Consider the following 57,671-nt stretch of genomic DNA (forward strand, 5'->3'; position numbering starts at 1 on the left):
TCTTCGGGGTGAGTCCAGGGTGAGTCCACATTGAGTCCAGGGTGAGTCCACGTTTTAAGTTAAAAACCTGGACTCACCCTGGAAATGATATAGATTGCATGTTCAATAAAGGCGAAGAAGATATGAAGAAAGTATAGACTTGGTATGAGGAAAAGAAGAACCGGAATTAATAATTGAAACGGCCAAGTATTGGCTAAAAGCGAATATATAAATTATGGCGAAGATTAACAAAAACGGACGACTGAGCGGAAAAAAAGGACATGAAGTTTATCGGGATGTAAATGGCGAATCCATCGTACAAAGTATGCCGAGAGTGGTAAAGCAAACCACCAATACCCGCATTGCTGCGCACGAATTTGGTATCAGCAGCAATGCAACCAAAATTATCCGACAGATAGGGAGTTTGCTTTTTGAGTATATGGATCCTTATGTTTCGGGCAGGTTAAATGCGGTTATGCAAAAATGCGTCAGTCAACTCCCGGAAGCCGCTGGCCACAAAAACCTAAACCAAATAGATCCTAGCCCCTTTATCGGTTTCCAATTCAATCCAGATGCTCCTTTTGAGAAAACCTTGCATGTTTTTCCCCGCTGTTCGATTCAGCCAGACGGTACCGTAGAGATCACTATCGATGCCATCACACCGAAACAAAATATTCCCTTCTTGCAACGCGATATCAATCCCGATCCCGGGGCTTTTCTCCGGGTCGCATTGGTAAGTATCGACTATGCGCAGGAAGCATATCAAATACTGGCACAGGAAGAAATTATGCTCGTTAAATCAAAAATGGAACAACCTCCGCTGCCCGCCACCTTTGATGTACAATGGAAATGCCTTAAAAAATTACCCAAAGAAGCCTTGGTATTTGTCTATTTTTCTTTGCATTATTATCAACTCGACTGGCTAGAACAACGAAAAATGATTGGCGAAAAAACAATGAATCCCGCCGGTTTCTTGCACGCTTTTTGCGTTAATGAGGAAATGTATATAAAAAATCAGGCAACGGCCGTCGGCCCTGACCATAAACCACTAAGAGAAGCTGAATGGTTTTACACCATACTTTTAGAAAAGAAGACCGAAATCGATCGTATTAAAGCAAAAGCAGAAAAAAAGAGGAAGAAATGATTTGTGACACAAATCAGTGAGCTACTTGCTTTCAAAAAATTAACTACCAAGCGATCAACTGTGCCATAACAACCTCATTCTTATTCTAGACTTTACAAACTTTCTTACAGTGGTCTCTGAATAATAGAAAAACCGCGATAAAAAGCATGCAAAGAACAAGTACAAACAAATAATAGAGAATCTTCTTGAAGAAAACTGATAAGGAAATTAAAACGTAAAGAGTTCTATGAAAAATTCAACACTTCAATCTGGTTAAGGAAACAAATTGAATCTCTCACAAATTAGTATTTACGTCGGCACTCGAGAATATAGAAGTGTCTTGAGTGCCAACAAAATTATTCTACATAATCAGCATCTGACAATGTCACTTTAAATACAACATCGTAGTTAGGAATAGGCACTTCGAAATCTCCATTATTAATTGGGTCTTCGCCATAAATATTTATTTGACCTACACTATACCTAACAGAATAGGCAATTCCATTAAAAGTGGAAGGCAATATATCATAAGAAGTTTCGCCATCTTCACTAATTGCCACGCTGACGTTTCCCTGCTCGATGTAATATCGATCCAACTCCGCAATCGGTAAAGTTGTTTGTATATTAAGCCCATTTTCCGAGACGCCCCACTCGTCGGGCGTTATTGTATAAATGAACGTTCGCGGTAAAACAGCACGTTCGACAACTTCTGTCTTTTCACACCCACTCATACCTACCAAACCTACTAAGGCAATCATTAAAAATAAATACTTCTTCATTCGCTATTTGTTTTTAGTTGTTCGTTATTGGTGACGGCGTTCGTAAGGGCAATACTACTTAACTAGACTAGTTAATTGTTAACGGTTATCATTATTCGTACCAACATTATCACATTAACTAATTAGCTAATTCCCTATTCAACGTCTCAACCACTCAACGAGTATCTACTTCTTAGAGTGACAAAACATGAAAAGGTTTAAGCAAGAATCGCTCCATAATTTAATTTAGTGAATAGGGAGTAGTTAATATGGAGTATGGAGTAGCATTATCCTCTTTTTCAACGCATAGTGAATAACGTAATTTCACCTCATTTTGTTATCCTTGTAGTAGAAATAACAAAGATGCCATGACGAACATTCAAATAAAATACAATTTACTTGATGCCGCTTCACAAAAAGAGGTAAGCGACTTTGTTGATTTTCTATTAAACAAAAAGAAAAAAAAGTGGAGAATCTCTCTTCCTACAAAAAGAAAATATTAAAAGTTTCCGCTTGGGCAGAAGAAGATATTAAACGAATTGAGGAGGCTCAAAAGCATATTAACAACTGGGTCCACTCCCCTACTCAACTATTTTCCTATTCAACTATTGGCTAATTAAATCAACGGTTCGACTACTCAACGATTTAACAAATCCCCAACAAAAAAAGCGTCACGCAAATGCGCGACGCTTTTTTCTATATTAAGCTGATAGCCGATTGCTGAAAGCCCTTAGCTACTTACTATTGCTTCCGTCTTTCTCATCTTCATGCTCTTTCTCGATATCTGTAGGCTTAGCCGACTTCTTACTATCGCTCTTATGTGAGCCATTTACCACAATCTCTTCTTTTTCCTTATTGTAGTCAATTTCTAAAGTAGCGCCATCTGCTAAATCACCTTTCAGAATTTCTTCCGCAATTGGATCTTCCAAATACTTCTGAATGGCACGTTTCAATGGACGAGCTCCGAAATTACTGTCAAAGCCCTTCTCCGCAATGAATTCTTTCGCACCTTCTGTTAAGTTCACGGTATAGCCCAAACCTTGGATACGAGTAAACAATGCTTTCAACTCGATATCGATAATCTTGAAGATCTCTTCTTTACCAAGTGAATTGAACACAATCACATCGTCTACGCGGTTTAAGAACTCCGGAGCAAAAGCGCGTTTTAAGGCATTCTCGATGACACTCCGAGAATGCGTCTCAGCCTGTGTAGCCTTCGCACTAGTAGTGAAACCTACGCCTTGACCAAAGTCTTTCAATTGACGGGCACCGATATTCGAAGTCATGATAACGATCGTATTTCTAAAATCCACTCTTCTACCCAAACTATCGGTTAACTGTCCTTCGTCCAATACCTGTAATAGCAAGTTGAACACATCCGGGTGAGCTTTTTCGATTTCATCTAATAGAACTACAGAATACGGTTTGCGACGTACCTTTTCAGTTAACTGACCGCCTTCTTCATAACCGACATATCCTGGAGGCGCTCCTACCAAACGTGATACAGCAAATTTTTCCATGTATTCGCTCATATCGATCTGGATCAAAGAATCCTCGCTGTCGAACATAAAACGTGCTAACTCTTTCGCTAATTCCGTTTTACCGACACCTGTAGGCCCTAAGAAGATAAAGGAACCGATTGGTTTTTTCGGATCTTTCAAACCGGCACGGGTACGTTGAATCGCCTTCACAAGTTTCTTCACCGCATCGTCCTGCCCGATAATCCTTCCTTTCATCGATTCGGCCATGTTTAGCAGCTTTTGGCTGTCGGTTTGTCCAACACGTTGAACCGGAATACCGGTCATCATCGACACCACTTGAGCAACATCATCTTCCGTAACGGTATAACGTTTGGTTTTCGTTTCTGCTTCCCAAGCTTGCTTTTCACGATCCAACTCTTCCAGTAATTTCTTCTCCGTATCACGAAGCTTAGCAGCTTCCTCATACTTCTGACTACGAACTACTTTATTCTTCTCCACTTTGATATCTTCGATTTTCTCTTCAATATCAATGATGCTCTGAGGAACATGAATATTTGTTAGGTGAACACGTGACCCTGCTTCATCCAAGGCATCAATTGCCTTGTCCGGCAAGAATCGGTCAGTAATGTAGCGAGTAGTTAAACTCACACAGGCTTCAATCGCCTCCGGTGTAAAAGTTACCGCGTGGTGCTCTTCATACTTATCCTTGATACGGTTAAGAATTTCAATCGTCTCCTCATGCGTTGCCGGTTCGATCATTACTTTTTGGAAACGACGGTCTAAGGCGCCATCCTTTTCAATATACTGGCGATATTCATCCAGCGTAGTAGCTCCGATACATTGAATTTCTCCACGTGCCAAAGCTGGTTTAAACATGTTCGAAGCATCCAGTGATCCGGAAGCTCCGCCGGCGCCCACGATGGTATGAATTTCATCGATAAATAAAATCACATCAGGTGATTTTTCGAGTTCATTCATCACCGCCTTCATCCGCTCTTCAAATTGACCGCGGTATTTAGTACCTGCGACTAGGGAAGCCAAATCTAAGGTAACTACTCTCTTGTTAAAGAGCACCCTAGAAACTTTCCGTTGTACAATGCGCAAGGCTAAGCCTTCGGCAATAGCCGATTTACCAACTCCCGGTTCACCAATTAAAATCGGGTTATTCTTTTTACGACGTGAAAGAATCTGAGATACGCGTTCAATCTCTTTTTCACGTCCAACGATTGGATCTAAACGTCCTTCTTCTGCAGCTTTGGTCAAGTCGCGACCAAAGTTATCCAGTACCGGGGTTTTCGATTTAATATCTGACACTTTTTTAGGTTGGCTGAAGCTATCTTCATCGCGGAAATCATCATCTCCCGCAGCCGAACCGGCTGCTTGGTCGGTGATTTCCGTTTTGTTCTGCTCTACCTCAGCTTTGAAAATATCATAATTGATATGGAATTGCTGAAGTATCTGAGAAGCAATATTATCTTCGTCTCTTAAGATAGAAAGTAATAGATGCTCGGTGCCAATAATTTCGCTCTTAAATATCTTAGCTTCTAGGTAAGTAATCTTGAGCACTTTTTCCGCCTGCTTCGTCAGTGGAATATTGCCAAGATTAGCCGAAGTGGATGACGTCCCTTTTACAGCCTCTTCGATGGAGCGGCGTAAACGGGCAGTATCTACCCCCACATGCTTTAATATTTTGATTGCTAAACCATCTCCCTCGCGGATCAGGCCCAGCAAGAGATGCTCGGTGCCGATGTAGTCGTGTCCAAGTCGAAGCGCTTCTTCCCTGCTATAGGAGATAACGTCTTTTACGCGTGGCGAGAATTTTGCTTCCATGAATGTATTTACCTTTCTTTTAATGCTCTAATGTATAAAATTATTAATTAAAACTTTGAGCGCTTTATGTAACTTTTATCAACAATTACGCCATTTCTCTCATATGCAATTCTTGTCAGTCTTTATGATACCTAAAGTTACGCGTTTATGACTAAATATCGCCATCTTTGCAGTAGAATTTTATCACGAATATGTCAGACGAGAAAGTAATATTTTCGATGGCCGGTGTAAATAAGATTTACCCGCCTCAAAAACAGGTACTAAAAAATATCTATTTATCTTTTTTCTACGGTGCTAAAATTGGCGTAATTGGTTTAAATGGCTCCGGAAAATCTTCCCTCTTAAAAATCATAGCCGGTTTAGACAAATCTTACCAGGGTGAAGTTGTTTTTTCTCCGGGGTATTCGGTGGGTTATTTAGCGCAAGAACCTATTTTAGACCCCGCAAAAACAGTGAAAGAAGTAGTGGAAGAGGGAGTCGCTGAAACGAAGGCCATCTTAACGGAATACGAGGAAATTAATGAAAAATTCGGGTTGCCGGAGGTGTATGAAAACCCGGATGAGATGGAAAAATTAATGAATCGACAAGGTGAACTACAGGATAAAATCGACGCCACCGGTGCTTGGGAATTGGACAATAAGCTTGAACGGGCCATGGATGCCCTGCGCTGCCCCGACCCCGACGCATCCATTGCCAATTTGTCAGGAGGCGAGCGCAGAAGAGTGGCATTATGTCGGCTTCTACTTCAAGAGCCGGACGTGTTACTGTTAGACGAGCCAACGAACCACCTGGATGCCGAGTCGATCGACTGGCTGGAACAGCACCTACAACAATATAAAGGAACGGTGATTGCGGTAACACACGATCGCTATTTCTTGGATAATGTGGCCGGATGGATTTTGGAGCTAGATCGCGGGGAAGGTATTCCTTGGAAAGGCAATTACTCTTCCTGGTTAGATCAAAAGGCTAAACGTCTGGCACAGGAAGAAAAGACGGAAAGTAAACGCCAAAAAACACTCGAACGGGAGTTGGAATGGGTGCGGATGGCTCCGAAAGCGCGTCACGCTAAATCCAAGGCCCGTCTTTCCAATTACGAAAAGTTGGCTTCTGAAGAAACGAAGGAAAGGGAAGAAAAGTTGGAGCTCTTTATTCCTCCAGGCCCTCGTTTGGGAAATGTAGTGATTGAAGCGCAAAATGTAACCAAGGCTTACGGCGATAAAGTGCTGTTTGAAAACCTCACTTTTTCACTTCCTCCTGCGGGCATTGTTGGTATTATAGGACCAAATGGTGCAGGAAAAACTACATTGTTCCGATTAATCACCGGACAAGAGCAACCGGACAGCGGCTCCTTCCGGGTAGGAGAAACCGTTGCATTGGGTTATGTGGATCAAATGCATGACGACTTAGATCCGAACAAAAACGTCTGGGAAAATATCACCGGAGGGCACGATAATATCGTCCTAGGGAATCGCACCGTTAATTCCCGGGCTTATGTTTCCAAATTCAACTTCAATGGTGCCGACCAGCAGAAAAAAATCGACGTACTATCGGGCGGTGAGCGCAATCGCGTGCACTTAGCCATTACCCTTAAGAAAAGTTCCAATGTTTTACTGCTGGACGAACCAACCAATGATATTGATGTGAATACGCTTCGAGCGTTGGAGGAGGGTCTCGAGAATTTTGGTGGCTGTGCCGTGATTATATCACACGACCGTTGGTTTTTAGATCGAATCTGTACACACATCCTCGCTTTTGAAGGCGATTCCCAAGTTTATTTCTTTGAAGGAAACTACTCGGAGTATGAAGAGAACCGGAAGAAACGATTGGGAGACACGGGACCAAAGCGGATTAAATACAAGAAGCTGGTGAAATAGTTGCGAGTTATTAGTTGTTTGTTATTAGTTATTAGTTGTTCGTTATTGGTTGTTCGTTATTAGTTGTTCGTTATTGGTTATTAGTTGTTGGAGACGTTAAATAGTTGAGTCGTTGAGAGGTTAAATGGTTGAGTCGTTGAGTTGTATCCACTTAACTAACTACTTCCCTATTTAACTACTTGACTATTCCCCTACTTAACTACTTAACTACTTCTCCACTTAACTATTTCCCTATTCAACGAATTAACTAAGCTCAAATTTCATCCACGATTCTCCCTCCCCGCCAAACACAAAATATTGAGGGTAAAGAATTTCTGCCAAAAGCTCTACATCATCTGCGGCCTCGGGCAAACTAGCAAGTAAGTGCTTTTCGCCGTCAATTAAAAACACCTTATTTTCCTTAATAGCCGGCGTGTTTTCCCATTCCTCATCTGCTAAAAAGCCTGGGATTTCACCTAATAATTGAAACATACTCCTATTTTGAGCTAGAAAGATGAAAAGCTCAGGTCCCTTCGTATCCAGTCCTTCGTTATATACCCTTCCCCCTGCAGTTCGTATAATGGTATTAATATAAGCCTCCAGTTCGTTATCAAGCGTCGATTCGGCTACCACTTTAACAGTAGGTCGTTGGTTATCTGCTATAAATTTCAGTTTGTGAACCACGATATTAATACGCTCAGCAAGTTCTTCGATTAGTTTTTCCGCTTCTCGAGACACGTTCAAGCTTGTTCCTATGTAAGAGATGCGCTCATATATTTGATCAATATGATGAAGTTGCTGTGTTAAGTTGATGTCTTCTTCCAGTAGTTTTACGCATGCTTCATCCAAACCTAAAGCCTTCACAACTGTCGATAAATACGAGGTATAATCTTGCATAGTTTTATTGTTTACGAAGCAAACTTAGATAAAATGAGGGGTATAAAAAAGGGCTGCTAGGATATAATCACTAACAGCCCCCTCTTTAAAAATTGTTTCTTATTCGCTCAATTTAACTTCTCTCGTTATAGAAGTATTGTCTCCTTTTATTTCGTTCCCATCAGGTCCTACCAACGTTAATTTGACTTTTAGATTTCCTTTTGGAGCTCCCTTGATTTCATAAGGTCCCCATTTATCCAACGTGATCGTAGTGTCATTAATCTCTGCTTTCACTTTGTTGCCCGAAGCCGATAACTCCGTGTTCACTAGGTAGAAGTCAAGCAATAAGTTCTCGGTATCTTTTCCCTTATATTCGCCTTTCGGACGACTATAGAATAAAGCGGCATCCGCAGGAACGGGTAATTCCTCATATTTTCCCTGATCGGTAATTTTGAAATGCTTTAAAACATAAGCCTTTGGCTCTTTTATGGATTCATGGTAAGAACGTGAAAGAAAGGACAATAAATAGTGCTCGGTTCCTTTCTTCAGACTTACACTATTTTCCGGTTTATAAAGTGCGGTATAAGGCTGGTTGTCCAAAATAAAATGGATATGCTGCCCTTCCGCTGAATTAGCCATATGATCCGCATTATGATCGGCTGTATGTTCTGTCAACGTAAAATTCTTTACCGCATATTTAACCTCCAACTTCACTGAATCCTGGGAAGCACCCGGTGTAGCCGTAATAGAAGAGACGGCCAATTCAGCACCTGGAAATGCCTTTGAATCTGCGACAGGTGTAACACTGATCGCACTCGTTGCAGCCTCAGTGGCAGTAGTGCTGTCGGTTCCTTCTGTTGATTTTGTGCCAGATTGATTACATGCCGACAAAGAAGCTGCTATGAAAGCGCCCGTTGCCAGCGTCATGATTTGAGATTTAAAGTTCATATTGCTATTTTTTTACGATAAGTACTAATAAGATTAATATCTAATCTAATAATACAGCTAAGTAACGTATTTTGTTTAAAAAGGACGAAGAATCTGATGTAAAATATTGGATATTTGTTATAGGCGTTGGGCTATAGGCAGTAAGCTTTAGGCACGCACTTACCTACAACATTACCACATTGGCTAATCAACTACTTAACTATTTAACGTCTCAACTATTTAACGACTTAACCTCTCAACAACCCAACGTGTTGATAATTAACCAAATGTTAACAAATAAACCACATTCTCTTTATCAGGAAACACTTCAAATGCGCTAACTTTATAGCAAAGATCGATACGCAGGCAAGGGCTATTTAGATTTTAACGTAATACCTTTAATTTATGACCTGGAAAAAATTTAGCGGAGAACCCATTCGCAAACCACTTCTCGAGGAAGTAAGCACAGCCATCTCGAAAGAATATGCATTAGGAAACAAGCTCAAAGTCTGCATCGGCACCGACTCGCAGGTAAAAGGGCAAATCACTGATTTTGCAACCGTGATTGCTTTTATCCGCGAAAAGAAAGGTGGCTTTATGTTCATTCACCAAGAACGGTCCCTGCTTAAAATGAGCATCAAAGAACGAATGCTCGCGGAAGTGCAGCGTTCTATTGAAACGGCTTATTCACTTTGCGATATTTTGGATACCTATCATGTCGACTTAGAAGTACATGCCGACATTAACACTAATCCTATGTTTAAATCCAATCAGGCACTTCATGAAGCTATGGGATACATTTTAAGTATGGGCTTTGTATTCAAAGCGAAACCGGAGGCTTTTGCAAGCTCAACCTGTGCGAATAAAATGGTGCAGTAAAGAAGTTTTTTGATTCCCAGTTGTGAGCTTTTTTTAAATGATGAGCGAATTTTGGACATAAGGTCTAGGTAACATGACATAGAACCATAGCTGTCAAAGGGATTTCGTTTTAAAAAAAAACCTTTATTTTGTCACTTTCTTCCGAAGAAAGTAACCAAAGACTCGTCGCTTGGAACTTTGCTTTAAACGGTAATGCATCAACGTGCAAACCGCAAATTTCCTAGGCGACATTGTGGCAGAACGGAGGGCTTTTACTTTTAACCGGACGTATTAGGTTTTTTAATATAAACACCTCCTTCTCTATGTTAAAACCGAAACTGACGGACCAACGGGAGAAAGTAATCCCAACTGACAGGCAAATAATTTGGCGTTTGTCTTGATACCTGCCTACCGCAGGCAGGCTTGATACTTTTGTATTGGTACCGTAATAACCACCTGCCTGCCGGCAGGCAGGTAAAGTAGTAGGACATAGGACAAATGGCTAACAACGAATAACCAATAACGAACAACTAAAAACAAATAGCAAATGAAATACATGTTCCTTTTCCTGATAAGCTTTCTACCGACATTTTCCTACGCGCAAGATCAGCAAGAGTGGTTGGTTAAAATAGGCGATAAGGCACCTGATTTTTCGTTCACTCTAGCCGACAGCAGCTTAAAAAACCTACAGGATTATAAAGGAAAGGTCGTGTTGATCAATTTCTTCGCGACATGGTGCCCTCCTTGCCGAAAAGAACTCCCTCGCGTTCAGAAAGAAATTTACGATCGTTACAAGACTAACAAAAAGTTTGAGTTATTCGTCTTCGGCCGTGAAGAGAATTGGGACAAACTGCGGCCATTCATTGAAAAAACGGGCTACACCTTTCCCATCCTCCCTGATGTGAAGCGGGAAATATTCTCAAAATACGCAAACAGCGGTATTCCTAGAAACGTCGTGGTAGATGAAGAGGGCAAAATCATCTATTTATCCCTTGGTTATACGGAAGAAGAGTTTGATAAGCTATTAGAAGTCCTGGATAAGAGACTTAATTAATCGCTTTATGTTGCAAGACTTCAATTGACACCTGTTGTCCAAGCTGATATCGATTCGGCATTTTATTAATACATCGCAATTGGAGCTTCTCAGCCGACAATATAATTTCTTCGTAAAAGCCTTTAAAAAGGATGTTCTGAATAGTAAATGGCGTAGTAGTCCGCACGATCTCATCTATTCGTATCCACTCCGGATGGATAATGATCTCTTTTGCACTTATCTCCGGTAATAGATAACTAGCTTCCTCCTCGGACAATATATTACTCCTTGCCAATAATCTAGCGGTATACGCATTGGGTGGATTATTGTAAATTTCTTTCGGGCTACCTGCTCCCATTAAATTACCGTCTTGTAAAATTAATAAAGCATCCGATAAAGCCAATACTTCACTTGGATCATGGGATACCATAATGACCGTTAGGCCGATCTCATCTACTATCTTTCGAATATCTTGTTGCAAGTGGTCGCGGAATGAAGCATCGACCTGATTAAAGGGCTCATCCATTAATAAGACCTGCGGTCCGGTCACAAGTGCCCGGGCGATGGCTACCCGCTGCTTCTCGCCTCCGCTTAGATCAGCAATACGTTGTTTGGATAGCCTCAAAATATTCAGACTGTTTAAGGCGATTTCCGTTTTATCGTGTTTTTCCAGTAAGTTGGTATTTGATAAACGAGACGCCACATTATCCCAAACATTGGCATAGGTATTTAAATCATCAAAGTGCTGAGATACCAGACGCATGTCTTCATGCCCCGGGATCAATTTATCAAAGGGCCCCGGCACCTTCCATCCTTGAAACGAATTTCCCCTTCATCAGGACTTGCAAGACCGTAAATTAATCGCAACAACGTGCTTTTTCCGCTTCCACTTTCCCCTATAATCGCCGTGATTTTACCTTGCTCCACACCAAAGGAGATCTGGGTTAACCCTAAACTATCCGGTTTATCCGAAAAACGTTTTGATAAATTATCGACCTGAATATATGCTAGTCCTTGCTTTTGCGTATCCGAAGGAATAAAATCGCAGGAAGGGGTATTTGTATTATTTGCCATCAAAAAACATTACACTTATAGTGTAAACGCCTCGAAGATAAAAAAATTTTAGGCATTCATGAACTAGGTCGATCGTGACAGCGACTGATCGACCTATAAAAGCAACAGTTTTTAGAAGAAGAACATCAGTCCGAAAGACATATTTCTCAGGCCCTCTTGCTGTGGACTATTCTCAAACATATCATTGAAATAGTACTTGGCATATAAACCGACCCATTTATAGCCTACACGTGCAAAAGCACCATAACGGAATTTAGCATAATTAAAATCGTCTTTAACTTTCCGTTTGCCTTCCTCTTCACTCTTAAATTTTTGGCTTCCACTTAGCAAGAAACCTCCAATTGGGCCGTAGGCAATTCGTAAATCACGATCCATGCCCAATCGATGTTCGAAGGTTATCGGTATCCTAAGATAACTGGAGCTGAAACGGTTTTTGCTATAATGTATATCCGATTCGGTGTAGCTTAGCGGTGTAGTATTCCGGTCGAATATGATGTCATTTTTCAGGCGGATGTGGGTCCAATCAAAACCGGCAGACAAAAACAATCTAAACTTTTCGTTGAAGCGGTAGCCGAATTGGAAAACATCAAAGCCCACATTAATTGTTTTCCATGTTCGGTTCCTTAGAAAATCGTTCTCCGGACTAAGCGTAAAACTACCATTATCTAGTAAGGTAGCCAATCCTAAATCAAAGCGGGAAAATGTGATTCCTAAAATAACCTTCGGCTTCTGCTTCAAAAAGTCAGTACTCTTACTTTTATTTAAGCTATCGCAAGGATTACAACGTTCAACCTTGACCATATTATCTCCATCAGAGCTCCATTTGACGGTTAGCTTTCGCTTCCGTTCAGTTTTTACGGTGTCCATATCCGTTGTATCACGTATCCCCTCCACCTTCGATAATTCAGTATTGCTTGCCTGAACGGTGCCAATCAACGCTAAAAAAGTTAACCCTGTAAATAAAATATGCTTCATATATGTAGTTATTAGTTGTTTGTTATTAGTTATTAGTTGTTCGTTATTAGTTATTAGTTGTTCGTTATTAGTTATTAGTTGTTCGTTATTAGTTGTTGGAGACGTTAAATAGTTGAGTTGTTGAGTCGTTGAGATGTTAAATGGTTGAGTCGTTGAGTCGTTAAATAGTTAAGTTGTCGAGTCGTGGAGTCGTCAATTCGTATCTACTTAACTACTTCCCTACTTAACTACTTAACGATTCCTCTACTTAACTACTTGACTATTCCCCTACTTAACTATTCCCCTACTTAACTACTTGACTATCCCCCTTACTTAACCATTCCTCCATCACAGCCTAACCTTCAATGCCTTCAAATCAACGGCTACTTTCAATGTGCCTTCATCATCACTGGCAAAAGACAGCACCTTTGCATCGCCATGATCAACCGAACCTACGACATAATTTAAAATCTCACCTATGCCGAAATTTTTCTTTTCTTGGCTCTTCATCTTTGTATCCTTTAACGTCGGAGTCTCAATAAAAGCAAACTGTAGCGCCGGTTGCTCCACGCGTCCATTACCTGGAGATACGGCGACTGATACTACCTCATTGACGATCATGGGCCGGTTGCCCGTGTCTTCCATAATAACATCGGGATCTGTCATTGCCCTATTTTCCGATACCGTTATTTTCCGCCCGTCTATTCGCTCCTTTAAATTCCTTTTCGCAGGGGATACGCTCCTATGAACCATCTTTTCGCCTTTACCGATTCCATTATTGCTTTTAGTCACTTGCAGTGGTAAGGCAGCCCCTTCGTCTTTGATAACTTCTTTCTTTGCACTTAAATATACAACTTTGCGTGGCTGTTTGATATAAGTTATCCCCACCCCTAAAGTAAGCGCAATCATGGCGGCTATCGACCACCTCATCAAGGCTCTCTTCACTTGAAGCGACCTTGCTCCCGATCCGGTTGTCTGCTGATCCAACTGTTCGGCGATATTCGACCATACTTTGTTCGAGACCTGCGGTTCAAAAGAATCAAGTTTTTTCCGAACTTCCTCATCAAAAATATCATTCCGCATACGATCCATAATTACCCCCTCTTTCTAACATTACCAATTTACTTTTTAACCATGCCCGCGCACGGGACAATTGCGATTTTGAAGCACCTTCGCTGATACTCAGTGCTTCTGCTATTTCTTTGTGTGAATAACCTTCCAGGGCATACATATTAAATACGATACGATAACCGTCAGGCAATTGTTGAATCAGCGCAAGCAAATCACGTACCTCCAGCCCTTCCATATCAAATGTCTGTTGTTCTTCGTCAAAAACGGCGTCAACACTTATTGTGTTCTGTATTCGCTTATTCTTCCGTATCATCTCTATCGCTGTATTTACAAAGATTTTTCGTATCCAACCTTCGAAAGACCCCTCGCCTCTAAAACCAGCTACACACTGAAACACCTTGATAAAACCATTTTGCAACATATCCTCTGCTTCCATCTCGGATGTGGCGTAACGCAAACAAAGGTTGAACATCTTCGAAGCAATTGCCCGATAGAGCGACTCCTGTGCCTTTCGCTCTCCCCTGCGGCAACCTTCCAATAGATCATCGATGGTGTATAATTGCTTCAAATTATGTTCCCTTTTTCTCTTAGATGTCAAGAGCAGTAAAAAGGTTGCATGATTTTTTTATTTTTTTGTTGAGTAGTTGAGACGTTAAATAGTTAAATAGGGGATTAGTTAATTAGCCGATTAGCCAATTGGTGAATTAGCCAATGAAGCATGGGCGTGAAGTAGAGAAATTGTGGAGTGGTTGAGACGTTAAATAGCTAAGTAGTGGGTTGGTTAATTATTCATTAGTGTTTATTTAAAGGCATTATTTATAGGAGCTCCCTCGAGTCTTTGGGGTCGGTTAGTTTGATAATGTTGGTACGAATAACTAATAACCAACAACGAATAACTAATAACTTGCAACCCACAACTAATAACCGACAACTAACAACAATTTATTAAGTTTGCGAAGCACTTGAACAAAAAGAAACACAAACAATTGGAAAACACACTTATAATAAGCGAAACCAGCCTACGTGAATTTACTGAACAAGTATTCTTAACGATCGGTTGTACGGCAGCGCATGCTAAACTGGCTGCGGATGTGCTGATTGCAGCCGATCTACGCGGCATTGATTCCCACGGGACGGCACGACTAAGCGGATATGTTCGGCTGTGGCAAAAAGGCAGACTAAATCCTTCACCGGAGATACGGATTATACATGAAACGCCCACTACGGCTACCGTAGATGGGGATCGCGGTTTAGGTTTGGTAGTAGCACCTTATGCCATGGAAATTGCCATCAAAAAAGCGAAAGACTATGGCTCCGGGTGGGTCGCTGTACGCAACTCCAATCATTTCGGCATTGCCGGTTATCATGCCTTATTAGCTGTTAAACAAGATATGATCGGTTATGCCATGACCAATGCCAGTCCGCTAGTAACCCCCACTTTCAGCAAAGAGCGGATGTTAGGGACCAACCCCATGTGTTATGCATTTCCGGCAGGAGCGTATCCGCCGGTAGTTGTAGATATGGCGACATCCGCTGCTGCTAACGGTAAACTTGAAATTGCTCAGCGCAATGGATATTCTATTCCTGACGGATGGGTACAAACGAAAGACGGCACTCCTTCGGTAAATCCGCACGAGCTTAAATCCGGAGGGGCCTTACTTCCTTTGGGAGGTGACCGAGCACATGGTAGTCACAAAGGATTTGGACTTAGCGCCACGGTTGACATTCTAAGTGCCGTGCTTTCGGGCGCTAATTATGGCCCTTGGGCACCGCCTTTTGTTGCTTATTTAGAGCCTCATCCTCAACCCGTAGGAGAAGGTTTGGGACATTTTTTAGGCGCATTGAGAGCCGATGGTTTCCGTCCTCTTGACGATTTTAAACAGCATATGGATAATTGGATTCATCGGTTTAAAAACGCAGAACCCATTGACAAAAGTCAGCCTGTCATTATTCCCGGTGAACCCGAGCGGGCTGCAACCATAGAAAGAAAAGCAAATGGCATCCCTGTTGTTAAAAGTGTATTTGATGATTTACTAAAGCTAGCGAATGACCTTAGTTTACCATCACCGAACATAGCATGACGTTTTTGGCATTAATTCTGAAACCTACAGGTTGGCTTTATGTCCTTATAAAAGCAAACTTATTTGAAAATGTTTTGTTGAAAAGCAACAACATGCTTAAACACTAAAACATAAAAAACATCAATGATTATTAAAACGAGTAAAAACATTAAATCCCTTTTAACACTCAGTACAGGTCTTTTTTTATTAGCAATTACAAGCAGCTGCCATTCCGGTTCCTCCAACGCAGAAGATGAAAGCAACAAGCGATTAAGTCTTCCGGTTTTTATGGTTGACACCGGTACGGCTTTAACAGAACGAGATTATCTCGGAACCATCGAAGGAAAAGTAAATGTAGAAATCCGTCCACAGGTTGAGGGCATTCTAGAAAAAATATATGTTGATGAAGGTGCCTACGTGAAACAGGGACAAAATCTTTTTAAAATCAACGAACAACCTTATTTGGAGGCGCTCAAAAATGCCATTGCAGAAGAAACAGTTGAAAAGGCTAAAGAAAAAAATGCCCGTTTGGAAGTCGAGAGCCTCAAACCTTTGGTAGAAAACGATGTAATATCAGACGTTCAGCTCCGTACGGCACAAGCGAACAACGAGGTTGCTAAAGCCTCGGTAGCAAAAGCGGCAACGGCAGTAGCTACTGCCAAGATAAATCTTGGCTTCACCAATATTAAAGCTCCCTCGAGCGGATACATAGGCAGAATTCCCAAACGCATCGGAAACTTGGTTACCAAAGGAGACTCCCAGCCGCTCACGGTACTTTCGGATACTCGCGAAGTGTATGTCTATTTCTCGATGAGCGAGGCAGATTTCCTACATTTCACCAAAGGTGGACGATCAAACGACTCGTCTGCTAACAATGACATGTTAATTCCCTACGTTCGCCTTATGTTGGCCGACGGTACCGAATATGCGGAGAAAGGGATTGTAGATGCGATTGATGGTCAAGTAAACCGAACAACGGGGGCCATCTCCTTACGGGCTTCTTTCGCCAATCCGCATGATGTTCTCAGACAAGGGAATACCGGTACCCTTAAGATGGAAGAAAAGAAACCCGGCGTCTTGTTGATGCCTCAAGTAGCCGCCGTTGAATTACAAGACAAAACCTTTGTATATATTGTAACGCCGGATAACAAGGTAAAGATGCGTGCCGTCATTCTTGATGGAGTCAGCGGCCCTAACTATATTGTTAAAGATGGACTAAGGCCGGGCGACCGCGTCGTACTGTCAGGCTTTGACAAATTGGAAGACGGCCTAGCCATTAATCCACAACTACAAAATCCCAAACGCAGTTAAAATCCCCGTGTTAAAGTAAATACCTATTAACTCCATTAGCGAGAGGAAAAAACTATGTTAAAAACCGTCATAAGCAGACCCGTCCTTGCTACCGTCATATCCATCTTATTGGTCATGTTGGGCATTGTCGGCATGCTGCAATTACCTGTCACACGTTTTCCCGAAATTGCCCCTCCGAGCGTGAGCGTTACTTTATCTTATCCCGGAGCCAATGCTGAAACGGTGGCGCAGAGTGTCTTACTACCTATTGAAGAAGCTATTAACGGGGTCGACAATATGACCTATATACGATCTACCGCCAGTAATACCGGTTCCGGCAGTATCAATATTTTCTTCAAAGCAGGCACCAATCCCGATCAAGCGGCCGTTAATGTCCAGACGCGTGTTTCAAAGGCCGCCAGCCAAATTCCCGCAGAAGTAAACGAAGCGGGCATCAGTGTTATGCCCAAGCAGAATGGTGTCATCATGACTATGAATATTTTCAGTAATCACCCTGATACGGTTTATGATGAAACCTTCCTGCAAGCCTATGCGCAAATTAATATTAACCGCGAGTTATTACGCGTCCCAGGTGTTGCCGCCATCAGTCGAATTGGAGCTAGAGATTATTCCATGCGTACATGGCTTAATCCGGAAAAATTGGCTGTTTACGGCTTGGTACCTCAAGATGTCATCGATGCCATCAAGAGTCAAAACTTTGAAATCGCCCCGGGAAAATTCGGTGAAGCATCCGATGAGGTTTTCGAAACCGTTTTGAAACATCGCGGTCGTTTCAGTAATCCGGAGGATTATGAAAATCTAGTTATTCGGACCAACGAAGACGGTTCTGTGCTCTACCTTAAAGATGTCGCTCGTATCGAATTCGGTGCTTCTAATGTGGGATCGGACAACAAAGTAAACGGCTTCCCGGGGTTAACGATCAACGTAGTCCAAACGAGTGGCTCGAATGCCGTGGAAATCGATGGACAAATACGAAAGGTGATGGAAAAGTTACAGCGATCTTTTCCCGAGGGTATCAAATATGAAATCACGTATAGTGTTCGTGATCAAATAGACGAGTCGATCAGTCAGGTGAAACACACCTTATTCGAAGCCTTTTTCTTGGTGTTTGTCATTGTCTTTATATTCCTGCAAGATTTTCGTTCCACATTGATTCCGGCAATCGCCATCCCGGTATCGTTGGTAGGAACTTTTTTCTTCCTACTTCTATTTGGCTTTTCCATCAACGTTTTAACCATGTTTGCGCTCGTTTTAGCCATTGGTATTGTGGTAGATGATGCCATTGTTGTCGTAGAAGCGGTTCATCAAAAAATGGAACGTACCGGATTATCTCCGCGGAAAGCAACACTTTCTGCGATGAGCGAAATTACCGGCGCCATCTTATCGATTACCATGGTAATGGCGGCAGTATTCCTTCCTGTCGGTTTCATGGAAGGTCCGTCCGGCCTATTTTATAAACAGTTTGCCTATACGCTAGCTACTGCTATCTTGATTTCGGCGCTCAATGCATTAACATTAAGTCCTGCACTATGCGCTTTGTTGTTGAGAAACAACCACCATGATGATAAGGAAAAGGAGTTAAAAGGAAGCAAATTGTCCAAATATTCGAGGCGGTTTTTTGATGGATTTAATGTTGCGTTTGATACACTTACCAATAAGTATATACGCTCTTTAAATTTCCTGCTGCGTAAGAAATGGCTTACCCTGGCCCTGTTAGCCTTGCTTTCCGCAGCCGGTATTTTTTTGATGAATAGAACACCGTCAAGCTTTATCCCCACAGAAGACGACAGTTTTGTTACCTTTTCTATGTCTATGCCTCCTGGGGCTTCTTTAGCGAGAACGACAGAAGTATTACAGCGAGCCGACAGCATAGTGAGAAAACGCGAGCAGATTTCAGGCATGACGACTATTTCCGGTTACAATGCCATTGACGCCACGGCCAGCCCGGCCTTTGCGGTAGGCTATATCAATCTAAAAGACCATAAGGAACGAGGAGAGATAAAAGACATTAACGCTTTTATGGATAGTATCCGTCAGGATCTTTCTCAGATTAGCGAAGCCACTTTTAGCGTTTATCCACGTCCTACGGTACAAGGGTTTGGTGATTTTAGTGGCTTAGAGTTCGTATTACAAGACCGCCTCGGTGGTACTTTTGCATCGTTCAGCAAGGTGGCGAACAATTTTATTCAAGAACTGCAAAAAAGACCTGAAATTGAAACAGCATTTACGCCGTTTAAAGCCAATTTCCCACAATATCAGCTAGAGGTCGATTTTGTAAAAGCACAGGCCCTAGGTGTCACCGCAAAGGATCTGATGACAACCATACGAGGCTATTACGGCCGGGTACAAGCTGGCGATTTCAGTCGCTTTGGCAGACAATATCGTATCTACATGCAGGCAGACGCCCGATTTACCAATGACCCGGAGTCTTTTAAATCGATTTTCGTCCGTAATAAAAACGGTGACATGGTACCAGCCAATACCTTGGTAAAACTGCGGAAAGTCTTTGGTCCGGAAACCGTCAATCGCTATAACTTATTTAATGCTATTGCTATCAATGCGACACCAGCGGCAGGCCATAGTTCCGGTGACGCGATGAAAGCTGTCGATGAGGTGGCGGAAAAGGTGTTGACAGCAAACTATAGCTATGAATGGACCGGCATGAGTTTGGAAGAGCGACAAAGTGGTGGACAAACCATTCTAATCTTTACGTTAAGTATTCTCTTTGTCTATTTCTTACTGGCAGCACAATACGAAAGCTATATTTTACCTTTCGCCATTTTACTTTCGGTTCCGGTTGGTCTCGTAGGGGTTTATACAGCTGTCAATCTGGTCGGACTCGAAAACAACATATATGTTCAGGTTGGCCTTATCATGCTTATAGGACTACTGGCGAAAAACGCCATTCTCATTGTGGAATTTGCCGTTCAACAACGTAAATCCGGTTTGTCGATTTACGATGCCGCGATTGAAGGAGCCCGCTTACGATTGAGACCGATTCTAATGACTTCACTGGCTTTCGTTGCGGGCTTGATTCCTTTGATGTGGACGGTCGGACCGTCGGCACAAGGTAATCATTCAATCAGTATCGGTGCAGCAGGCGGTATGTTATTCGGCGTAACAGTTGGTGTATTTGTTATCCCCGTTCTTTATATGGTTTTTCAGCATTTTGATGAAAAGGTAAAATCCAAAATGATTCAGGAAGAAGATGATTAAAAAAAATATAAAAACAAGGCACTTCGGCTCAATAGCACTTTTGACGATATTCCTTAGTCTATTACTTAATGCTTGTAAAGTAGGGAAAGATTATAAGCGGCCGCATTTGAACCTTCCCAAAAAATATCGAGATGAAATCAGTCCCGCCGATTCGGTCGGAATAGGCAACATCTATTGGCGCGAATTCTTTGTCGATACTACACTTCGTAAAATTATTGACACGGCCCTTGTGAGTAACTACGATATGCGGAAAGCTCTGAAAAACATTCAGATTGCTAACCAACGTGTTTTCCAGGCACGTGCAGAATTTCTTCCCGACATCAATGCTACCTTGGGAAGCGTCAATAGGCAATACCGATCCAAAAACTTCTATTCTAATCCCTCCTCGAAATATTACGAAACGAAGGGTAAAGAAGCTCCGGAAACCTTATTTGATTATACCATGCAGCATATGAGCAGTATTGGACTCAGCTGGGAGCTGGACATTTGGGGTAAAATTCGGCGCTTGAATGAGCGGACCCTAGCGGAGTATCTGCAAAAGTATGAGGCTCGTAAACTCTTACAAACGCAATTGGTTGCCAATATCGCGGAAGGCTATTACAACTTATTGATGTTGGATGCTCAATTGGAAGTAGCCCGTCGAAACCTGCGGTTGACTGATAGTACGTTACGCATTGTCAAATTGCAACGGGATGCAGGTCAGGTAACCTCGCTCGCTATCCAGCAAACCGAGTCGCAACGTTTAGCAGCTCAATCGCTTATTCCGCAATTGGAGCGTCAGGTAGTCATTCAAGAAAATAGCTTGCGAGCTTTATCCGGTGAATTGCCCGATAGTATTCCACGAGATGCCTCCTTGACTGATTTTTTGATCGAAGATTCTGTTACGGCCGGTGTTCCGCTATACATGGTGAGTCACCGACCCGACGTACGTGCCTCTGAGCTCGCGCTACGTGCTGCTAATGCAAATGTCGGCGTCACACAGGCCTATCGTTATCCGGCGCTGACCATAGAAGCCGAAGGCGGGGTAAACAGTATGTTATCCAAAAATTGGTTTAAAATTCCCGGCTCTCTATTTGGGGGTATAATAGGGAGTTTGACAGCTCCTGTCTTTAATAAACGCAAAATTAAAACGGACATCGAAGTTGCCAAACTCGAACGGGATAAGGCCGAACTGGATTTTCAACAGGTTGTATTGGATGCCATTAATGAAATTACCAATACGTTGATAACCTTTAAAAAATTGCAGGAAGAGTATGAAATTGCTGAAAATCGAGTAAAGGTTGCTCAACTAGGTATTAAACAAGCGGGATTATTATTTAAAGCAGGTTATGCTACTTATCTGGAAGTCATTACGGCGCAACAGAATGCGATTGACAGTGAACTGGAATTAGTAAGCCTTAAACAACAATTATTGCTGGCTAGAGTTGAGTTGTATAGAGCATTGGGTGGAGGGGCGTAGTGTTAGTTATTGGTTGTTAGTTATTGGTTATTGGTTGTTAGTTATTGGTTATTAGTTGTCCGTTGTGAGCAGAGGCACTCCTAAGGGCTAGGTTAGTTGTTGGTTATTCGTTGTTGGTTGTTCGTACCAACATTATCACATTAATTAACCGACTCCGAAGACTCGGGAGAGCTCATGCCCGTCCCGAGTCTTTCAGGGAATGCCTTTAAATAAACATTAATGAATAATTGGCTAATCGGCTAATTAACTAATTCCCTACTCAACAACTTAACTACTCTCAACGAATAACTAAAATTAATGGATTCCCATAAAAATACGATTCCATCTGATCTTGTCAAAGAAAGATCCTTTGTCATCTAAACTAAGCCATACAAAAAGGGCCTTACCAACAATATGATCTTCCGGCACAAATCCCCAAAATCTCGAATCCAATGAATTATGGCGATTGTCCCCCATCATCCAATAATAATTCATTTTGAAGGTATAACTCGTTGCTTTAGCACCATCAATATAATAACCATCCCCTTTTTTCTCAAACGTGTGGCCTTCATATACCGTAATAGCACGTTCGTAAATTGGCACGGTCTGTTCATTCAATTGAACCGTCCAACCTTGATGCGGCACAATGACCGGCCCATAATTATCTCTGTTCCAATCTGACCCTTGGGGAAAAATATCCTGTGTAGGTTCAGGGGTTCCCTTCGGATAAATAAGCGGTTTTATTTCCTTCACGTTTGCCCATCCTTTGATTGTATTTGCCAACGAAGGTGTCAGATAGAAAACGTACTGGTTCGCTTGCCCCGTTGATCCACCGTCGATCCGCATATCGTTAATGCGGTCTAGATTAATATCGGTACCATCCGTGGTCACCTCGTACATAAGTTGACCTTCCACGGGCGTTATGCCCTGTTTTCCATTAACATAAACCTGTGCATTTACAATGGAAATGGTATCACCCGGTATACCGATCGCACGCTTTATATAATTTTCCCGTTTATCCACCGGTCTATTAAAAGGTGCATCAGCCTCCATCGGATAATTAAATACCACTACGTCATTACGTTTGATTTTCTGCAAGCCCGGTAATCGACGATAATCCATTTCCAAACCGTCCCAATAGGCCTTCGTGCCCGTTATTGGCATGGTGTGATGAGCAAAAGGAAAAGCAATCGGCGTCATCGGAAGACGTGGTCCATAGTTTATTTTACTAACAAAAAGAAAATCCCCGGTAAGTAAGCTCCGTTCCATAGAGCCGGAGGGAATCATGTAAGCTTCAATTAAAAAAGTCCTGATCAACGTTGCGGCGACAACTGCAAAGACGATGGCGTCAGCCCATTCCCGGGTCGCAGACTTTTTGTAAGGATACTTCTTCTTAAATTCTTCTGTAGCAGAAGCTCCCCAATAGGTAACCGTTTTATCAGCGCCCCATAAGGGGAAGACGATAAAAGGTACGATAATGGTCCCCACTTGATCGAGAAAAGAACGCCGACCAAAACATCGAACAAAATCTATGTACAGCCCGATACCGATGAAAAGATTGATGATAGGGACTACTAGCAAAATCACCCACCACCATGGTCTTCCGGTAAGTTTAGTAATAATATATTCACGATAGAAAGGAATCAGTGATTCCCATCCGGGCCTTCCTGCTTTCACAAAAAGTAACCATAAACCGATCTGCGTGCCCAGAAAAAATACTACCAAAAAAGCTGTTAACATGCCTTATAAAGTAAAAATTAAAAAGTAAAAATTAAAAAGCCTGCCTCCCGTAGGGATGGTCAAAACCCCGGAGGGCTCATTGATGCCTTAAGAAACAAATAAGATATCAATAATTAAAAAAGTAATCAGCGTTCGGAAGTCGGCTTTCAGCTTGTTCTAAAAGAAAGCTGATTTCTGACCGCAGACAGCTACCCAAAATCAAACATATCCGTAACAGCATAGAAGCCTTTCTTACCTTGCAACCACTCCGCGGCGATGACCGCACCTAAAGCAAAGCCTGCACGGCTATGTGCTGTGTGTTTAAATTCAATCTGATCCACCTCCGAACTGTACAATACCGTGTGGGTGCCGGGTACTTCCTCAATCCGATGCGATTCGATCAATAACTGATTTTTCTTCGGTATGATTTCGTCGCCTTCTCCGACCAGGTTGTTTACCCATTCATCCTTATCATCGTTATGTTCCAAAATACCTTCTGCTATCGTAATGGCCGTACCGCTTGGGGAGTCCAGTTTATGAGTATGATGGATTTCCTCTACTTGGACGTCATATTGTTTATAAGGACTCATAGCTTTAGCCAATAACTTATTGATATGAAAGAACACATTAACACCAATACTGAAGTTAGACCCGTAAAGTAAGGATTTGTTACCTGCTTTACATTTTTCTTCAATTTCCGCCAGGTGACTATACCAGCCCGTTGTTCCCACAACCATGGGCGTATCTGCTTCAAAACAAAGATTTATGTTTTGAAGGGCCCCATGTGGCGTACTGAAATCAATGGCAACATCAATGTCAGAAAAATCGTCCGCTATGATCTCATGTCGATTATTCTCATCAATAATCAATGCCACCGTATGACCTCGTTCAGAAGCAATTTTTTCTATGATACGGCCCATTTTACCGTAACCAATCAAGGCTATGTTCATTATATTTTGCTATGTGTTTAGGTTTGCAATATACGATTTTACTTAAAACTCCTAAATGTAGTAAATTTTGTCACTTAATCGAAAAGGTTGCTTTTAGCCCCACTACCGGAGTCGAACGATAAGCCAACATACCGGGAGCTTGCATCAGGGTAGGACGAATATTAAAAGTGAGGTCGTCACTCATATCATAGCGTTTAAATTTCGCATCGATGTAAGCGTCGATTACGTTCAGTGCATACCATCCAACGGTAAGCAGAATGGTTAAATCTCGGTTTCGTCGATAAAAATCTTTCGCCCCGATAAGCCATTCAGTTGTCACGTAGTCAGGATATTTTGGATTCTGGCTGAGCCCCTGGTTGGCTAGACGGAAGCGAACCTCCTCTAAGGTCTCACTGTAGTTATTCTGTGCAAATACAAACGAATAACCTAAGCCTCCGAAACCTGCCCAGATGATCGGAGCTTTTACATAGCCCCAACCACGATTAAACAATTGCCCCCATCCCGGCAAAATAAGTGATCGGCGAACTGCCTTTTTCGTCAAAGCTTCTAATGCTAAACGAGCGGAATCTTTGTAAACGACCGGCTTCTGCTCTTCCTCTTTTTGTTCCCGTCTTTTCCGTTCCTTTTTCGGCACATTAGCGGTATCAGTCATATTGAAACGATCTTTACTGATATCATTAGGTGTTCTAATACTATCGGGCACCTGTGCTAGCACACAAGAGCAGGCCATCACAAAAAAAACAAGTAAAGAGAGAAACCGAAATGTTGTCATTACCAATCTAATAACTCCAGAATCCGACTAAGATCATCTTCCGACATAAATGGAATCTCAATCGTACCTTTTCCACCCTTACTTTTTACGTTGAGCTTTACTTTAGTAGAAAATTTGGAGGCCAGGTCATCCTGGATCTTTTGAAACTCAAACGACAGCGGCTTCTCTTTAGTATCAGGCTTCGCTTTATTCTTGTAAGTACTGTCGTTAACGAGCCTCACCAGCTCCTCAACTTTCCGTACAGATAATCCTTTTTCAATAATTTCCTGAAAAATATACAGTTGTTTATCGACATCGGCGACATTGATTAAGGCACGGGCATGCCCCATACTCAATTTTCCATCGCGGATAGATGCCTGAATAGCCGGTGGTAATTTTAGTAAACGAAGATAGTTGGTAACCGTTGATCTGTTTTTACTTACCCGATCACCTAACTCTTCCTGCTTTAGGTTACACTCGTCAATCATGCGCTGAAAACTTAAGGCAACCTCTATTGCATTTAGATTCTCGCGTTGTATATTTTCGATGAGTGCCATTTCCAACATCTGTTGGTCATTAGCTGTTCTTATGTATGCCGGAATCTCTGTCAGTCCTGCAATCCTAGATGCTCTTAAGCGTCGTTCGCCGGAAATCAACTGATAATTCCCATTTCCCATTTTGCGTACGGTAATGGGTTGAATCAGACCTTGTAATTTAATTGAATCAGCAAGCTCATTTAAGGCTTCTGCATCAAAATCTGTCCTTGGCTGGAAAGGGTTTACTTCTATCGCATCAATTTTAATCTGGCTAATTGATCCCGGCGGCACATCCTTCCCTATTCCCACTGCGGTTGACTGCTGACTGGCTGCTGTTTGCTTTACCACTTCGTCTGTATCATTCAGCAATGCACTTAAGCCTTTTCCTAAACCTGTTTTTCGCTGTTGCGCCATTATATTTTTGCCTCCTCTTGCTCTTTCTGTAAACCGTTTTTAATTAAAATCTCTCTCGCCAAATTTAGATAGTTAATGGCTCCTTTTGAGTTGGCATCGTGCATGATCACGGAAATACCAAAGCTCGGAGCTTCACTTAAACGCGTATTTCGTTGGATAATGGTATTAAAAACCAGGTCGTTAAAATGTGAGCGCACTTCCTCAACTACCTGATTGGATAAACGCAAACGAACATCGTACATGGTTAGCAAGATGCCTTCAATCTCGAGATTGGTATTCAAGCGGTTTTGAACAATTTTAATGGTGTTTAGCAACTTGCCTAGTCCTTCCAACGCAAAGTATTCGCATTGAACAGGGATGATCACGGAGTTTGCCGCTGTTAATGCGTTAATGGTAATTAATCCGAGAGAGGGCGAACAATCGATGATAATAAAGTCATAGTCGTCACTTACCTGCTTCAATACGGACCGCATTTTATACTCACGATCATTGAGATTGATCATCTCAATCTCAGCCCCTACAAGATCAATATGTGCAGGGAGCAGATCCAGATTAGGTGTTTCGGTTTTTTGGATAGCCTCTCTGGGATCTAAATCATTAATAATACATTCGTATACACTCGATTTGATAGCCCTTGGATCGAAACCGATACCGGAGGTCGAATTTGCCTGAGGATCCGCATCCACCAAAAGTGTTCGGTACTCCAATACGGCAAGACTCGCTGCTAAATTAATCGAGGATGTGGTCTTACCCACTCCTCCTTTTTGATTGGCTAACGCTATGATTTTACCCATTGTAATTTATAAGTCCTAAGTAAAAAATATTCGCCTAATGGTTTCCCGCTTTCAATCCGTCATAATCCATTAAACTAGGATGTCTTCTTAATATTGCCTTAATGGAGCATTTTCTCCGAAAAAAATTGATTCGGTTTCCCCAAAAAAAGCGCACCCTTTTCTTCTCTCCTTGTTTAAAAATGCGTTTATTTAGTATCTTCGCAGTTTTTAAACACCTTAAACAAGGTTGCTAAGATACAAATTTTACACAGCTTAAAAACCAGAAGGGGTTTAGATTTTACACATATTATTAACAATGATCACAATTATAGCCGGCACCAATCGCAAAGACAGCTACTCGCTAAAAGTAGCGAACTATTACTACAGACAACTTGGCAAAAAAGGTTATGGGTCCGAGATCATGTCACTCGAATCACTGCCGGATAATTTTATTGTTAGTGATCTTTACGGGGCGAGAAGTGACGCATTTCAACCCATACAAGACAGGATCAGCGCCACAACAAAATTTATTTTTGTTATTCCGGAATACAACGGGAGCTTTCCAGGTGTCTTGAAAACTTTTATCGACAGTTGTTTATTTCCGGACAGCTTCGTTGGAAAGAAGGCAGCACTGGTAGGAATCAGCTCCGGCAGATATGGCAATATCCGTGGGATCGAGCACTTCACGGGTGTTTGTCATTACCTTAATCTTCATACACTTCCTTTACGCATTCACATCCCCTATATCAAGCAAGAGCTGAATGAAGAAATGGATTTTTTTAAAGAAGATACACTTCACTTCACGAATCAGCAAATTACGGAATTTATAGCGTTTTAATATTTACGACGCAATCACCACTTTAATTCCCTTTTTTTCCAAGAGTTTAACCATGCTCGACGGAATCCCCTCATCGGTGACGATGTAAGCGATATCACTGAGTTCGCAAATCTTACCAATCCCTCTTTTTCCAAATTTTGTACTATCGGCCAAAACTGCCACCTGCTGGGCCGCACGTATCATTTTTTGGTTCAGGCCCGTTTCCGCCAAGTTACTAATGGATAAACCGAAATCTATATCGATTCCGTCAACCCCCAGGAATAACATACCACAAGAAATCGTTTCCAATATATATTCCGCATGCGCCCCGGCAACAGAAGAAGAACTTGGCCTCACCAAGCCACCCAATTGAAGGACCTCAATATTATTTCTTCCACTTAATTCGAAGGCCACTTTAATCGCAGGTGTTATAACCGTAATCGGATGGTTTGGCTGCAATGCCTTTGCTAATTCGAACACGGTTGTACCCGATCCGATCATGATGGAATCATTTTGTCCAATCAACGATAAAGATGCTTTCGCAATCTTTTGCTTTTTATCCGGATTAATCAACGCCTTCTCCACAATTGGACGATCATTCGCATACGGATTGGTTAATGAAGCCCCTCCTCGAGTACAAAACAACAAGTTCTTATCCTCCAAAAATTTCAAATCTTTTCTTATCGTAACCCCCGAAACTTTTGTCATCTCTACCAATTCCGGAATGGTTGCGCTTCCATTTGCTTTGATCAGCTTGATGATTGCCTCATGTCTTTTGGTAATATTCCTCATAATCACGGATTCTACTGCAATAGTACTTATTATTTCTTAAATATCATACCACACCAAATATGTTTCATTTTGTTATTTTTTATTTATTAAAACTTTTTAAAACATTTATTTTGTTATTTTTTATTAAATATTCTATCTTAGAGGCTTTAAAACCAGTTAGTAACCGAAATACAGCCTACCAGCGGGTAGTTAAATATCAAGTAAAAGCGTCAATCCATTTTGAATTTTGAAGTACAAACCCTTGCACAATAGCTATAAAAGGATTTAATAACCTGTACTTAACAAAGCTTTAACATTCAAAAGGGAATTTTGGCAACGTTATAAAATATTTATAAACAAAAATCAACAATCAATAAAACTAAAAAAATGAAAAGAAAGATTTACCTAAGCCTTTTCTACTGCCTCTGTTGCATTTTTCTAGCCAATGGACAAGAGCTAAAAACGCTTCATGGAAAAGTCGTGACAGACAGTGGAGAAAGCTTACCCGGTGTTTCAGTTACCGTTATCGGGACAGATAAACGCATTGGAACAACTACTAATGAGCAAGGGATCTACCGTTTATCAATTCCAGATGATGCTACGCTCTCATTCTCTGCTATCGGTTACATCACACAACAGCTGAACCCACAAGGCGCAAGCCAACTGGATGTCGTCATGAAAATCGGGCAGGCCGATCTGGAAGAAGTGGTAGTGGTTGGTTATGGCACACAAAAGAAAGCAAATTTAACCGGCGCTGTTGATCAAGTCGGAAAAGAGGTTTTTGAAAATCGCCCCCTCGCAAGCACTACTCGGGGGCTCCAAGGGGTTATACCAAACCTGAACATTAAAATGACCGATGGAAAACCTACGCGTGGCGCTACCTTTAATGTTCGCGGAACGACCTCCATTGGTGCCGGAGGATCGGCGCTGGTACTTATAGATGGTGTACCGGGCAATGCCGATCTCTTGAATCCCAATGATATTGAAAGCGTCACTGTTTTAAAAGACGCGGCATCCGCAGCCATCTACGGTGCCCGCGGTAGCTTCGGGGTCGTATTAATAACAACGAAAACACCCAGTAAAGAACGATCGGTTATTAACTATTCATCCGGCTATTCCAGAAATGATCATACCATACGCCCGGATCTGGTAACGGAAGGATATCCGTGGGCAAAAACGTTCAATGAGGCTTTTAGTTCGTGGAACGACTACAATGCAGACCCGCAAAAAGCTAATAGTGTATTTCCTTGGTCGCAAGAATACCTGGAAGAATTGCGTAAGCGGCATGAGGCCGGCAACACCCCTTCTACCGATATTGATCCGGCTACCGGAAGATACGTTTATTATGGAAGCACAGATTGGTTGAAAGAATTGTATGCTGACCACACGCCCTCAATGGAGCAGCAATTAAGCTTCTCCGGCAGTGGTGAAAAGACATCATTCTATCTCTCAGGTCGCTACAATAACCAAGGCGGGATTTTTCGTTATAATCCCGATAAATACAACCAATATAATTTACGCGCTAAAGGAAGCATACAGGTGAAAGAATGGCTGCGTGTGGAAAACGACATTACCTATAACGAAAGAGCCTATTTTACACCCATACTGAATCATCCAAGCAATACCCCGGTATGGCGACGTATTTCGGATGAAGCTTTTCCGGTAGCCATGTTGCGTAATCCGGATGGAACGCTCACGGAAAATGCTTCCATTGTTTTCGGCAGCTTTATTTCCGGTAATAATCATTGGGATGAATCCCGTAGACAAACCCGCAATACCTCCCGGATTTTTACCAATTTTTTCGACAATAAGCTAAAAATCAACGGCGACTTCACCTTTGAAAAAACCGCTTTCAATCGCACGCGCCTGTACACGCCTGTCCCGTATAGCAATGCACCCGGTGTTACGCTCGAGCGAGGGATCAGCAAAATGAACGAGCTTATTGACAACACAACCTATCTAGCGCTCAATGCCTATGGTCAATACACACAAGACTTCGGAAAAAACCATATCAACGCCGTACTTGGCTATAATTACGAGCGATCAAAATTGTCGAGCCGTTATATGGAACGTGATAATTTGATCAATCCTTCGCTTCCTGATTTCTCTTTAATTGATGGACAAAATTTTCTCTTAACAGGTGGAGGAAACGAATGGCTGACTGCCGGAGGTTTCTATCGGATTAGTTATGATTACGACGGTAAATATTTACTCGAAACGAACGGTCGCTATGATGGATCGTCTAAATTTCCGCGCGGACAGCAATGGGGTTTCTTCCCGTCCATTTCAGGCGGTTGGCGCGTTTCTGAAGAAAACTTCTGGAAAAACGGTCTAAAAGAGGCGATTGGCGAATTTAAACTGAGAGCCTCCTACGGCAGCTTAGGTAATGGCAATATTGACCCTTACCAATTCCTGGAGATAATGGACGTCAGCCGATCTGGTCTTATCTTGGGAGGTATTCGGCCGAATTACACGTCTAACCCCGGCGTAATACCAAACGGGCTAACCTGGGAAAAAGCAACCACTATTAATTTGGGGACCGACTTGTCCTTCATTAAAAACAGGCTGAATGCTACGTTCGACTGGTATACCCGGAAAACAACCGATATGTTTACGGTTGGACTTCCCTTACCAAGTATTTTTGGAACAGATGTCCCCGAAGGAAACTACGCTGATTTGAAAACAATCGGTTGGGAATTAAGTCTTAACTGGCGCGACCAGATCAAAACGTCGAAGCCAATCAATTACGACCTACGGTTTACGCTGGCGGACAGCAGGGCTTTCATCACACGCTTCAACAATCCACTCGGATTGATTACGACCTATTACGAAGGACAACGCGTGGGAGACATTTGGGGCTTTGTTAATGACGGTTTCTTCCAAAGTCAGCAAGAAATCGATAATTACGCAATCGACCAGTCGTTTATACGAGTGTCAGCCGCTAACAAAATCCTACCGGGCGATATTAAATTTAAAGATATAAACGGCGATGGAAAAATTGACCAAGGAACCAATACCTTAGGCGATCCCGGCGACCAAGTGATTATCGGCAATACGGAGCCTCGCTTTCAATTTGGTTTTAATGCTAATTTTAGCTGGAACAATTTCTTCTTAACCAGCTTCTTTCAAGGGGTTGGGAAGCGTGAATTTATGCCTGGTGCAGACAACGCGCTCTTCTGGGGACCTTACAATCGTCCGTACAGCTGGCATCCAACTTATGTTGTGAATAACATGTGGTCAGAAGAAAATCCCGATGCATATTTCCCTCGCCTACGCGGCTATACGGCACTTAATTCGCGCGGCGAACTAACGTTTAATCAGACCCGTTACCTTCAAAATGCCGCCTATATACGCCTGAAAAGTATTTCGATCGGCTACAATTTGCCGAAGTCGTGGTTAGGTAAGCTCAACATCGAAAACCTGAGCGTCTACTTCACCGGCCAAAACCTCTGGACCTGGTCGCCCATGTTCAAACACAATCCCAACATGGATCCGGAAAATATAGAACGTGCCGATCCGGAGCTGAATCCAAATGCAGGACAGGGCATGGCTTATCCGATGCTCAAAACCTATACACTGGGAATCAACGTAACACTCTAATAAGAATCTATTCAAAATGCCTTTTAAAACAAGCAAAAAATGAATAAAAGAAAATATAGGATGAAAAAGATATTTTTTATTGCTACACTCGCTTTGTTAACTGCTTGCGAAAAATCCTTCGAGCAGTATCCACCGGACAAGCTTTCACCCGAAAATGCATTCAATACCGAAAAGGATCTGCAATTATATGCGAATTCTTTCTACAACAATTTGCCTAGCGCCAATGATATCGTCAGAGGTGACCAAACAAGTGATTTCCTCGTAGGCTCCACGATCGACAATTATTTATCGGGTAGTTATTCGGCCGCACAAGCCGGTGGATGGACCTGGGGGCCGCTTCGAAATATCAACTACTTCCTCGAGCAAATGGTAAGAGCACAAATAAGCGACGAATCACGTAAGCATTTTGAGGGGTTAGCCCGTTTCTTCCGTGCCTATTTCTACTTTAATAAAGTAAAACAATTCGGCAACGTTCCCTGGCAAGAAAAAACACTCACGATTGATGATCCCGATTTATACAAACCGCAGGACTCACGTGCGTATGTAATGGAAAAAGTTCTAGCAGATCTTAATTTTGCCTGCGAGAACATTTCACCGGCCATTGATCCCACGTCTTCCCAAATCAGCAGACCGGTAGCCTTGGCCTTCAAATCCAGAATCTGTCTTTTCGAAGGCACTTATCGCAAGTATCATGAAGAACTCAATCTTCAAGCCACGGCAAACACTTGGCTGCAAGAAGCCGCTGATGCAGCCAAGCAAGTAATTGACGGCGGCCAATACCGTTTGAACATAGAATCGGACCCGACGACGAGCTTCCGAAACCTATTTATCAATGAGCAACCAAAAACCAACGAAATCATGTTGGCAGCAATCAACAACGCCTCCTTGCGCGTACTGAACGATGCCAATTGGTACTGGACAAGTGCAACCTACGGTCGGCGGCTCAGTTTCACGAAAACATTCGTTAATACATTCTTAAATCGCGATGGCAGTCGATTTACCGATCAGGCGAACTACAATCAGATCCCTTTCTGGGAGGAAGTAAAAAACAGAGATCTCCGCCTACAACAGTGCATTCGCATGGGCAGCTATCAACGGGAGGGCCAGCCGGCACCGCCCGACTTCACTTATACCTACACCGGCTACATGCCCTACAAATTTACGCTCGATTCGAAAGCAACCGATGGACGTGCCGAAAACAACAACTCACTTCCCTTGATGCGCTATGCGGAAGTGTTACTGAACTATGCCGAAGCAATGGCCGAGCTGAACCGTTTCACAGAGGCGGAATGGAACTTAACCATCAAACTGCTTCGCGAACGTGCCGGTTTAAGCAACACGGCAATGCCTTTAACAGCCGACACTTATCTGGAACAGGAATACTTTGCCGATCAAAACCTCAGCGCTGCGCTGCTTGAAATACGCAGAGAACGTGCTATTGAACTAGCCATGGAAGGCTTTCGATATGATGATCTCATGCGCTGGAAGTTGGCTAATTTGTTACTTAAGCCTTATACCGGACTTTATGTTCCTGCAATGAATACACCGTATGATCTCAATGAAGATGGTAAAAACGATGTCTCCTTTGTAACCGCTGTACCCTCCAATCCGCAAAAGGGTATTGTGTATTTTGTCATTAACGGCACGCAACATTATTTGACAAATCAAACAAGCGGAAATATTGTCGCACAAAACAATTTACGACGGATATTTGACGATTTCATGTATTTAAGACCTATTCCTATCGAGGAAATAACCCTCAATCCCAATCTAAAACAGAACGCCGGGTGGGAGTCGAGATAACCGTATGGCCATTGGTGTTGCTCGTGCATACCAATGGCTAAACTTTAATTTTATTTATTTATATTTAAATTTGTTATTTTTTATTTCTTTTTGTTTATTTGATGCTAACTAATACCAATATAAACAGGAACTATGATGTACGAAAATTCCTCCCTACTAACAAAAGTCGGACTTCCAAAAACACTGACTTGGGGATACTTGGGCATATTGATCTTTATGATGGGTGACGGGGTTGAACAGGGCTGGCTGAGCCCTTACCTGCTTTCACACAATATGCATATTGAACAATCCGCTGCTTTATTTACCGTGTATGGCGTTACGATAGCCATATCGTCTTGGTTATCGGGGGTATTAGCAGAAACATTCGGCCCACGAAAGTCGATGTTAGCCGGGCTATTATTATACATTATCGGCACCGTTGGTTTTGTGGGCTTTGGCATGGCGAATTTGAATTACCCCATCATGCTAATAACCTACGCCATCCGTGGATTTGGCTATCCCTTGTTTGCCTATTCATTTTTAGTTTGGATTACTTACAAAACACCAAAAGCAATGCTTGGAAGAGCCGTTGGATGGTTTTGGTTTGTATTCACCGGCGGCCTAAACGTGCTTGGAGCATATTACTCCAGCTGGGCGATCGAAAAATTAGGATATCAGAACACCCTTTGGAGTTCAATTTTCTGGGTAGCTTTGGGTGCTCTTTTTGCGCTCGTGTTTAACAAAGAATCTTTTAATACCCATCAACCGCAGGGGCAAACGACCAGTAAGAAGGAAGAGCTGTTGAAAGGGTTTACCATTATTAAAGCGGAACCGAAGGTGCTTTTAGGAGGGATTGTACGGATTATCAATACAACGGCGCAATTTGCATTTCCTGTCTTCTTACCTATCTATATGGCGCAATTTAATATCAGCACCAAAGAATGGTTACAGATATGGGGAACTATTTTTACCGCAAACATTGCCTTTAATTTAATTTTTGGTTTTGTGGGCGACCGTCTCGGATGGCGCAACACGATCATCTGGTTCGGAGGCATTGGCTGTGGCCTTACCACACTCCTTATCTTTTATATCCCTGCATGGACCCATGGAAGTTATTGGGCAGTTATGTTGGCCGGTGTGCTATGGGGAGCTTTATTAGCTGGTTATGTTCCACTTTCTGCGCTCGTTCCTTCACTCGTAGAAAAGGACAAGGGCGCTGCTATGGCAATTCTAAACCTCGGTGCGGGACTTCCTGTATTTGTCGGCCCTGCCTTAGTGGGTTTATTCATCAGCACAATCGGCAATGCTGGCATCATCTGGATTCTGGCCATATTATATTTTATAAGCGCCTTGCTAACGCTATTTATAACGCTACCCAAAAACAAAACACAAATAGAAACAAGAAAACTTTACGTAAATGAAAATATTAATAACGGCCCCTTACCATGAGAAAGCTCAAGGCGAACTAAAGGAATTGTTCGGAGAAATTATATACCGCGAGTGGAAAATCAAAGGAAGTGCTTACACAGAAGAAGAACTGATAGCGTTACTTACTGAGGAACAACCGGATGCGCTCATCACGGAACATGACCAGGTTACCGAGAAGGTCATCGCCACCTTTCCTCATTTAAAATTTATCGGTGTTTGCCGGGGAACCCCCTCCAATGTCGCAATAAATAAAGCAACTGAATTAGGCATACCGGTGTTTAATACACCGGCAAGAAATGCACAGGCCGTCGCCGAAATGTTTATAGCCAACTTGATTACCTTTATGCGTAACACACTGGCCGGTATTAAATGGCTTGAGGCGAAAAAATGGGAGGCCGGTGCTCATGCTTCTTATCTTCAATTCAAGGGACATGAGCTTGCCGGAAAAAAAGTTGGAATGGTTGGCTTTGGTGCCGTTGGACAAACCATTGCCAATTTACTGCAACATTTTCCGACCGACATCGTATATTATGATCCCTACTATACTTCCGAAAATGTAAATTTCAAAAAAGTATCTTTAGAGGAGGTCTTCAGCACCGCTGATATTGTAGGAATACATCTACCTGTTACGGAGCAAACGAAAGGTATGATTAATAAAGATTTAATTAGCAAGATGAAGGCTGATGCTATTTTTGTAAATACCGCCCGTGCCGTGGTCGTAAATCGCGTGGACTTGTTGCAAGCGCTAACGGAAGGAAAAATCGGCGGAGCTATATTGGATGTCTTTGACCATGAACCGCCCGACGAAATGGATTATAAGCTGATTCATCACGAACGCGTGCTGGCAACTCCACACATTGCAGGCGCAACATTTGAAGTTGAAGATCACCATGCTGACATTATGAATAATTGCTTAAAGGAATTCTTCAAAAATGGCAACAAACGTATTAAACAACTTGTCAACAAAGAAATTTAGCGCCTTAAGCTGTAAATTATGAATCAGGAAAAGCAATTAGCTTATTTAGTGGTAGACATAGGTACGGGCAATGCACGCGTTGCAACTGTTCTGACCGACGGAAAAATCGTAGCCCTTAGGCGGGAGAACGTTCATTATGAAAAAGATGCCGACTATCCGGACGCCATTTCGTTCGACCCGGCATGTTTATGGGGACAGATCATTCGAATGAGCCAGCAAGTGCTGCAGGAAACAGAAAATCTCGACATTATCGCTATTACCGCAACGAGTCAACGAGAAGGGATCGTAGTCTTTGGCCCGGACGAAAGTGAATTGATAGGCATGTCTAACCACGATAATCGCGGACGCGAATGGGAAGACATGATAAAGGACAAATCGGCCATGTATAAGGTCGTAGGGCGATACCCAACCGCTCTGTTTTCCGCTCTGAAGCTGGTAGGCTTCAGGGAAAGAAAAGTAGAAGCAGGCAAAAAAATAACAGCTTTTACCAGTATCAGCGATTGGGTTAACTTTAAATTTTCGGGCATCCTTGCTTATGAGCATTCGCAAGCTTCAGAGACATTGTTATACGATGTGGAGCGCGGGGAATGGGAAGCAGCCTACGGCGACCTTTTCGGAATATCTCCAGCACTATTGACACCGCTAAAAGTAGCCGGAACAGTGCTAGGCCCTGTCCGCTCCCAACTAGCGCTGGAACTCAACATTAATCCTAAGGCTCGAGTCATTGTCGGTGGATCGGACACCCAAATGGCCATAAAAAGCGTGTCACCCAATACGGATGATGTGGTTATCGTATCAGGCACCACCACGCCGGTTGTTAAGATCGTTGACAACTACCTGGTCGATACCTCGGAACGCACTTGGACAAGTCGGCACATCGATGACAATTATTTTGTGCTGGAAGCAAATGCAGGTGTCACCGGCCTAAATTACCAGCGCCTTAAAGAAATTTTTTATCCAAATGAAGATTACGAGGTTATTGAGGAAGAACTGAACAAGGTATCACAGCCCCAGTGTATCGCGTCTTTAGGGTCGCTGATCGCAGACGAAAAATCGCCGCTAACCAAAGGAGGTTTTATTTTCAATGCACCCGTTTCCCACCAGCTCACGAGGGGCGACTTTGTCTGGGCCATATTGTGGGATATCGCCTGCAGCATTTACGAAAATTACAAAACGCTTGATCAGGTTAGCGGGCACTCGAAGGATTATGTATTAGCATGCGGCGGTGGGGTACAGAGTAAAACGTTGCGGCAGTTTCTGGCCAACTTATTTAATAAAAAGATCATCATCCGCGATACTTATAGACAATCATCCATCATCGGAGCAGCGCTGATCTGTACCGAAGCTTTACAAACCGTGTCCTATGAAACCCATGTGCTGGACACAAGCGTTCCCCGCGAGCGCGATCGCTACTTAGCCCTTTATGAAGAATGGTCTAAAGTCCGTAAAACATTTAAGCAGGTAAAATGAAGGAATATATCATTGGAATCGATGTTGGCACGCAGGGGGTTCGGGTAGCACTTGTTCAGGCAAACGGAACGGTTATACAGACAGTATCCACTCCTTTTAAACTTACCGCCCGGTCAAGAGAAGAGCAGTCGCCGGATATGTGGTGGAAACATACGCTTGAAGCGTTGTTGGAAATTAGAAAGCAAACAGCGAGTGATATCGCGCCCCGGGCGATCAAAGCCATTGCGACAACCTCTACATCCGGAACCGTTATTCCGATAGACAAAAACGGCATTCCTCTACATGACGCACTTATGTATAGTGATACCCGTTCGGCCGAAGAGGGTCAATACTGCAAAGCGCTGGCAAAACAGTACAATCCGGATGGATTTACCGGTTTTAATGCATCGTGTGGACTTTCCAAAATCAGGTGGTTCGACAAAAATTATCCGGAAAAGACGGAACGGATACACAAATGGATCCATGCTGCCGATTTCATTACCGGCAAACTCTGTGGCCGGTTCGATATAACGGATTACACCAATGCATTGAAAACAGGTTTTGATGTAGAGCGTTATTGCTGGCCGGATTACCTCGATCGACTTATTACAACCACCTGGCTACAGGAGGTGGTTCCATCAGGAACGGTAATTGGCGAATTGGCCACGGACTTAGCAGGGGCACTACGATTGGACAAAACAAAGGTCGTAGTAGGTCTTACCGATGGTTGCGCTTCACAGTTAGCCTCCGGCGCCGTCAAACCAGGCGATTGGAATACGACTATTGGGACTACCATGGTGATTAAGGGCGTAACCCGTAACAAAATCATTGATCCCAGCGGTAGCATTTATTGCCATCGGCATCCCGAAGGATATTGGATGCCGGGCGGCGCGAGCAACACCGGTGCCGATTGGGTTAGTTTGGATTTTGATAAAAAAGAGCTGCCGATGTTAAACGCGCATGCCGCTCGACTCTTGCCCACCTCACATCTTGCCTGGCCATTAAAACAAAAAGGCGAACGATTCCCTTTTACTTCACCGCATGCAATGGGTTTTGCTCCTCCAAGCATATCGAATGAAGAACGTTATACGGCCAATATGGAAGGCGTGGCTTATATCGAACGCTATGCTTATGAACAAATCGAAGGTCTGTCATCTGAGTCGGTAAACGCTATCTTCACCGCCGGGGGGGCCAGCAACAGCGCTCCCTGGTTGCGTATCCGAAGCAGTGTACTCAAGAAGCCCATTTATAAATCCCGGGAAGCAACCGGTGTATTGGGGGCGGCAATAGCTGCTGCGTCCAAAACCATATATGGCTCTATGACAGAAGCCGTCAACCATATGACACGGATAACTGAAGAGGTATTGCCGGAAAAAGAGCTTATTTCCATATACGAAGAAAATTATCATCAATTTATTCATCTGTTAATCGACAAACAATATATTGCGACATGTTAACGGTATATCTTTTACGACATGGCGAAACAGCCTATAATGCAGACGGGAACCGCTACTGTGGCCTAACAGATATAGGCCTGACGGAAAGGGGGGTAGAACAGGCAAAACGAGTGGCATCCTTTCTGAAGGATACACCCATCGAAGCCGTCTATGCTTCGCCCTTGCAACGGGCTTTTACAACAGCCGCTCTAGCCATTGAGGGCAAGATACAAATACAGAAGGAGGAGCGTTTAAAAGAACTTGACTTTGGTAATTGGGAAGGAAAAACCAGGGAGGAATTTGTGCGGGAAGATCCCGAACTTTGGAATGCGTGGGAAAAAGCACCCGAAACTGCCCGAGCCGGTGGTACCGGTAATACCGGTAGCGAAATTGTGGAACGCGTAGATGCTTTTTTCTTGGAAATGTTGCAGACGCATCGCGATCGCAGCATTATGGTGGTGGCTCATAACACCGTCAACAGGTTATATCTTGCCTACAAATTGGGAATGCCTTTGCGAAATTATCGTCGGATTGTTCAGGAGAATTCTGCCATCACTCTTTTTGAACTGGACAATCAGGGGATATTAAGCCTTCATCAATTGAATACACGTTAAAATTTAATTACCTTATGAATAAATTATTTCTATTAAGCCTTTTTATTGTCAGCAGCTTAAGTCGCCCCGCTACCGCTCAAGAAAAGTTACATGTTATTTCCGTTAAAACGGCAAAAGAGCTACACCGCTTTTTCCAATATAGGACCGGCAATAAATCCATTATTTCAGGCCATCGGGGCGGTACGGAAAAAGGCTTTCCCGAGAACTCGATCGAAGCATTCGAAAATACGCTAAAATATACACAAGCATTTTATGAAATCGATCCACGGCTTACGAAAGACAGCATCATCGTATTGATGCACGATGCGACGCTTGAACGCACGACTACCGGCACAGGAAAGGTTAGCGACTACACCTATGAAGAACTTAAACAGTTCAAGCTAAAAGATGTTAACGGAAACGTCACACCTTACCATATCCCTACCCTTTCTGAAGCAATCGAGTGGGCAAGGGGTAAAACGGTTCTAAATCTCGACAAAAAGGATGTACCGATGGAAATGACCGCCGCCTTAATCAAAAAGCACCAAGCAGAAGCCTTTGTGATGGTAACAGTACACAATGCCGAGCAAGCGAAATTTTATTACGACCAGCATAAAAATCAAATGTTCTCTGCTTTTGTAAAAACCCCCGATGCGTTAAAGCCTTATGAGGATGTGGGAATACCAGCCAGTCAAATGATCGCTTATATCGGACCCGATATAAAACCCGATAATCAAGTGATGTACAAGTTACTGCATGCAAAAGGCATACGCTGTATGATTTCGGCAGCGCCCACTTATGACAAGTTAAAAACGAAAGAAGAACGCGCAAAAGCCTACCGAGCCATTATTGAAGACGGCGCCGATGTGCTGGAATCCGATTTACCGATTGAAGTGGGGGAAGCGATCGGGTCGTTGAGACGTTAAGTCGTTAAATAGTTGAGTAGGGAATTAGCTAATGTGATAATTAGCCGATGTGATAACTAGTTAAGTCGTTAAATAGTCTAGTGGTTAAGTAGTTAGTACGAATAACTATTAACCGATAACGAATAACTAATCTAGTTAAGTAGTTAAATAGTCGAGTAGTTAAGTAGTTAGTACGAATAACTATTAACCGATAACGAATAACTAATCTAGTTAAGTCGTTAAATAGTCGAGTGGTTAAGTAGTTAGTACGAATAACTATTAACCGATAACGAATAACTAATCTAGTTAAGTCGTTAAATAGTCTAGTGGTTAAGTAGTTAGTACGAATAACTATTAACCGATAACGAATAACCAACAACTAGTAACCAATAACCAACAACTAACCTAGCCCTTATAAGCGTCTCTGCTCACAACTGGCAACTCGCAACGCACAACTATTAACCAATAACTAACAACTAATAACCAATAACTAACAACTAATAACTAACAACTAATAACCAACAACTAATAACCAATAACTAAATAGACGCTCTCTTAAACAAATAGAAGGGCACTTCGACATGTTGTTTGGAGTTTTCCAATATGAGGTTGGCAGCAGTTGTGCCCATTTTTTCGAAATCAGTTGAGATGGTGGTTATGCCGTTCAGTATAAATCGTTTAACGCGGGTTTCGTTGTAAGAAATGACACCAACCTGGCTTCCGATTTCCAATTTCATGGAAATAATACGATCCAACAAAATCACTAAATCGTCTTCCATTAGATTGATATAAACTTCGCCTGCACTGATCGGCTCTTTCGCAATATCGCTCACAAGCAGGTGGTCAAAAGCATATTGCTGACAAAAGCGGTAAAATCCCTTTATAATCTCTCGTGGAAAGTAACTTTTATCCGGAAAAATCAATTTTAAGGTATGGTATTTAGCCAATTCCCCTTTAGCCTCTTCCAAGGCATGGTAAATGTCTTCTTCAAAGTTTTCATATACGGCAGCATAATCGCCTTCTACTCCGGGTACCTTTTTATCCAGTAACAGCAATTTCTCTTTTGGCAATTGATTGATTACTTCGGCGGCTTTTTCACGTTCCTCCACAAAATGAGGGATGATCACATAGTGCGTATAATCCTGCTTTTGGTTCTGTAAGAGCTTTTTAAAAAGATTAAAATCGTTATTGTAAATATAAAAATCGACCGCAGCATCCGTTCCGAGCGTTTTTATAAAGGCATCATACACAATCTTCTTGTGTGCGCTCAATTTATTGAAAAGTAACATGATGCTTCTCTTTTGCCTGAAGTCGGTACGGCTCACATAATACCCTTTACCGGGCACGGAATCGATCACCCCTAATTTCTTGAGATACCGATAACCCTTTTCAGCAGTATCTCTTGAGACCTCTAAAACAAAACTTAACTCGTTAATAGAGGGCAGCATCGTATCCTTATCGATTTTACCATTTTTAATGGCATTCAATATGGCATTCGTTAGCTGTAAATACTTTGGTGTTGCCGAAAACTCATCAATCTTTATATACTCAAAAAACGGATCACACTTCATGGATATAGGTTACAAAGTCGAAAGATACAGATTTTTGATTAATTGCGTACCACATCAAATGTAAAACTATACTTACCGGAACCTATTTCCACAGCGGAATTATCCACTACAATTCCCTTTTCATCCTTCACCGAGTTTTCCACCGCATTGGGAAAAAATACTTTTGCGGTGGTATTCGGCGGAACTTCTACCGTCATTTGCATCTTCGTGCCGGTAATTTTCCAGTTCGAGACGATTTTTCCATAGATCGTCTCAAGCGAAGCGTTGGCGAAAGACAATCCACCTCCCGGTCGCGGAGCAATCACAAATGCTTTATAGCCCGGCGTTTCACTCGGCGCCTGAATACCAACAATCTGTTGATACATCCAGTCGCCTATAGCTCCATAGGCATAATGATTAAACGAGTTCATGTCTTTATTTTGAAAGGAACCATCCGCCTTGATACCATCCCAGCGCTCCCAAATAGTGGTAGCACCTTTCAACACCGGATAAAGCCAGGATGGATAGGTACGCTGCATTAATAAGGTATAAGCGAGATCCTCATAGCCATATCGACTCAAGACGTGGCAAAGGTAGGGTGTCCCCAAGAAGCCGGTGGTAAGGTGGTTATCATAGCTTTCGATATTATCGGCTAAGCGTTTTGCTGCCTGTGCACGTAAATTCTCCGGCAACATATCGAATTGCAGGGCTAATACATAGGCTGTCTGCGAGCTTGAAACCAAGCGACCTGACGGTGTTACATACTCCTTCATAAAGGCTGTCTTCACTTGCTGCAGCAATTGCTGATAACGGGCAACATCCTCCCTTTTACCTAATACCTCGGCTGCATTGATCATCAATTGTACGGAATGTCCGAAAAAACACTGGGCAATAAGATACTTGTCGGTAATAGCAGCCCGTCCATCCCGATCATCATTAGGAATATAGAAAAGCCAATCACCAAAATGAAACCCTTTATTCCAAAGGTCATTCGTGCTATTATCTACCATAAACTGCACCCATTTTGCCATTGAGGTGTATTGCTGCTCCAGTATCCGCTTGTCGCCGTACAGACGATAAAAATTCCACGGAATAATCGTAGCCACATCCGACCAGCCAGCCGAGCCACCCTCTTTCGTTTTCCAGTAATAGGGTACGACGTGTGGTATCGCACCGCTGGCGAACTGGTCGGCCTTTACATCCTGCAACCATTTCATAAAAAAACCAGCGACATCCATGTTATAAGCTGCCGTATTGAAAAAGGCCTGTGCATCGCCCGTCCAACCTAATCGTTCATCGCGCTGTGGACAATCCGTAGGGACATCCAAAAAATTTCCTTTTTGCCCCCAACGGATATTGTGCTGCAGTTGATTGATCAAGCTATCCGAGGTTGCAAAATCCCCTGTTTGACGCATATCTGAATGTAGAACAACTGCTTTTATATTATTTAAATTGATTTTTTCGTTAGCACCTTCAATCTTCACATACCGAAAGCCCTGAAAAGAAAAACGAGGGTGATACGTTTCCGAGCCGCTCCCCTTGAAAATGTAAGTCAATCGCTGCTTAGCCGAACGCAGATTCTCCGTATAAAAATTACCTTCTTTATCTAATACTTCAGCATGATAGAAAACCAGGGAATCACCTGATTTTCCCTCGGCGTCAAACTGAATCCATCCCACCAGGTTTTGTCCAAAGTCAATCACCTTTTCGCCTTTTGGTGTTGTGATAATCTTAAGGGGTTGAATACTTTCCTGTGCCGTCACGGGTGGAGCGGGCGATGCGACTAGCCGTTGGTATGCAAGTGAATCGTTCACTTTAACGGGCTTCCATGTATCATCCTTAAAAGCAGCAGTTGTCCAATTAGCCTGCTCCATACGGGCATCATAAGTTTCGCCGTTGTAAATGTCAGTCATTCGGATCGGGCCATCCGTTGAGCAGCTCCACGTACCATCGCTGGAAACATTCATCTTCTCCCCATTTTCAAGCTCGATTTCCAGCTGAGCCAAAAGAGCCGGGTCGCCTCCGTAAAAATTGTTTCCACCCATCAAATTTCCTTTGAACCAGCCATTGCCCAGTAGAACGCCTATAACATTCTGTCCATTTTTGAGCTGCTTGGAAACATCGTAGACCTGATACTGCAAACGCTTATGATAGCTGGTCCATCCAGGGGTAAAATAGGCATTCCCTACCTTTTCACCGTTCAGATAAGCCTCGTATAAGCCATGCGATGTGATATAGAGTCTCGCTTTTTTTATCCCTTGATTCAGATCAAACACTTTCCTAAATTGAGGACTGGGATTGGAAATAGGCGCAGTTGCCTGATCAAGCTGAATCCATTTCGCGTTCCAATCGGTAGGATTGAGCAAGCCCATTTCCCAAAAACTTACCTCACTCCATGGCGAAACGTTTCCTTTGTTATCCCAAACACGGACTTGCCAAAAGTAACGCGTTTTACTTTCCAGCATAGCTCCGCCAAAGGGTATAAGTACCGAAGCATCACTTGCGACTTTTCCCGAATGCCACGTATTTCCCTTTTTCAATCCGCCAACATCAGTGGCTACTTTCAGCTCGTAAGCCGTTTGCATCACCCCTTTTTCCGTCGCCTTTATCTTCCAGCTTAACCGTGGAACTGCGATATCAATGCCAACGGGATTTTTTTGATATTCACAAGTTAAGCCATATAAACTAAGCTTTTGTGCCTGACTTTCTCGCATAGCGATAGCACAAAATAACAAGATCAAACAAGTACATTTCCACCAAACATGTTCATTTACTTTCCGTATCATAATTTATTATTAAAAGGTGATCAATCCGCTAAAAAGAATACGTACCGGCCTGCAGTTCATAAATCACTTCACCGCCCTGCTGACCGATTTTTTTGATATAATTTCCGTAGGGTTCCACATCAATATCATCTTCATGCTTCAATCGCAATGTTGCACTACAATTGGGTGGCACAATAACCTGCAGGGCTAAGCGCTCCTCCCTTTTCCATTTCACTTCAATAAGGCCCGCAGGAGAGTTGAATGAAGCTTCCGCCCATCGCAGCGCGGGTAAGGCGCTGGGAGGACTCACAACAAAATGTTGATATCCAGGCCGCTTTGGATCCAGTTTGATGCCAGCAATACCATCTATATACCACGCTCCCGGATAGAGGTACGAGCTATGTAAGAGCGAATGCCCGGGTAGATCTTTCTCCCACATCTCCCAAATGGTGCTTGCGCCATTCGCTTTCATGTAGCCCCAGCTCGGATAATCCGTTTGGGAAGTCATGCTATAAATCAAATCGTTTCTGTTATTTTCACGGAGCAATTTAAACAACAGCGCACCACCGGTGATACCCACATAAATATGACCGTTCCTGTTAAGCAGAATTTCTTGTTCCAGTCTTTCCATCACCTGAGAACGCAAATCTTTAGGCATAATATCCGCTAAGAGTGCTGCGGCCAGATTCGCCATGGAGCTATCGGCATAGCTGTTGTCCGTCTTGTTAAAAAAACGATCGTGAATAACTTTACTATAGACATTCGCCTGTTCCTCCCATTGGTTAGCTTCCTTCTCTTTGCCAAGTGCATGTGCAATTTTTGCGGCTGTCCTTAAATTGTACACCCGGTAGCAATTATTAAGACAGAGCGTTTCGGGCTTATCATTATTCATTCCTTCAGCAGTAGCTCCCGGCCAAAGCCAGTCGCCCAGAAAATCCCAATGCCCGCCAAATCGCTGCAAGAGGCCCTCTTTCGTATTTGAATCCAGAAAAGCCAGCCAATTTTTTATCAATTCAAAATTCTTTTCCAGTATCCGCTTGTCGCCCTGCTGTTGATACATTGCCCAAGGTAAGGTCACCACAATCCCGCCCCATGCAGGCCCACCACCCCCCATATAGGTCGGAGCAGTATGTGGCAGGATACCATTGTTAAGGATTCGGCCACCCATCAGTTTCTTACGGGCAAAGGTGCTATCATACATATTACCGACGATGCTCTCCGTTCCACTTACATCACGCCAATCTTCCATCCATTTGGTGTAAAAAGCACCCATATGATAATTAAGCATACCCGTTTCGCAGGTTGCATGAGCATCCCCCCCATAACCGAGGCGCTCCCGTTGCGGACAATCGACAATATATCCACCCAACGAAAGGTTTTCAAAAGTCCACCGCACCTTATCATAAATCCATTGCTGCAACGAATCGGAGCACGCAAATTGCGTTGCGGATTGAATACCGGTGCGCACCACCCAGCCGTGAATAGCTGATAGTTTTGGTTTTTCCTTTAAACCTTTAATAGTAATCCACCGACCCGAACTATAGTTGAACCGATTCCGAAAAACGCCCTTACCCGTTGCACCTATGATATAGGCGCTATGTAAACCGAAAGTCATGTCGTCTTGTTCTCTTTCCGAATAGAGAAATTGAATAGTATCTCCCGGATTTCCTTTTATCGGTACTTCGGTCCAGCCCGCAAAATTAACACCCATATCTACGCGAAACGAACCGGCCGCCCTTTCTTCTATACTAACCGGCCGAATTTCGTCGAACAGGTAATTTTTTTCTACCTGCTGTGCCGACAATTTCAACTCCGGTTTATAAACCACCACATTTTTCCAAGCCGAATCATCACCATCAAGCCGGTTCCATTCCGGCATTTCCTGATTGGCATTCCATAATTCACCGCCCATTCGATTGGAATCCCAAATACCGAGCAGTTTATTAGGGCTTGGATGGGTTTTCCAACTAACATCGGTAGCTAGTGAAAATATGGGCTTCGCATCAGCCTGCGGTTCCTTCTCTGCATAAATGGCAGCCTGCGCCAGCACGATAGGGGTGTTGGGCCGATGGTCTGAAACGTAAGGACCGTGGATGGACCAAGACGTTCCTAACCAAATTGCAACCACATTTTTTCCTTTCTTTAGAGCAGGTGTAATATCGTAGCTTACGTAACGTGCACGCTTGGTATGGTCGCTTACTGCCGGAGCCAGCACATCCTCGCCTATCCGTTTACCATTCACATACACTTCATGGAAGCCAACGGAGGCGACAAAAAGTGATGCGCGGCCCGGACGTCGCGGTAACTCAAATGTTTTACGCAACCAAGGATCAATAATATTGCAGTCCTTCTGTTTGGGATCGAAAAGCTGATCCGTGCCAATCCATTCCGCCTGCCATTCACCTGGTTCAAACAAGCCGGTAGTCCATTGCGCCGACTTGCTCCAAGGCGACGGCTTCCCGTCTTCATCCTTTACGGCAACTTTCCAATAATAGGTTCGGTCGGACAGTAAGGGCTTTCCTTGGTAGACAACCTGCTGCATCGCGTCTGAATTGACCCATTTGGAGTCCCACATATCGGCCTCCCCCCTATCCAGCAGACTTGCTTTCGAGGCGACCAAGATCCGATACGCTCCCTGCTTTTGTCCAAAAGCCTTTTTATCCCTCGCTTCCAAAGTCCAACTAAAGCGTGGAAATTGTTCATCTATCCCCATCGGGTTTTCTAAGTATTCAAACCGGAGATTGACAGGTATGATACTTGCTTTTTGCGCAAAGGAAATGGGTACTGCCAGGCAGTAGAACACTAGTGAAAGGAGGATTTTCTTCTTCATGGGAGTATTTTTTTCTATCAACTTCAATACGCATAGGTCTCAATCGTCACGGGCCCGAGCAAGCCCGCCGGATGTAGCGGACTATCCCTTCGATAAGGATTGATCGGCAGCCAGGTGGTACGCTTATCTTGTGGGATACCCAGATCACCAATCAGCCGGTTTACCCAAGTATTGACAACTTTGATCTCTAGCTGATTTTCCCCTTCTTGGACAGCAGATGTGATGTCTATTTATAAGGTGGAGTCCAAGCACCACCTGCATCTTTACCGTTTATCCGGACTTTTGCTAAGGCAATAACGGACCCCATATTAAGGTATACCCGTTGCCCTTCCTTAGGTTTCTGCAGTTGAATGGTCGTTTGATAGTTCGCAGCTCCCGAGTAATAGCGTATCCGCTCATCCGAATGCTTCGACCAATCGCTCAAGCTATCAAAGACTACCGGTTTATCCGGCCCCTGGGCTGTTTGATCGAATATCACCGTCCATGGTTGCCGGATGATCTCCGTTTTTGTAGGAGACGGAAAGTTCAACCGATTTTTCTTCTCATCGAGCTTGTTGGCCTTCCGGAATACAATAAAGGCACTCTCATAGGCTTCGAGCAACAGCGGTACTGTTGTAGTCTGTTCAGTTTGACTAAATTCCGGCAATTCCCGTCGGCTACCATCGATCGCATTCCATAACGCCGGAACCTTGTCGCTAACACGAAATTCAGGTGTTATACGGATCGCTTGATCCGTTTGGTTCGATACAAAATAGATGTCGCCTCCATCCAATCGGCGATGAATAAATAAGACCGTGTCCCGATCCGCTAATTTAACATCCGGTAATATTTGCAAGCTATCCAATGCCGCTTGCAGGCCCATACCATCCATTACCAAGCCCTTTCCATAAGCATGCGTTTTTATTTGTTTAGCATCGATATTTCCCCACAGTTTGTCAGCCAAGTCCTTTACCTTCTTGTCCGCTTCCCCAAAATGCTGCAAACTGGGCGATCGCTTTGGTTTCGGCCCTAATATCACACCACCATCCCTCACCAGTTCTTCCATTTTTTCGAGCAGCTCCGGACGCATGGTTTCCAACTTCGGTAGCACCAATATACGATAAGACAGCCCATCAGGTAAAACAAAGCGCCCATCCTTCACCTTCAGTCGATCCCGAATGACCTCGCCATTGATATAATCAAAGGAATAACCCTTTGGCAAGGCAGGATTCTGCACCCCCGTCATCTTAGGCGCGTCTTCGCCGATAAAATAAGCCACATCGGCCACGTATTTCCCCTGCTGCAACATAAAATTGCAGCGTTTCAGGTAATCGACAAATAAATCCATATCCGCATACCATGTATTGAAACGGTTAAACTCGTTTCCGAACCAAGCGTTCATGCCCGGCTTTTTATCTTCATAGGGTTGATGAATATAAACATGCAGCAGGGAATTATTGATCCCTTCAGTAAAGAAGCGGTCACCCCGTTGTTTCATCAATGCAGGATATCGACCATAGGTGTTTCCCGCAGCCGTGAAGGATTCGGCCGACACCTTATTTTTCCCATAGATGTGTGCCGCGGAAGAAGCTGCCCTGTTTTCGATATTCCCCAGATCACCCTCGCTCCAAAACTCACCACCCACCTCATCCGATTGTCCGCCATATTGTAGAAACTCACCGGGAAAGCCCCAGTGCCCGTAGTTCTCCAACCAAATACTTAGTCCGTGTTTATGGCTAATATCACGCAATCCGCCCACATACTCATAGGCTACCTTATCGGCAATAAATCGTCTCAAATCCCACAAAAAGCGATCGGATTCATCCTGACTGCCGATAACATACCCATACATCGCGGGGACATAGGGTACAGGATCATAACCGTATTGCTTTTTAAACTTCTCTATGAGATTATCTGTCCAATTTTGACCGCCCATTTCATAGCTATCCTGAACAGCCACCTTGAACGTTTTCCGATCGGCTGCCGGAATCCGTCGCATAACTTCGCCCAGGAAAGCATCAAAATGCTGAACGACATGGAGGTGATTCATTTTATCGATCTCTAATCCGGTTCCTTCCGGTGAAGCAGGACCGTTCTTGACACCTGTTGGTACCATGCCGGTTCGTAAAACAATCCAGTCGCCCTTCGGTGCATTCCAAATCAAGGCACCGTCAGCGTCCATTTTATCCGTAATATCCAACACAGTGGTTGGCTTTGTCAACTGTACCGCATCGTCGACAGGATCTTGTGTCTCCCACAGATAATCATGCCAATAAGGAAGCGGAGTCGGATGCATCTTCGCCAAAACTTTCTCCTTAAAGCGCGCTACACGCGGTAAAGGACTCAGTATTATTTCGGCCAAGGCGGCATTTTCCGAAACTTCCGTAAAGACTAGGCGAAACTTCTTGGCGCGAACAGCTGCAAAAGATACCGATACAGGAGCGTACGGTTCGAAACCGACATTGAGCCGGCTATTGCTACGATCGATCTTAAATGATTTGATTTCCCGGTAACCGGTATCGACCGCAACTTGCAAGCGGGCATGAAGCGTCATCGCTTGCGTCGCAGGCGTAATGGTTAGGCTTCTGGCACTATAATCCTTATCCGTCGTAAAAGTAATTGCTGTTGCTAAGCCGGCAGGCAGCTTCACATGGGTCTGTGTGTCCTGATCGATCAGTAAGGGGAGATTCTTTAAGCTAGGTTGTGCCAAAATCTCAGGGCCAGCATCCGCAATTGATTGTCCGTATTCTGCACTTGCGGGAAATGCGAGGACGCGCACATCTTGAAAGTTTTCACCCAGCTTCGGCAGTTTAACGGCAACTTGCTTGCCGCCCCTCACCAACGTTTCGGTTGCCCCTAAGTAGCGCATCGCTTGGGCGGCTTTAACCCAAGGCCCGCCCGATTGGCTCCAGCCGGGACTGTTGAATAAACCGATTTCGATGCCTAGCTCACCCGCTCTTTTTAAAGCTGCATGCGTAATTTCCCACCACCCATCCGAAAAAAGTTTGACCTTTCCGTAAGGCACATCTTCTAAACCGATATTGCCGATAAATGCGCGATTAATACCAACAGCTTTCATCGCTTCCAAATCTTTAACAACCCCTTCTTTGGAAATATGATCCGAAATCCAATACCAATAGACGCTTGTTTGGATGGAGTCGGGCGGTTGTTGAAAAGCTTCTTCTAAAGCAGCAAATGATTGATCGGTATCATCGGGGGCGCATTTCCAGCACAGAAAACACGTCCATAGTAAGATAATTGTTCGAAAAAATAGGAAACGCCAATAATTCATGTTTTTGATTAGGTAATAATCGGTAATTTCTTAGCCAATATAGCTTTTATTATGTATTTCTTCATCCTGTTCTATCCTGATAGGAGCTATTAGCTGTAAACTATAAGCGGTAAGCTTTAGGCATTAGGCTATAGGCTTTCGGATATCAGCTTTCAGCCATCAGCTTATTTCCCTAGCTCGAGGCCTTAGCGGCTATAAGCGATAAGCTTTAGGCAGCAAAGCCGACTGACAAGTCGGTGAGTTGATTATGATCTATCGGTTTATTCATCGTTCATTTTGATAAAGTAAAAATTCAAAAGTAAAAAGTAAAAAAACCTATTTTCCCACTGTTGATCATTCATCACTCATCGTTCATCATTCATCACTCATCATTCACTCATAACTCATAACTACCTAACTAGTTCCCTACTCAACGCCTCCCACATAACTCGATAAACGTCTATAGCGGTCAATTCACCCGTATTTTGCTTCGTGGCGTCACTCATGATTACCGGATAATAAGCGGGATCGATTGCCAGGCTACCATGCGAACCTTTAACAAGGGTTGCGTCTAAAGGGATCACATCCATCACATAGCGGAGACCCAGTTTTTTCCGCAGCAGTTTATAAAAAGCTCGTCCTTTAGATGTCATAAAGAGCTCCACCGGATCATAGCCGGGTTTTTTATGAATATCTACAGCGCGGGCATAATCCGGTGCCTTTTTATCATCTAACCAAAAATAATAAGTAAACCAACTCTGTGCATCCGCCATTAGCAAGAGGTCGCCCGACCGCTCATGCTGTATATGATAAGCCTGTTGCGCATCCCGATCCAGTATTAATTTCACCCCTTCAAGTTGCGCTAACAATTGTTGGATCATCGGAATTTTACGCTTATCCTGTACATAAATATGAGCAACTTGATGATCAGCTACAGCAAATGCCGCCGAAGCCCCGGGATCGAGCAGTTCCAAACCGCGTTCTACCCTAACTTGCAACAAACCCTCCTTCCGCAATAATCGATTCACATGGATTGGCCGATTAACGGGACAAATTCCGTACTCCGATAAAATAATAATTCGCGCCTGTTGTTCCTGATAATAATGGACCAGCTGTTGCACAACGCGATCAATTTCCATTAGACTCTGCCTTATTTCGGAGGCATGAGGGCCATATTTTTGTAAACCGTAATCCAAATGCGGCAAGTATATAAAGCTTAAAGTCGGATCAAAACGTTTATCCGTAAGCATGGCGGCGTCGGCTATCCATTGGGTTGACTTAATATTTGCACCGGGACCCCAAAATTGAAACAAAGGAAATTGCCCTAGCCGATGTTGTAAATAATCTCTCAGCTCGGCAGGCCGACTATAACAATCGGGAATTTTCCGTCCATCGGCCAGATAATTTGGTCGAGGCGTAACCGAGTAGTCTGCCTGCGAGTACATATTATACCAACCGAACAATTGCGCGCATGTAAAGTCAGGATCTAGCTCCTTCGCTTTTTCCCAAATCTTGTCGCTTAACACCAATTTATTCGATTGTTTCCAAAATTTTACTTCACAATCGATCCGATCATACCAGCCGTTTCCTACAATCCCATGTTCCTTGGGCCACTTGCCTGTTAGATAGGTGGATTGCACCGACGTTGTTACCGCCGGCAACATCGGCGCAATACGTTGCAATCCATGTTCCGCGGCATAAGCTTGTAAAAACGGGGTGTGCTCCCCTATCAGCGAACTTGATAAGCCAACCACATCCAGTACAACGGTCTTATGTAACATCTCCATTAAATAATTTGATCCTTGACCCAGTTAATCTCCCTAGCTACCGAGCTTACCAAAGGCATTTTCAATGCTTGCGGTAAGACTTCCCAGGTATAGGTTTCGACCTCAATATAATCGCTCAATTTTGCTGATCGCTGCAAACTTAAAATTTGCCGCACATCGTTTTGTGTAGAAGCAATATTTCCATAATTATCTATAAACAAAGGTACGTGAAAGTGCGCCCGCCACTCTTCCACATCAGGGTTGTCCACATCCAAGAGTGCATCGGGTAAATCACGATATCGGATCAAACCGTTCCCGGTGGTTTTTGCAATCACCTGATGGAGGTAGGTATCTTCATTAAATGCATTAAACACTTCCTTTAGCTGGTTCCTATCTCCCGTTAGGGGTGACATGGAGGCTTTAATGGCCGCGCTGGCCTGTATTTTCCCAATTTGTATGCCTTCACTTCTAATGGCTTCTATTATCTCCTCGTGTTGTTCATAACCCACAGCGAAGTGGCAGACATCGTAACATAGCTGAATGTAACGCTTCAGTATCCCTGCTGCTTCCACATCAGATAGATGATGAGCAGCGGAAAGCAAGCGGCTACCGGTAGGGATTAAGTCGTTTATATACCAATCCAAAAACTCGTCTCCATTTTCCAAAAGGCCATCCGGTTCGGGTTCGATATCCAAATGCAAGTGTATACCTTTTTCCTGCTCAATCTGTCGGAGATAGATCGCCACAGCGACGATGTTTTGGGTCGCTACGTTTCGCCTTTCCTGACAATTGTGCGGTTCCCAATGCCTATAGCTTAATGGAGAGGTTGATATGCTCCCATGCATTCCTTCCGGCAACAACACAGCCAAGATATCAAAGAGTCGTTTTGTATAACTTAAACGTTCATTGGTAGTCCAATCCGGTTGGTGTACCAAGTCTTTCACGCTGGTTTGGTGGAAAGCACCGTAGGGGAACCCATTCATAGTAAATACGTAAAGCTGTTCTTGCTTTAGCCAGTCTTTAAAGGCTGCCAGCTCCGCTGGCTGAATCAATGTTCGACTGGCCTCTTCCGAAACGCGGAGCCCTATCCCCATCCGTTGTAGCGGAGCTACTTGCTCTTTAATCGCCGGAAGAAATGTCTGTAACACTTTAAAGTGTGCCGACCAACTTTCGCCGGCATGTATATTCGTACAATAAGTTAAATGTCCATTTGCTGTATACATAATTTCAAATTTAATCTGGAAGCGAAACCAATTTCCTTTGTTGTTGAGCTTCATCTAACTTCTTTAAACGTGCAAGCGCTTCCCTAATCCGATCGTGATCCATTTCATGTACCTCCAGACCTACACCCACCGCACGTAGCAGCATAATGGTCAGTTTACCTCCTAAATGTTCTCTAAACTCTTCCAAACCGTCGAGTAAATCGGATATGACCCTTTCATCTTTTAATAGTTGATGGAAAATAGGTAATTCATAAGCTTGCAGTACACGCAGTATTTCCTTGTAATCACATTCATTTAAATATCCCTGTAAAAAAGAATACGTTGTATCCAGTGCAATACCAATGGCAACAGCTTCGCCATGCAATATTTGAAAGTCACTCAGCTGTTCTATTTTATGCGCACTCCAGTGCCCAAAGTCTAGGGGACGTGAAGATCCCAGTTCAAAAGGATCGCCACTCGCGATGTGGTCCATATGTAATTGCGCACTTCTCCAGATCAAATATTTCATGGTATCAGCATTTCGCTTTAGAATACCATCCACCTGATCACGCAGCCATTCAAAGAAAGTTGCATCTTTGATAAGCGCTACTTTAATCGCTTCAGCAATCCCGGCAACCCAATGCCGATCGCTCAATGTTTCTAATAATTGATAGTCATTAAAAACAGCAATCGGTGGTGCAAAGGTTCCGAGGAAGTTTTTCTTACCGAAAAAATTGATTCCATTCTTTATGCCGACCCCTGAATCGTCTTGAGACAGCACGGTGGTGGGTATGCGGATGTGTTTGATCCCTCGGTGCGAAACAGCCGCGGCATAACCGGCCACATCCAATACACTTCCGCCACCAATAGCAACCACAAATGAATGGCGATCGACTTTATGCCGATGGATAGCTTCAACAATTTGATTAAAGTAATACGGACTATTCTTCACCACCTCGCCACCCGGGAGGATTATTTTTTCTTTCACAAGCGCTAAATGTACCTGCCGCTGAAAGTACACATCGATTTGCTCGAGGAGGCCCGGATGAGCAAGGCTCAGCTCCTCGTCTATTACAAAAAGTAATTGACGAACCAAACCAGGCTTTAGGTAAGGCGCTAGCGCATCCCTAAATAAAGAATTATCGATTGAAAAGATATTTTCACTAAAGTATACCTCGTACTGAAAGGTCACTGTCAAATGCTGCTTTAAAATGTGTTTCATGCGATAGTTTTGTTTAAGTAACCGCGAAAAATCGCGCAATGCAAATCGAAAGGGGCAATAGTAACAAGATGATTCCGGTTAAGACGAAGGCACTGCTAGCCATTGCCCAAGCGGCGTTCACGACGATCAAGCCGATGATACCCGCTTTTACCGCTTTACCAACGTTTCCTGCATCGGCATCTAGCATGGCTCGAAACAAGGGAGGATAGATGACGATCACCAACACAACCAAACAGGATAGGGTATAAGCAAAGGAATGATGGATATATGCAAATAAGCCAATAGCCGCAATCACGAGCGTATATGCACCGGTGGCTATCATAGCGTTGGATTTCCGACCTCCATGAACTTCCCCGCTACTAATCAAGGTGATTGCGGCAATATAAACGATGGGCACGAGCGATATGTATCCCATAGCTAACAGGTTGTGGGAAGCAATCGCTATTCCCAGCAAAAGATTAGCCCCTCGGCAAAGTCCCATCACCAGTGGGCCAAACAGCCGGTGATGTTTTGCCCATTTATTATAAAGAAGTGCTGCGCATACAATGAAGCCCGCAATCGTACCCGCTGCAATATTGACCGTACAAGCAGCTAAAAGTCCGAATACAAAGAAAAGACTTCCAAACAGCGCAGCCTGTCTAACAGAGACCTTTCCGCTGGGTATAGGTCTTTCGGAACGTTCGAATCGATCGATTGCCGCATCAAAAACATCATTGAAAACAATTCCACCACCATACAAGCCGATCGTTGCCATGCAGAGCCACAGGATATCCGTCTCGCCAATGCCGACGGCATCGCTGGAGGCTGTCGACAAAGCTATCCCGGCCAGTACATCACTTATAGCGGTTAAAATGTTTGCCGGTCGCAACAACCGTAGGTAGTATTTTATTTTTCCCATATCAGCTAATGATGATCGATGACTTGTCTATCCGTGGTTGCTGCCCTCCGCGGAGCACACTATTACCCGCAAACTTTTCGCGTTGGTCTACCTTTGCTTTCACGACGAAATCCTGCGGATCAAGTTGACCGCTCCGGGCGAAAGCCGTTATGGCATTTTGATAAGTTACCAGGCGAATTTCTTCATCACTGATTCCTTTCGCTTTCATGAGCGCCGCGGTTTTTGGAACCGCTAGGGGGTCACTAATCCCCCAATCCGCGGCCGAATTAATCATGATACGCGCTGCTCCATATCTTTTCACCAATTCTACCATGCGCTCGTTGCCCATCTTCGTAAAAGGGTAAATCGTAAAAGCTGCCCAAAAGCCCCTGCTCAGGACCTCTTCAACAGTTTCCTCGTTATTGTGATCGATAATGAGTTGATCAGGGGCCAACCCATGCTCTAAAGCAATTTCCATACTCCGAAGCGTACCTCGTTTTTTATCGCGGTGAGGTGTATGAACCTGCACCGGTAACCTTGCCTTTTTCGCCAGTTCCAGTTGCAGGCGGTAATAATGCTCCTCCGCAGCTGTTTGATCGTCAAAACCGATTTCGCCAATACCCACCACCCCCTCTTTATGTAAAAACAAAGGCAATAATTCCATTACTTGCGCCGCCAAAGCGGTATTATTCGCCTCTTTGGCGTTTAATCCAATCGTACAATAATGTTTAATCCCAAATTGCGACGCTCGGAATCGCTCCCATCCGATCAAACTACTATAGTAATCCTTAAAGGTATGCGCGCTGGTTCGGGGTTGACCTAACCAAAAGGCCGGTTCAATAATGGCAACAATACCTGCATCCGCCATCGCCTGATAATCGTCGGTTGTACGGGATGTCATATGGATATGCGGATCAAAGAAATTCATCTCTTTTACCGTTTCCAACAAGTCGACACTTAAAGGGGATACAGCATCTTCCCCATTTATAAACAATTGGTTTCCACACATAAGTTTTACGCTACTAATTCATGTTAAAAGAATAGTTCTTTTCGCTCAAACTGAGCAATTCCCGCACAGGGAGGCTTACAGTCCTACCCGCCGCCTCACGTTCCGCTACATAATCTAAAAGCGCCGAAATAAGCGGTTCATTCATACGTGCATATATTCCGACTATATACGCTAACTGCATGTCATTAAAGATTGCTTTCAAGATGAGTTGATTCCATGCGGCATTATCCAGATAGAAAAAGGGATAGGGGTTGTCATACATAATAGCCTCATGTACAAGTCCAATATTCATCCGAATTCCTTCCACACAGACCGATTTCCAATGATCAGGGTATTCCAAAACGATCAGCGAACTATATAAGGCAACCATTTCGGATATATCGGCATAATCAAATAAATGATTTAACACCTGGACATAATCAGCTTCCATCAAGTCTCTTAAATTTAGCAGTAGTAAC

43 protein-coding genes (1 of these 43 cut by a window edge) are annotated in these 57,671 nt (G+C 43.4%); 18 read left to right on the forward strand and 25 right to left on the reverse strand.

What is annotated here, in order from left to right; translation table 11 throughout:
- Positions 1-214 precede the first annotated feature (214 nt).
- Entirely contained in the window at positions 215-1,123 is a 909-nt protein-coding gene (locus QT327_RS07655; RefSeq protein WP_289552534.1) for a hypothetical protein, read from the forward strand.
- 335 nt (positions 1,124-1,458) lie between these two features.
- Here QT327_RS07655 and QT327_RS07660 read toward each other — a convergent pair whose 3' ends face one another.
- The gene (locus QT327_RS07660) at positions 1,459-1,881 is read right to left on the reverse strand and encodes a hypothetical protein (RefSeq protein WP_130858543.1); all 423 of its coding nucleotides are present in this window, start codon (positions 1,879-1,881) and stop codon (positions 1,459-1,461) included.
- 445 nt (positions 1,882-2,326) lie between these two features.
- Between QT327_RS07660 and QT327_RS07665 the strand changes: the two genes are divergently transcribed.
- Positions 2,327-2,476, forward strand: a complete 150-nt coding sequence (locus QT327_RS07665) for a hypothetical protein (RefSeq protein ID WP_289552535.1) — start codon at positions 2,327-2,329, stop codon at positions 2,474-2,476.
- Positions 2,477-2,594: 118 nt separating this feature from the next.
- Here QT327_RS07665 and QT327_RS07670 read toward each other — a convergent pair whose 3' ends face one another.
- Complete coding sequence (locus tag QT327_RS07670; RefSeq protein WP_130858544.1) at positions 2,595-5,171, reverse strand: ATP-dependent Clp protease ATP-binding subunit; 2,577 nt, start codon at positions 5,169-5,171, stop codon at positions 2,595-2,597.
- 191 nt (positions 5,172-5,362) lie between these two features.
- On the opposite strand from QT327_RS07670, the gene ettA reads away from it, so the two are divergent.
- Positions 5,363-7,045, forward strand: coding sequence for an energy-dependent translational throttle protein EttA (ettA, locus tag QT327_RS07675; RefSeq protein ID WP_130858545.1), 1,683 nt, complete (start codon positions 5,363-5,365; stop codon positions 7,043-7,045).
- Positions 7,046-7,288: 243 nt separating this feature from the next.
- Here the strand turns inward: ettA and QT327_RS07680 are convergent, their stop codons facing one another.
- Both QT327_RS07680 and QT327_RS07685 read right to left on the reverse strand, forming a co-directional pair.
- On the reverse strand, positions 7,289-7,921 hold the full coding sequence (locus QT327_RS07680) for an ABC transporter substrate-binding protein (protein ID WP_130858546.1): 633 nt from the start codon (positions 7,919-7,921) through the stop codon (positions 7,289-7,291).
- Positions 7,922-8,020: 99 nt separating this feature from the next.
- Positions 8,021-8,848 carry a hypothetical protein gene (locus tag QT327_RS07685; protein WP_130858547.1) on the reverse strand — a complete coding sequence of 276 codons (828 nt, stop codon included), beginning with the start codon at positions 8,846-8,848 and terminating at the stop codon, positions 8,021-8,023.
- Between the two features lie 384 nt (positions 8,849-9,232).
- Between QT327_RS07685 and QT327_RS07690 the strand changes: the two genes are divergently transcribed.
- Positions 9,233-9,706: a ribonuclease H-like YkuK family protein gene (locus QT327_RS07690; RefSeq protein ID WP_013663724.1), complete on the forward strand. Its 474-nt coding sequence runs from the start codon at positions 9,233-9,235 to the stop codon at positions 9,704-9,706.
- 526 nt (positions 9,707-10,232) lie between these two features.
- On the forward strand, positions 10,233-10,739 hold the full coding sequence (locus tag QT327_RS07695; protein ID WP_207303822.1) for a TlpA family protein disulfide reductase: 507 nt from the start codon (positions 10,233-10,235) through the stop codon (positions 10,737-10,739).
- On the opposite strand, the gene QT327_RS07700 is transcribed toward QT327_RS07695, so the two are convergent.
- The 5 genes from QT327_RS07700 to QT327_RS07720 all read right to left on the reverse strand — a co-directional run bounded on the left by QT327_RS07700 (position 10,732) and on the right by QT327_RS07720 (position 14,385).
- The gene (locus QT327_RS07700; protein ID WP_289552539.1) at positions 10,732-11,481 is read right to left on the reverse strand and encodes an ATP-binding cassette domain-containing protein; all 750 of its coding nucleotides are present in this window, start codon (positions 11,479-11,481) and stop codon (positions 10,732-10,734) included. The genes QT327_RS07695 and QT327_RS07700 overlap by 8 nt on opposite strands.
- Before the next feature lie 17 nt (positions 11,482-11,498).
- Positions 11,499-11,792, reverse strand: coding sequence for an ATP-binding cassette domain-containing protein (locus QT327_RS07705; RefSeq protein ID WP_289552541.1), 294 nt, complete (start codon positions 11,790-11,792; stop codon positions 11,499-11,501).
- A 111-nt stretch (positions 11,793-11,903) separates the two neighbouring features.
- Entirely contained in the window at positions 11,904-12,767 is an 864-nt protein-coding gene (locus QT327_RS07710) for an outer membrane beta-barrel protein (RefSeq protein ID WP_013663728.1), read from the reverse strand.
- A gap of 327 nt (positions 12,768-13,094) precedes the next feature.
- Positions 13,095-13,838 (reverse strand): hypothetical protein, encoded by a 744-nt coding sequence (locus tag QT327_RS07715; protein ID WP_289552542.1) that lies wholly within the window; start codon positions 13,836-13,838, stop codon positions 13,095-13,097.
- The gene (locus QT327_RS07720) at positions 13,819-14,385 is read right to left on the reverse strand and encodes an RNA polymerase sigma factor (protein ID WP_130858550.1); all 567 of its coding nucleotides are present in this window, start codon (positions 14,383-14,385) and stop codon (positions 13,819-13,821) included. Before QT327_RS07720 ends, QT327_RS07715 begins: the two co-directional genes overlap by 20 nt.
- A 394-nt stretch (positions 14,386-14,779) precedes the next feature.
- Between QT327_RS07720 and QT327_RS07725 the strand changes: the two genes are divergently transcribed.
- The 4 genes from QT327_RS07725 to QT327_RS07740 all read left to right on the forward strand — a co-directional run bounded on the left by QT327_RS07725 (position 14,780) and on the right by QT327_RS07740 (position 21,863).
- Complete coding sequence (locus tag QT327_RS07725; RefSeq protein WP_130858551.1) at positions 14,780-15,898, forward strand: Ldh family oxidoreductase; 1,119 nt, start codon at positions 14,780-14,782, stop codon at positions 15,896-15,898.
- Between the two features lie 123 nt (positions 15,899-16,021).
- Entirely contained in the window at positions 16,022-17,188 is a 1,167-nt protein-coding gene (locus QT327_RS07730; RefSeq protein ID WP_130858552.1) for an efflux RND transporter periplasmic adaptor subunit, read from the forward strand.
- A gap of 54 nt (positions 17,189-17,242) precedes the next feature.
- On the forward strand, positions 17,243-20,404 hold the full coding sequence (locus tag QT327_RS07735; RefSeq protein ID WP_013663733.1) for an efflux RND transporter permease subunit: 3,162 nt from the start codon (positions 17,243-17,245) through the stop codon (positions 20,402-20,404).
- On the forward strand, positions 20,397-21,863 hold the full coding sequence (locus QT327_RS07740) for an efflux transporter outer membrane subunit (protein ID WP_289552543.1): 1,467 nt from the start codon (positions 20,397-20,399) through the stop codon (positions 21,861-21,863). The genes QT327_RS07735 and QT327_RS07740 overlap by 8 nt, the downstream gene beginning before the upstream one ends.
- Before the next feature lie 294 nt (positions 21,864-22,157).
- Here the strand turns inward: QT327_RS07740 and lepB are convergent, their stop codons facing one another.
- The 5 genes from lepB to QT327_RS07765 all read right to left on the reverse strand — a co-directional run bounded on the left by lepB (position 22,158) and on the right by QT327_RS07765 (position 27,006).
- Positions 22,158-23,582 (reverse strand): signal peptidase I, encoded by a 1,425-nt coding sequence (gene lepB, locus QT327_RS07745; RefSeq protein WP_130858554.1) that lies wholly within the window; start codon positions 23,580-23,582, stop codon positions 22,158-22,160.
- A gap of 188 nt (positions 23,583-23,770) precedes the next feature.
- Entirely contained in the window at positions 23,771-24,511 is a 741-nt protein-coding gene (gene dapB, locus QT327_RS07750; RefSeq protein WP_130858555.1) for a 4-hydroxy-tetrahydrodipicolinate reductase, read from the reverse strand.
- Between the two features lie 70 nt (positions 24,512-24,581).
- Positions 24,582-25,283 carry a DUF5683 domain-containing protein gene (locus QT327_RS07755; protein ID WP_013663737.1) on the reverse strand — a complete coding sequence of 234 codons (702 nt, stop codon included), beginning with the start codon at positions 25,281-25,283 and terminating at the stop codon, positions 24,582-24,584.
- Complete coding sequence (locus QT327_RS07760; protein ID WP_013663738.1) at positions 25,283-26,212, reverse strand: ParB/RepB/Spo0J family partition protein; 930 nt, start codon at positions 26,210-26,212, stop codon at positions 25,283-25,285. Before QT327_RS07760 ends, QT327_RS07755 begins: the two co-directional genes overlap by 1 nt.
- Positions 26,212-27,006: a ParA family protein gene (locus QT327_RS07765; RefSeq protein WP_013663739.1), complete on the reverse strand. Its 795-nt coding sequence runs from the start codon at positions 27,004-27,006 to the stop codon at positions 26,212-26,214. Before QT327_RS07765 ends, QT327_RS07760 begins: the two co-directional genes overlap by 1 nt.
- 295 nt (positions 27,007-27,301) lie before the next feature.
- Here QT327_RS07765 and QT327_RS07770 point away from each other — a divergent pair, with 295 nt between their 5' ends.
- Complete coding sequence (locus tag QT327_RS07770) at positions 27,302-27,823, forward strand: NADPH-dependent FMN reductase (RefSeq protein WP_013663740.1); 522 nt, start codon at positions 27,302-27,304, stop codon at positions 27,821-27,823.
- Between the two features lie 3 nt (positions 27,824-27,826).
- Here the strand turns inward: QT327_RS07770 and QT327_RS07775 are convergent, their stop codons facing one another.
- A complete protein-coding gene (locus tag QT327_RS07775) occupies positions 27,827-28,594 on the reverse strand; it encodes a DeoR/GlpR family DNA-binding transcription regulator (RefSeq protein ID WP_013663741.1) in 768 nt (255 codons plus the stop codon).
- Positions 28,595-28,960: 366 nt separating this feature from the next.
- On the opposite strand from QT327_RS07775, the gene QT327_RS07780 reads away from it, so the two are divergent.
- The 8 genes from QT327_RS07780 to QT327_RS07815 all read left to right on the forward strand — a co-directional run bounded on the left by QT327_RS07780 (position 28,961) and on the right by QT327_RS07815 (position 40,763).
- Positions 28,961-32,173 (forward strand): SusC/RagA family TonB-linked outer membrane protein, encoded by a 3,213-nt coding sequence (locus QT327_RS07780; RefSeq protein ID WP_289552546.1) that lies wholly within the window; start codon positions 28,961-28,963, stop codon positions 32,171-32,173.
- A gap of 39 nt (positions 32,174-32,212) precedes the next feature.
- Positions 32,213-33,976, forward strand: a complete 1,764-nt coding sequence (locus QT327_RS07785) for a RagB/SusD family nutrient uptake outer membrane protein (protein ID WP_207303823.1) — start codon at positions 32,213-32,215, stop codon at positions 33,974-33,976.
- A gap of 132 nt (positions 33,977-34,108) precedes the next feature.
- Positions 34,109-35,404 carry an MFS transporter gene (locus QT327_RS07790; RefSeq protein ID WP_049794931.1) on the forward strand — a complete coding sequence of 432 codons (1,296 nt, stop codon included), beginning with the start codon at positions 34,109-34,111 and terminating at the stop codon, positions 35,402-35,404.
- Positions 35,373-36,359 (forward strand): 2-hydroxyacid dehydrogenase, encoded by a 987-nt coding sequence (locus tag QT327_RS07795; protein WP_013663745.1) that lies wholly within the window; start codon positions 35,373-35,375, stop codon positions 36,357-36,359. The genes QT327_RS07790 and QT327_RS07795 overlap by 32 nt, the downstream gene beginning before the upstream one ends.
- An 18-nt stretch (positions 36,360-36,377) precedes the next feature.
- A complete protein-coding gene (locus tag QT327_RS07800; protein ID WP_289552548.1) occupies positions 36,378-37,829 on the forward strand; it encodes an FGGY-family carbohydrate kinase in 1,452 nt (483 codons plus the stop codon).
- Positions 37,826-39,265 carry an FGGY-family carbohydrate kinase gene (locus tag QT327_RS07805; RefSeq protein ID WP_289552549.1) on the forward strand — a complete coding sequence of 480 codons (1,440 nt, stop codon included), beginning with the start codon at positions 37,826-37,828 and terminating at the stop codon, positions 39,263-39,265. Before QT327_RS07800 ends, QT327_RS07805 begins: the two co-directional genes overlap by 4 nt.
- The gene (locus QT327_RS07810; RefSeq protein ID WP_289552550.1) at positions 39,259-39,858 is read left to right on the forward strand and encodes a histidine phosphatase family protein; all 600 of its coding nucleotides are present in this window, start codon (positions 39,259-39,261) and stop codon (positions 39,856-39,858) included. The genes QT327_RS07805 and QT327_RS07810 overlap by 7 nt, the downstream gene beginning before the upstream one ends.
- 14 nt (positions 39,859-39,872) lie before the next feature.
- The gene (locus QT327_RS07815) at positions 39,873-40,763 is read left to right on the forward strand and encodes a glycerophosphodiester phosphodiesterase family protein (protein ID WP_289552552.1); all 891 of its coding nucleotides are present in this window, start codon (positions 39,873-39,875) and stop codon (positions 40,761-40,763) included.
- A 518-nt stretch (positions 40,764-41,281) separates the two neighbouring features.
- On the opposite strand, the gene QT327_RS07820 is transcribed toward QT327_RS07815, so the two are convergent.
- The 10 genes from QT327_RS07820 to QT327_RS07865 form a co-directional block, all read right to left on the reverse strand.
- Positions 41,282-42,313 carry a GntR family transcriptional regulator gene (locus QT327_RS07820; RefSeq protein WP_013663750.1) on the reverse strand — a complete coding sequence of 344 codons (1,032 nt, stop codon included), beginning with the start codon at positions 42,311-42,313 and terminating at the stop codon, positions 41,282-41,284.
- Positions 42,314-42,351: 38 nt separating this feature from the next.
- Positions 42,352-45,078: a glycoside hydrolase family 78 protein gene (locus tag QT327_RS07825; RefSeq protein WP_289552553.1), complete on the reverse strand. Its 2,727-nt coding sequence runs from the start codon at positions 45,076-45,078 to the stop codon at positions 42,352-42,354.
- 28 nt (positions 45,079-45,106) lie between these two features.
- Positions 45,107-47,887 (reverse strand): family 78 glycoside hydrolase catalytic domain, encoded by a 2,781-nt coding sequence (locus QT327_RS07830; protein WP_289552555.1) that lies wholly within the window; start codon positions 47,885-47,887, stop codon positions 45,107-45,109.
- Between the two features lie 226 nt (positions 47,888-48,113).
- Positions 48,114-51,158, reverse strand: coding sequence for a glycosyl hydrolase (locus tag QT327_RS07835; protein ID WP_289552556.1), 3,045 nt, complete (start codon positions 51,156-51,158; stop codon positions 48,114-48,116).
- Between the two features lie 389 nt (positions 51,159-51,547).
- Positions 51,548-52,918, reverse strand: coding sequence for an alkaline phosphatase family protein (locus QT327_RS07840; RefSeq protein ID WP_289552557.1), 1,371 nt, complete (start codon positions 52,916-52,918; stop codon positions 51,548-51,550).
- A 5-nt stretch (positions 52,919-52,923) separates the two neighbouring features.
- Positions 52,924-54,126: a metabolite traffic protein EboE gene (gene eboE / locus QT327_RS07845; RefSeq protein ID WP_165447068.1), complete on the reverse strand. Its 1,203-nt coding sequence runs from the start codon at positions 54,124-54,126 to the stop codon at positions 52,924-52,926.
- A gap of 10 nt (positions 54,127-54,136) precedes the next feature.
- On the reverse strand, positions 54,137-55,327 hold the full coding sequence (locus QT327_RS07850; protein WP_149106275.1) for a 3-dehydroquinate synthase: 1,191 nt from the start codon (positions 55,325-55,327) through the stop codon (positions 54,137-54,139).
- Between the two features lie 13 nt (positions 55,328-55,340).
- Positions 55,341-56,225: a UbiA-like protein EboC gene (gene eboC, locus QT327_RS07855; protein ID WP_130858155.1), complete on the reverse strand. Its 885-nt coding sequence runs from the start codon at positions 56,223-56,225 to the stop codon at positions 55,341-55,343.
- A 1-nt stretch (position 56,226) separates the two neighbouring features.
- Positions 56,227-57,213: a TatD family hydrolase gene (locus QT327_RS07860; protein WP_130858156.1), complete on the reverse strand. Its 987-nt coding sequence runs from the start codon at positions 57,211-57,213 to the stop codon at positions 56,227-56,229.
- Between the two features lie 13 nt (positions 57,214-57,226).
- Positions 57,227-57,671 carry the 3' portion of an EboA domain-containing protein gene (locus QT327_RS07865; RefSeq protein WP_130858157.1) on the reverse strand. Its footprint extends 266 nt past the window's final position, so only the last 445 of its 711 coding nucleotides appear in the window; its start codon lies off the right edge, out of view — the gene reads right to left on this strand; it ends in the stop codon at positions 57,227-57,229.

The organism is Olivibacter sp. 47 (genome assembly GCF_030372825.1).
Classification (GTDB): Bacteria; Bacteroidota; Bacteroidia; order Sphingobacteriales; family Sphingobacteriaceae; genus Olivibacter; species Olivibacter oleidegradans.

Excerpts from the sequence above, each read along its gene's own strand:
- QT327_RS07830 (WP_289552555.1), bottom strand. The coding sequence starts at position 47,887 with ATGAAGAAGAAAATCCTCCTTTCACTAGTGTTCTACTGCCTGGCAGTA.
- eboC (WP_130858155.1), bottom strand. The coding sequence starts at position 56,225 with ATGGGAAAAATAAAATACTACCTACGGTTGTTGCGACCGGCAAACATT.
- QT327_RS07805 (WP_289552549.1), top strand. The coding sequence starts at position 37,826 with ATGAAGGAATATATCATTGGAATCGATGTTGGCACGCAGGGGGTTCGG.
- QT327_RS07685 (WP_130858547.1), bottom strand. The coding sequence starts at position 8,848 with ATGAACTTTAAATCTCAAATCATGACGCTGGCAACGGGCGCTTTCATA.
- QT327_RS07835 (WP_289552556.1), bottom strand. The coding sequence starts at position 51,158 with ATGAATTATTGGCGTTTCCTATTTTTTCGAACAATTATCTTACTATGG.
- dapB (WP_130858555.1), bottom strand. The coding sequence starts at position 24,511 with ATGAACATAGCCTTGATTGGTTACGGTAAAATGGGCCGTATCATAGAA.
- QT327_RS07705 (WP_289552541.1), bottom strand. The coding sequence starts at position 11,792 with ATGGCAAATAATACAAATACCCCTTCCTGCGATTTTATTCCTTCGGAT.
- QT327_RS07655 (WP_289552534.1), top strand. The coding sequence starts at position 215 with ATGGCGAAGATTAACAAAAACGGACGACTGAGCGGAAAAAAAGGACAT.
- QT327_RS07795 (WP_013663745.1), top strand. The coding sequence starts at position 35,373 with ATGAAAATATTAATAACGGCCCCTTACCATGAGAAAGCTCAAGGCGAA.
- QT327_RS07690 (WP_013663724.1), top strand. The coding sequence starts at position 9,233 with ATGACCTGGAAAAAATTTAGCGGAGAACCCATTCGCAAACCACTTCTC.
- QT327_RS07730 (WP_130858552.1), top strand. The coding sequence starts at position 16,022 with ATGATTATTAAAACGAGTAAAAACATTAAATCCCTTTTAACACTCAGT.
- QT327_RS07850 (WP_149106275.1), bottom strand. The coding sequence starts at position 55,327 with ATGAAACACATTTTAAAGCAGCATTTGACAGTGACCTTTCAGTACGAG.
- QT327_RS07810 (WP_289552550.1), top strand. The coding sequence starts at position 39,259 with ATGTTAACGGTATATCTTTTACGACATGGCGAAACAGCCTATAATGCA.
- QT327_RS07785 (WP_207303823.1), top strand. The coding sequence starts at position 32,213 with ATGAATAAAAGAAAATATAGGATGAAAAAGATATTTTTTATTGCTACA.
- eboE (WP_165447068.1), bottom strand. The coding sequence starts at position 54,126 with ATGTATACAGCAAATGGACATTTAACTTATTGTACGAATATACATGCC.
- QT327_RS07700 (WP_289552539.1), bottom strand. The coding sequence starts at position 11,481 with ATGCGTCTGGTATCTCAGCACTTTGATGATTTAAATACCTATGCCAAT.
- QT327_RS07695 (WP_207303822.1), top strand. The coding sequence starts at position 10,233 with ATGAAATACATGTTCCTTTTCCTGATAAGCTTTCTACCGACATTTTCC.
- QT327_RS07680 (WP_130858546.1), bottom strand. The coding sequence starts at position 7,921 with ATGCAAGATTATACCTCGTATTTATCGACAGTTGTGAAGGCTTTAGGT.
- QT327_RS07670 (WP_130858544.1), bottom strand. The coding sequence starts at position 5,171 with ATGGAAGCAAAATTCTCGCCACGCGTAAAAGACGTTATCTCCTATAGC.
- QT327_RS07825 (WP_289552553.1), bottom strand. The coding sequence starts at position 45,078 with ATGATACGGAAAGTAAATGAACATGTTTGGTGGAAATGTACTTGTTTG.
- QT327_RS07760 (WP_013663738.1), bottom strand. The coding sequence starts at position 26,212 with ATGGCGCAACAGCGAAAAACAGGTTTAGGAAAAGGCTTAAGTGCATTG.
- QT327_RS07790 (WP_049794931.1), top strand. The coding sequence starts at position 34,109 with ATGATGTACGAAAATTCCTCCCTACTAACAAAAGTCGGACTTCCAAAA.
- QT327_RS07840 (WP_289552557.1), bottom strand. The coding sequence starts at position 52,918 with ATGTTACATAAGACCGTTGTACTGGATGTGGTTGGCTTATCAAGTTCG.
- QT327_RS07740 (WP_289552543.1), top strand. The coding sequence starts at position 20,397 with ATGATTAAAAAAAATATAAAAACAAGGCACTTCGGCTCAATAGCACTT.
- QT327_RS07755 (WP_013663737.1), bottom strand. The coding sequence starts at position 25,283 with ATGACAACATTTCGGTTTCTCTCTTTACTTGTTTTTTTTGTGATGGCC.
- QT327_RS07710 (WP_013663728.1), bottom strand. The coding sequence starts at position 12,767 with ATGAAGCATATTTTATTTACAGGGTTAACTTTTTTAGCGTTGATTGGC.
- QT327_RS07765 (WP_013663739.1), bottom strand. The coding sequence starts at position 27,006 with ATGGGTAAAATCATAGCGTTAGCCAATCAAAAAGGAGGAGTGGGTAAG.
- QT327_RS07770 (WP_013663740.1), top strand. The coding sequence starts at position 27,302 with ATGATCACAATTATAGCCGGCACCAATCGCAAAGACAGCTACTCGCTA.
- QT327_RS07775 (WP_013663741.1), bottom strand. The coding sequence starts at position 28,594 with ATGAGGAATATTACCAAAAGACATGAGGCAATCATCAAGCTGATCAAA.
- QT327_RS07820 (WP_013663750.1), bottom strand. The coding sequence starts at position 42,313 with ATGAAGTGTGATCCGTTTTTTGAGTATATAAAGATTGATGAGTTTTCG.
- lepB (WP_130858554.1), bottom strand. The coding sequence starts at position 23,582 with ATGTTAACAGCTTTTTTGGTAGTATTTTTTCTGGGCACGCAGATCGGT.
- QT327_RS07800 (WP_289552548.1), top strand. The coding sequence starts at position 36,378 with ATGAATCAGGAAAAGCAATTAGCTTATTTAGTGGTAGACATAGGTACG.
- QT327_RS07780 (WP_289552546.1), top strand. The coding sequence starts at position 28,961 with ATGAAAAGAAAGATTTACCTAAGCCTTTTCTACTGCCTCTGTTGCATT.
- QT327_RS07715 (WP_289552542.1), bottom strand. The coding sequence starts at position 13,838 with ATGGATCGTATGCGGAATGATATTTTTGATGAGGAAGTTCGGAAAAAA.
- QT327_RS07860 (WP_130858156.1), bottom strand. The coding sequence starts at position 57,213 with ATGTGTGGAAACCAATTGTTTATAAATGGGGAAGATGCTGTATCCCCT.
- QT327_RS07660 (WP_130858543.1), bottom strand. The coding sequence starts at position 1,881 with ATGAAGAAGTATTTATTTTTAATGATTGCCTTAGTAGGTTTGGTAGGT.
- ettA (WP_130858545.1), top strand. The coding sequence starts at position 5,363 with ATGTCAGACGAGAAAGTAATATTTTCGATGGCCGGTGTAAATAAGATT.
- QT327_RS07735 (WP_013663733.1), top strand. The coding sequence starts at position 17,243 with ATGTTAAAAACCGTCATAAGCAGACCCGTCCTTGCTACCGTCATATCC.
- QT327_RS07815 (WP_289552552.1), top strand. The coding sequence starts at position 39,873 with ATGAATAAATTATTTCTATTAAGCCTTTTTATTGTCAGCAGCTTAAGT.